Annotated in this window: 49 protein-coding genes, 2 tRNA genes and 2 pseudogenes (1 of these 53 only partly in view); 22 read left to right on the top strand and 31 right to left on the bottom strand. The window is 34.0% G+C overall.

Features of this window, described 5'->3' with window-relative positions:
• The first annotated feature begins 482 nt into the window (after positions 1 to 482).
• The 4 genes from AB3210_RS01820 (at position 483) to AB3210_RS01805 (ending at position 6,144) form a co-directional block, all read left to right on the top strand.
• Positions 483 to 1,457 (top strand): ankyrin repeat domain-containing protein, encoded by a 975-nt coding sequence (locus AB3210_RS01820; RefSeq protein WP_052264951.1) that lies wholly within the window; start codon positions 483 to 485, stop codon positions 1,455 to 1,457.
• Complete coding sequence (locus tag AB3210_RS01815; protein WP_052264952.1) at positions 1,441 to 3,207, top strand: pentapeptide repeat-containing protein; 1,767 nt, start codon at positions 1,441 to 1,443, stop codon at positions 3,205 to 3,207. Before AB3210_RS01820 ends, AB3210_RS01815 begins: the two co-directional genes overlap by 17 nt.
• Positions 3,208 to 3,242: 35 nt before the next feature.
• On the top strand, positions 3,243 to 3,851 hold the full coding sequence (gmk, locus tag AB3210_RS01810) for a guanylate kinase (RefSeq protein WP_007302097.1): 609 nt from the start codon (positions 3,243 to 3,245) through the stop codon (positions 3,849 to 3,851).
• 244 nt (positions 3,852 to 4,095) lie between these two features.
• Positions 4,096 to 6,144: an ankyrin repeat domain-containing protein gene (locus tag AB3210_RS01805; protein WP_007302098.1), complete on the top strand. Its 2,049-nt coding sequence runs from the start codon at positions 4,096 to 4,098 to the stop codon at positions 6,142 to 6,144.
• On the opposite strand, the gene sdhA is transcribed toward AB3210_RS01805, so the two are convergent.
• Both sdhA and AB3210_RS01795 read right to left on the bottom strand, forming a co-directional pair.
• Positions 6,116 to 7,915, bottom strand: coding sequence for a succinate dehydrogenase flavoprotein subunit (gene sdhA, locus AB3210_RS01800; RefSeq protein WP_012481881.1), 1,800 nt, complete (start codon positions 7,913 to 7,915; stop codon positions 6,116 to 6,118). The two genes, AB3210_RS01805 and sdhA, sit on opposite strands and share 29 nt — an antisense overlap.
• Positions 7,916 to 8,123: 208 nt before the next feature.
• Complete coding sequence (locus AB3210_RS01795) at positions 8,124 to 8,534, bottom strand: zinc-ribbon domain-containing protein (protein ID WP_007302100.1); 411 nt, start codon at positions 8,532 to 8,534, stop codon at positions 8,124 to 8,126.
• A gap of 38 nt (positions 8,535 to 8,572) precedes the next feature.
• On the opposite strand from AB3210_RS01795, the gene dapD reads away from it, so the two are divergent.
• Entirely contained in the window at positions 8,573 to 9,415 is an 843-nt protein-coding gene (gene dapD, locus AB3210_RS01790) for a 2,3,4,5-tetrahydropyridine-2,6-dicarboxylate N-succinyltransferase (RefSeq protein ID WP_052264857.1), read from the top strand.
• Here dapD and AB3210_RS01785 read toward each other — a convergent pair whose 3' ends face one another.
• Positions 9,416 to 9,697, bottom strand: a complete 282-nt coding sequence (locus AB3210_RS01785) for a DUF2610 domain-containing protein (protein ID WP_052264858.1) — start codon at positions 9,695 to 9,697, stop codon at positions 9,416 to 9,418.
• The gene (locus tag AB3210_RS01780; RefSeq protein WP_007302103.1) at positions 9,698 to 10,090 is read right to left on the bottom strand and encodes a hypothetical protein; all 393 of its coding nucleotides are present in this window, start codon (positions 10,088 to 10,090) and stop codon (positions 9,698 to 9,700) included.
• A gap of 82 nt (positions 10,091 to 10,172) precedes the next feature.
• On the opposite strand from AB3210_RS01780, the gene AB3210_RS01775 reads away from it, so the two are divergent.
• On the top strand, positions 10,173 to 11,201 hold the full coding sequence (locus AB3210_RS01775; RefSeq protein WP_026097238.1) for a class I SAM-dependent methyltransferase: 1,029 nt from the start codon (positions 10,173 to 10,175) through the stop codon (positions 11,199 to 11,201).
• A 913-nt stretch (positions 11,202 to 12,114) separates the two neighbouring features.
• Here AB3210_RS01775 and AB3210_RS01770 read toward each other — a convergent pair.
• From AB3210_RS01770 to gpmI, 6 genes are all read right to left on the bottom strand, one after another.
• The gene (locus AB3210_RS01770) at positions 12,115 to 13,455 is read right to left on the bottom strand and encodes an ankyrin repeat domain-containing protein (RefSeq protein WP_010406927.1); all 1,341 of its coding nucleotides are present in this window, start codon (positions 13,453 to 13,455) and stop codon (positions 12,115 to 12,117) included.
• Positions 13,456 to 13,697: 242 nt separating this feature from the next.
• A complete protein-coding gene (locus tag AB3210_RS01765) occupies positions 13,698 to 15,488 on the bottom strand; it encodes an AAA family ATPase (protein WP_096097183.1) in 1,791 nt (596 codons plus the stop codon).
• A 267-nt stretch (positions 15,489 to 15,755) separates the two neighbouring features.
• Complete coding sequence (locus tag AB3210_RS01760; RefSeq protein ID WP_007301972.1) at positions 15,756 to 16,112, bottom strand: transposase; 357 nt, start codon at positions 16,110 to 16,112, stop codon at positions 15,756 to 15,758.
• Positions 16,072 to 16,254, bottom strand: coding sequence for a hypothetical protein (locus AB3210_RS01755; protein WP_038227351.1), 183 nt, complete (start codon positions 16,252 to 16,254; stop codon positions 16,072 to 16,074). The genes AB3210_RS01760 and AB3210_RS01755 overlap by 41 nt, the downstream gene beginning before the upstream one ends.
• Complete coding sequence (locus tag AB3210_RS01750) at positions 16,220 to 16,696, bottom strand: transposase (protein WP_019236989.1); 477 nt, start codon at positions 16,694 to 16,696, stop codon at positions 16,220 to 16,222. Before AB3210_RS01750 ends, AB3210_RS01755 begins: the two co-directional genes overlap by 35 nt.
• A 229-nt stretch (positions 16,697 to 16,925) precedes the next feature.
• A complete protein-coding gene (gene gpmI, locus AB3210_RS01745) occupies positions 16,926 to 18,422 on the bottom strand; it encodes a 2,3-bisphosphoglycerate-independent phosphoglycerate mutase (RefSeq protein WP_052264783.1) in 1,497 nt (498 codons plus the stop codon).
• A gap of 195 nt (positions 18,423 to 18,617) precedes the next feature.
• Here gpmI and AB3210_RS01740 point away from each other — a divergent pair, with 195 nt between their 5' ends.
• A complete protein-coding gene (locus AB3210_RS01740) occupies positions 18,618 to 19,355 on the top strand; it encodes a hypothetical protein (protein WP_052264782.1) in 738 nt (245 codons plus the stop codon).
• An 87-nt stretch (positions 19,356 to 19,442) separates the two neighbouring features.
• Here AB3210_RS01740 and AB3210_RS01735 read toward each other — a convergent pair.
• Positions 19,443 to 19,514, bottom strand: a tRNA-Asn gene (locus AB3210_RS01735).
• Positions 19,515 to 19,717: 203 nt separating this feature from the next.
• On the bottom strand, positions 19,718 to 22,357 hold the full coding sequence (gene alaS, locus AB3210_RS01730) for an alanine--tRNA ligase (RefSeq protein ID WP_096097200.1): 2,640 nt from the start codon (positions 22,355 to 22,357) through the stop codon (positions 19,718 to 19,720).
• 218 nt (positions 22,358 to 22,575) lie between these two features.
• Between alaS and AB3210_RS01725 the strand changes: the two genes are divergently transcribed.
• The 6 genes from AB3210_RS01725 to fmt all read left to right on the top strand — a co-directional run bounded on the left by AB3210_RS01725 (position 22,576) and on the right by fmt (position 26,837).
• Positions 22,576 to 23,532, top strand: coding sequence for a hypothetical protein (locus tag AB3210_RS01725; protein WP_052264870.1), 957 nt, complete (start codon positions 22,576 to 22,578; stop codon positions 23,530 to 23,532).
• A gap of 289 nt (positions 23,533 to 23,821) precedes the next feature.
• Positions 23,822 to 24,571, top strand: a complete 750-nt coding sequence (locus tag AB3210_RS01720) for a hypothetical protein (protein WP_007302083.1) — start codon at positions 23,822 to 23,824, stop codon at positions 24,569 to 24,571.
• Positions 24,572 to 24,782: 211 nt separating this feature from the next.
• A complete protein-coding gene (locus tag AB3210_RS01715) occupies positions 24,783 to 25,226 on the top strand; it encodes a PAS domain-containing protein (protein ID WP_007302082.1) in 444 nt (147 codons plus the stop codon).
• A 98-nt stretch (positions 25,227 to 25,324) separates the two neighbouring features.
• Positions 25,325 to 25,531 carry a 50S ribosomal protein L35 gene (gene rpmI / locus AB3210_RS01710; RefSeq protein ID WP_006013548.1) on the top strand — a complete coding sequence of 69 codons (207 nt, stop codon included), beginning with the start codon at positions 25,325 to 25,327 and terminating at the stop codon, positions 25,529 to 25,531.
• Positions 25,532 to 25,552: 21 nt separating this feature from the next.
• A complete protein-coding gene (rplT, locus tag AB3210_RS01705) occupies positions 25,553 to 25,918 on the top strand; it encodes a 50S ribosomal protein L20 (protein ID WP_007302081.1) in 366 nt (121 codons plus the stop codon).
• A gap of 19 nt (positions 25,919 to 25,937) precedes the next feature.
• Complete coding sequence (gene fmt, locus AB3210_RS01700; RefSeq protein WP_096097199.1) at positions 25,938 to 26,837, top strand: methionyl-tRNA formyltransferase; 900 nt, start codon at positions 25,938 to 25,940, stop codon at positions 26,835 to 26,837.
• Positions 26,838 to 26,980: 143 nt separating this feature from the next.
• Here the strand turns inward: fmt and AB3210_RS01695 are convergent.
• Positions 26,981 to 27,113: pseudogene (locus tag AB3210_RS01695) on the bottom strand (WPE palindromic element domain-containing protein); the annotation flags it as partial.
• 104 nt (positions 27,114 to 27,217) lie between these two features.
• On the opposite strand from AB3210_RS01695, the gene purH reads away from it, so the two are divergent.
• From purH to AB3210_RS01680, 3 genes are all read left to right on the top strand, one after another.
• A complete protein-coding gene (purH, locus tag AB3210_RS01690; RefSeq protein ID WP_052264821.1) occupies positions 27,218 to 28,738 on the top strand; it encodes a bifunctional phosphoribosylaminoimidazolecarboxamide formyltransferase/IMP cyclohydrolase in 1,521 nt (506 codons plus the stop codon).
• A 476-nt stretch (positions 28,739 to 29,214) separates the two neighbouring features.
• Positions 29,215 to 29,472 carry a transposase gene (locus AB3210_RS01685; protein ID WP_012481854.1) on the top strand — a complete coding sequence of 86 codons (258 nt, stop codon included), beginning with the start codon at positions 29,215 to 29,217 and terminating at the stop codon, positions 29,470 to 29,472.
• A 397-nt stretch (positions 29,473 to 29,869) separates the two neighbouring features.
• Complete coding sequence (locus AB3210_RS01680; protein WP_019078687.1) at positions 29,870 to 30,100, top strand: hypothetical protein; 231 nt, start codon at positions 29,870 to 29,872, stop codon at positions 30,098 to 30,100.
• Positions 30,101 to 30,241: 141 nt separating this feature from the next.
• On the opposite strand, the gene nth is transcribed toward AB3210_RS01680, so the two are convergent.
• From nth to icd, 3 genes are all read right to left on the bottom strand, one after another.
• Positions 30,242 to 30,880, bottom strand: coding sequence for an endonuclease III (gene nth / locus AB3210_RS01675; RefSeq protein WP_007301977.1), 639 nt, complete (start codon positions 30,878 to 30,880; stop codon positions 30,242 to 30,244).
• A 21-nt stretch (positions 30,881 to 30,901) separates the two neighbouring features.
• Positions 30,902 to 32,203: a molecular chaperone DnaJ gene (locus AB3210_RS01670; protein ID WP_019236639.1), complete on the bottom strand. Its 1,302-nt coding sequence runs from the start codon at positions 32,201 to 32,203 to the stop codon at positions 30,902 to 30,904.
• A gap of 82 nt (positions 32,204 to 32,285) precedes the next feature.
• Positions 32,286 to 33,704, bottom strand: coding sequence for an isocitrate dehydrogenase (icd, locus tag AB3210_RS01665; protein WP_007301979.1), 1,419 nt, complete (start codon positions 33,702 to 33,704; stop codon positions 32,286 to 32,288).
• A gap of 134 nt (positions 33,705 to 33,838) precedes the next feature.
• Here icd and AB3210_RS01660 point away from each other — a divergent pair, with 134 nt between their 5' ends.
• A complete protein-coding gene (locus AB3210_RS01660; protein WP_026097229.1) occupies positions 33,839 to 34,330 on the top strand; it encodes an RDD family protein in 492 nt (163 codons plus the stop codon).
• A gap of 323 nt (positions 34,331 to 34,653) precedes the next feature.
• On the opposite strand, the gene purD is transcribed toward AB3210_RS01660, so the two are convergent.
• Together purD and serS are read right to left on the bottom strand one after the other, a co-directional pair.
• On the bottom strand, positions 34,654 to 35,925 hold the full coding sequence (gene purD / locus AB3210_RS01655) for a phosphoribosylamine--glycine ligase (RefSeq protein ID WP_052264927.1): 1,272 nt from the start codon (positions 35,923 to 35,925) through the stop codon (positions 34,654 to 34,656).
• A gap of 31 nt (positions 35,926 to 35,956) precedes the next feature.
• Positions 35,957 to 37,237 carry a serine--tRNA ligase gene (gene serS / locus AB3210_RS01650; RefSeq protein WP_052264928.1) on the bottom strand — a complete coding sequence of 427 codons (1,281 nt, stop codon included), beginning with the start codon at positions 37,235 to 37,237 and terminating at the stop codon, positions 35,957 to 35,959.
• A 127-nt stretch (positions 37,238 to 37,364) separates the two neighbouring features.
• Here serS and AB3210_RS01645 point away from each other — a divergent pair, with 127 nt between their 5' ends.
• Positions 37,365 to 38,699, top strand: a complete 1,335-nt coding sequence (locus AB3210_RS01645) for a hypothetical protein (RefSeq protein WP_096097164.1) — start codon at positions 37,365 to 37,367, stop codon at positions 38,697 to 38,699.
• A gap of 7 nt (positions 38,700 to 38,706) precedes the next feature.
• Complete coding sequence (gene dusB, locus AB3210_RS01640) at positions 38,707 to 39,657, top strand: tRNA dihydrouridine synthase DusB (RefSeq protein ID WP_010402373.1); 951 nt, start codon at positions 38,707 to 38,709, stop codon at positions 39,655 to 39,657.
• A gap of 34 nt (positions 39,658 to 39,691) precedes the next feature.
• Here the strand turns inward: dusB and AB3210_RS01635 are convergent, their stop codons facing one another.
• The 12 genes from AB3210_RS01635 to rpsL all read right to left on the bottom strand — a co-directional run bounded on the left by AB3210_RS01635 (position 39,692) and on the right by rpsL (position 55,599).
• The gene (locus tag AB3210_RS01635) at positions 39,692 to 48,211 is read right to left on the bottom strand and encodes a DNA-directed RNA polymerase subunit beta/beta' (RefSeq protein ID WP_082241855.1); all 8,520 of its coding nucleotides are present in this window, start codon (positions 48,209 to 48,211) and stop codon (positions 39,692 to 39,694) included.
• Between the two features lie 58 nt (positions 48,212 to 48,269).
• A complete protein-coding gene (gene rplL, locus AB3210_RS01630) occupies positions 48,270 to 48,671 on the bottom strand; it encodes a 50S ribosomal protein L7/L12 (protein WP_007301986.1) in 402 nt (133 codons plus the stop codon).
• 26 nt (positions 48,672 to 48,697) lie between these two features.
• Positions 48,698 to 49,216, bottom strand: a complete 519-nt coding sequence (gene rplJ / locus AB3210_RS01625; protein WP_007301987.1) for a 50S ribosomal protein L10 — start codon at positions 49,214 to 49,216, stop codon at positions 48,698 to 48,700.
• A 12-nt stretch (positions 49,217 to 49,228) separates the two neighbouring features.
• A complete protein-coding gene (gene rplA / locus AB3210_RS01620) occupies positions 49,229 to 49,882 on the bottom strand; it encodes a 50S ribosomal protein L1 (RefSeq protein ID WP_007301988.1) in 654 nt (217 codons plus the stop codon).
• 4 nt (positions 49,883 to 49,886) lie between these two features.
• The gene (locus tag AB3210_RS01615; RefSeq protein WP_007301989.1) at positions 49,887 to 50,327 is read right to left on the bottom strand and encodes a 50S ribosomal protein L11; all 441 of its coding nucleotides are present in this window, start codon (positions 50,325 to 50,327) and stop codon (positions 49,887 to 49,889) included.
• 2 nt (positions 50,328 to 50,329) lie between these two features.
• The gene (nusG, locus tag AB3210_RS01610; RefSeq protein WP_052264680.1) at positions 50,330 to 51,166 is read right to left on the bottom strand and encodes a transcription termination/antitermination protein NusG; all 837 of its coding nucleotides are present in this window, start codon (positions 51,164 to 51,166) and stop codon (positions 50,330 to 50,332) included.
• The gene (gene secE, locus AB3210_RS01605) at positions 51,156 to 51,356 is read right to left on the bottom strand and encodes a preprotein translocase subunit SecE (RefSeq protein ID WP_007301991.1); all 201 of its coding nucleotides are present in this window, start codon (positions 51,354 to 51,356) and stop codon (positions 51,156 to 51,158) included. Before secE ends, nusG begins: the two co-directional genes overlap by 11 nt.
• A 19-nt stretch (positions 51,357 to 51,375) precedes the next feature.
• A tRNA-Trp gene (locus AB3210_RS01600) sits at positions 51,376 to 51,448 on the bottom strand.
• 12 nt (positions 51,449 to 51,460) lie between these two features.
• Positions 51,461 to 52,633 (bottom strand): elongation factor Tu, encoded by a 1,173-nt coding sequence (gene tuf / locus AB3210_RS01595; RefSeq protein WP_007301992.1) that lies wholly within the window; start codon positions 52,631 to 52,633, stop codon positions 51,461 to 51,463.
• Between the two features lie 12 nt (positions 52,634 to 52,645).
• Complete coding sequence (gene fusA / locus AB3210_RS01590; RefSeq protein WP_010406835.1) at positions 52,646 to 54,721, bottom strand: elongation factor G; 2,076 nt, start codon at positions 54,719 to 54,721, stop codon at positions 52,646 to 52,648.
• 21 nt (positions 54,722 to 54,742) lie between these two features.
• The gene (rpsG, locus tag AB3210_RS01585; protein WP_006014699.1) at positions 54,743 to 55,219 is read right to left on the bottom strand and encodes a 30S ribosomal protein S7; all 477 of its coding nucleotides are present in this window, start codon (positions 55,217 to 55,219) and stop codon (positions 54,743 to 54,745) included.
• Between the two features lie 5 nt (positions 55,220 to 55,224).
• The gene (rpsL, locus tag AB3210_RS01580; RefSeq protein ID WP_010406837.1) at positions 55,225 to 55,599 is read right to left on the bottom strand and encodes a 30S ribosomal protein S12; all 375 of its coding nucleotides are present in this window, start codon (positions 55,597 to 55,599) and stop codon (positions 55,225 to 55,227) included.
• Positions 55,600 to 55,838: 239 nt separating this feature from the next.
• On the opposite strand from rpsL, the gene AB3210_RS01575 reads away from it, so the two are divergent.
• The 3 genes and pseudogenes from AB3210_RS01575 to AB3210_RS01565 all read left to right on the top strand — a co-directional run.
• Positions 55,839 to 55,961: a hypothetical protein gene (locus AB3210_RS01575; protein ID WP_019078684.1), complete on the top strand. Its 123-nt coding sequence runs from the start codon at positions 55,839 to 55,841 to the stop codon at positions 55,959 to 55,961.
• An 80-nt stretch (positions 55,962 to 56,041) separates the two neighbouring features.
• On the top strand, positions 56,042 to 56,893 hold the full coding sequence (prmC, locus tag AB3210_RS01570) for a peptide chain release factor N(5)-glutamine methyltransferase (protein ID WP_052264964.1): 852 nt from the start codon (positions 56,042 to 56,044) through the stop codon (positions 56,891 to 56,893).
• 81 nt (positions 56,894 to 56,974) lie between these two features.
• Positions 56,975 to 57,400, top strand: a pseudogene (locus tag AB3210_RS01565) (transposase); the annotation flags it as partial.
• Positions 57,401 to 57,611: 211 nt separating this feature from the next.
• On the opposite strand, the gene AB3210_RS01560 reads toward AB3210_RS01565, so the two are convergent.
• Positions 57,612 to 57,671, bottom strand: the 3' portion of a protein-coding gene (locus tag AB3210_RS01560) for a BON domain-containing protein (RefSeq protein WP_019236651.1). 540 nt of this gene lie beyond the right edge of the window; only the last 60 of its 600 coding nucleotides appear in the window; its start codon lies beyond the right edge, outside the window — the gene reads right to left on this strand; its stop codon occupies positions 57,612 to 57,614.

Below are 57,671 nucleotides of genomic sequence, written 5' to 3'. Positions count from 1 at the left end.
GTGAATTTCGAGCTCTAAAATACCCTCATCTTCACTAATAATAATCAAACTACAAAATGTGTCAAGTAATTTTTGCACTTAATTTAGCAAATATTTATTTGCAAAAAATACTATAAACGCAAAGTGATAGATGTCATGAAAGTAGCCTGACACTGGCATCGAGTTAAATTTGCAAGTATAAAAGTTATGCTAAAATATAACGTTTCTAATGATGATGGAAAATGGATCCCAGTGTCAGCTACTTAGATGACATTGTTTAGTACGCAAATTACCACAATGTTCATACAGCTGTATACTGATTTCTTTAATGTCCGTACAGTTGTATGTCAGCTACTCAAATGACAATTTCAAATAAAACCTAGATAAAAGAGAAAAATAAATTTTTACATAATCATACTTGTACAATAACTAAAGCACTTTTTACTGTAGATTAATCATTTGATTATAGTATCATTTTAATTAAGCCTATATTTGCAATGTTTATGAAATATAAAGCATTCTTCATACTATTAATTGTTATATCTAACCTGCTTGCTGCAGAACAGCCTGAAGAAAATAAAAATGAAAGCAGTATAAATCAAGAAGACGTATCGAAAAGCAACACTGATGCTGAAAAAACTTCTCCGCTTCTGAGCGAACTCAAAGAAATCACAGACCCAACAAATGTAATCAATGAAGAAGTACCTTCAAGTAATCAAACAAACCTACAGTCTGAAGAGGAGACTAATATAAAAGATACCAAAGCTCTAACAAGCCCTTTATCAGAAGAAAAAAAAGAAGAACCTGAAGAGAAGAAAATCAGTCACAATAATCAAACAAACCTACAGCCTGAAGAGGAGATTAGCAAAAAAGACACCGAACTTTCAACAAGCCAATTAACAGAGAAAAAGAAAGAAGAACAGCCTGACAATATAACACCTGTGAACAAAAAAAATGAAAAAAGCGAAAAATGGACAAAGCTAAACAAAGAAATAAAAAAACATAAAAGCAAGTCTATATATAAAAGACAATATGATAGCCTAAATGAGCACCTTCCTAAAACTATATTTACTGATGATTACAGTAAGCAATTTTTTTACTGCATCAAGAAGGGCAACTTAATTTGTCTAAGAGGAGTAATAAATAAGCTAGAAAAAATTGGATTAACAATTCAAGAAATACTAAGATTTAGAAATAAATTGGGTGATACTCCTCTAATTTATGCAGTGAAACAAGGTCAAATAGACACAGTTCGCTTTCTCTTATTACAAGGTGCTGATCCTAGAGTAGTTGATAATAATTTTAAGTCCCCTATTGAAATAGCAATCGAAAGGAATCAGATCAACATAATAAACGCAATTGCCGAAATGATGCCATACCTTTTAGAGGATAAAGAAATAAACAATCAAGAAAACTCAGAGATGTATAACTTTGCTATAAAAACAAAAGAAAACACGTGTGATGCAAAAGATAATTAGACTTTTGATATTAATTTTAGTTGGTCATTTATGCTATGGAGATGATGCAATCAATGATTTTTTAAGCGCTCTGCATGATGTAAAATACGTATCTTACAATACAAAAGATTTTGCTAAATTTTTAGTACAGTGTAATAAAGCCAGCATACCACAAGATTTTAAGAAAGGTTTTGGTCCTAATTTAAATGGTGCTAATTTTAGTCAATTGTATTTAAGCAAATCTATTTTTGATGGAGTAAGTTTAATTGGTGCCGATTTTTCTAACACCGATTTATCAGATGTGTCTTTTATCGATGTTGATTTACGTGGTGCCAATTTTTCCAATGCTAATTTACATGGCGTTAAAATAAAAGGCACAAATTTAAGTTTTTCAAAATTTGCTTCTACAAATTTAACAGATATCATATTTGATCAGTCTAATATCAGTTATGCTGATTTTATCAATTCTAATCTCAACAAAGTAAGTATGCGTAATATAATTGGTTTGCATACCAAGTTTTTGAATGTAAAAATGAATTTCTCCAATTTATCAAACTCAAGTGCCAGCTACATCAATTTTAGTGATAGTGAAATAAACGACACTGTTATGCAGAAAAATAATTTCGACAACGCAAGTTTCTTTGGAGTGGATGCACATAAGCTCAAGGTACAATTTTCTTCATTAAAAAATGCTAACATATATGGTGCAGAAATAAAAAAATCGGATTTTACAGGTAGCAATCTTTCAAACGCCTATTTTAATTCTTCCATTATAGTCAACAGTAATTTCGAAAAAGCCAATTTAAGCAATTCACAAATTTCCTATGTGAAAGGGGATAATTCAAACTTCATTAAATCTATACTAAATGGTTCTAAGATAAAACATGCATATGTTTTCGAAGCAGACCTTCAGGATGCTGATTTATCTAATATTGATTTTAGTTTTAGTGAATTGTATAAAGTTAATACCTATAACGCTAACATTTGTCATGGAAAGTTTCATAATACTAAAGTTGTGAATTCTGACATGAGTGGTTCGTTCTTTGATCATTCATTGTTTACCTCTGCAAAAATAGAAGATTCAGATCTTTCTAGAACTTCAATTTATAAGACAAAAATTAAAGACTCTCAAATTTATAATAGTACTCTTTCCCACCATAATATGGATTCGAGTGAGATAGAAAATTCAATATTCTTCAAATTATTAGCTGATAATTCGAGCTGGTCTAAGTCAAAAGTCACTAATTCAAACTTTATTGAAAGTGATTTCAAATCCTCCGTGTTTTATGATAATGCCTTTAGAAAGACTAGTTTTTTTCTTAGCAATTTGAATAATTCAACAGTGAGTGATGTCTCTTTCCTCTCTTCAAGCATATATAAAAGTTCAATTGCTGATATTCATTTAACAGATTGCAAATTTGATAATTCAATTATGATTGACAATCAGGGACAGAGCAAAATTACAGGTCTAGAGAGTGCTATAACTTCAATTAAAGATCTGCAAGAGAAAATATCGCAGGGTGAAAAATTTGATGTAAATTATTCTTACTTTGAGTTTAAAGATATGAATTTAGAAAATGCTATTTTTTCTAATTCAATATTAAGCAGAGCAAAGTTTGTAAACGTTAATTTGAATAAGGCAAATCTTGAAAAAGCCGATTTACGTTATACTTTCTTTGATAATTCCTCTCTTATTGATGCCAATTTATCAAATTCTAATTTAGAGGGCTCTAGTCTTTTAAACTTTGATTTAAAAAATACAAAGTCTTAAAAAAGCTCTATAATGTACTTGTTAAATAAAGAAAAATGACCGTAAAAAATGAGGGCATACTACTGATTCTATCCTCTCCTTCTGGAGCTGGAAAAACTACTATATCAGAAAAATTACTTGAGCAATCAACTGATTTAGTTATGTCTGTTTCTATGACTACACGCAAACCTCGTCCCGGTGAAGTAAACGGAAAAGACTATTTTTTCGTTACTGAAGAAAAGTTTCACGAACTATGTAAGGCTGGTCAAATGCTTGAATATGCCAAAGTTTTTGAGAATTTTTACGGTATACCAAAAGATTTTATAGAACAAAACCTGAGCAGTGGAATAAGTGTTTTACTGAATATAGATTGGCAAGGAGCATTTCATTTGTTTGAAATCTTAAGAGAAAAAGTTGTAAGTGTTTTTATACTACCTCCCTCAATGGAAGAGCTTAGACTGCGTCTACAAAGGCGTAATAGTGATGATGAAATTGAAATAGAGCGTAGATTAGCCGAAGCGCAAAAAGAGATAAGTAAAAGTAATAAATATGATTACGTAATAATTAATGATAATCTTGATAAAAGCGTAGAAGAGATAAAATCAATACTAAGTAAAGGAATGCTTAAAAAATTAGAAGAAAAATCAAGTTTGAAAGATCTATAAAAATATTTGTTTATCTCTTTTAGCAGCATTCACGTTTCACAGTTTAGCCACATTTATTATTTTTTAAGATAAAATAGTTAAAATAGTAGACAAGTGCTAAAGTGGGGATTTGACTATGACAATAGATTTTCTAATAGAAACTAGTTTTCTGCCTTTTCACCTATATTTCGATAACATCTAGCTCAATTTAAAAGTTTAATACAATTCGTTAACGCCAAATAGCTTTTAATATTGAGGTTTTAATATGAGTATAGATTCAAGTGTATTAGTTAGTAATGCAAATAAACTAGACAAATGTATAAACAAAAATGAAAAACAAGATAAAAAAGACAAGCAATTGTATAATATTATAGAGAGAAAGGTAAAAAAAGAAAAACATAAGCATGAAAAACCAAGAAGTCGAGATGGAACACTCAAGGAATGTAAAAGGTTATTTAAGGAAGGCGCTAGTCCTGAAGTATTAACTAAATTAGAAGAATCGCTTAGAGAACAGGAAAAATATCACAGATATTATGTCCAATGTTTCCTTCCAGTGCTAGGTGAAGTAATAGAACGATCGAAAAGAATATCAAATGAAACAAAAAAACAAGTAATTTCTGAAGTCACTAAAAGTTGTTTTAGTAGGTACAGCGAACAAGACAGTGGCTACGGTAGCGATTTTGAAGATGAAATAAACGGAATATCAGATTCTGATAGCGATTTTGAAGATGGAATAAACGGAATATCGGATTCTGATAATGACGTTCAATTACTAAATGCAATCCAAAATGGAAACAACAGGAAATTTAGAAAATACCTAAAAGATTGCACAAATATCAGTGGCATAACAGATGAAAAAGGAAATAATATTTTACACCTTATTGCATCGCTCAAAAAGAAACAAAAGCTTAAGTTTCTAGATACCTTGATAAAAATAGCTAACGAGAAAAATTTAGTACAACTTGTTGATAGTGAAAATCAAGAAGGAAAGACTCCTTTTCAGGTAGCACTAATTAACAAGATAATAAAAGGGAAACATGATTCTCACACAATCCAAGATAACGATAACACACTTAAGTTTCTTGCAAAATTGTTAAAGTATGGAGCCAAGCTAAGCTTACCTACAGAGGATTTAGAAAAATTATCTAAAAAGCAAAATGAATACTATCTTAAATTTTTAGAGAAATTGGCTGAGCGAAAACCAGAAATAAAAACAAAAGTTGAAGAAGTTATAGCCCATACCATAAATACTCCAGATAGTAATGATAATTATCAACTACATTTAGCAATTAAAGATAAAGATGAAAAATCTTTTAAGGAATTATTGAAAAAAGGAGCAGATATTAACCTTAAAGATGCAAATGGCAATAATGCTTTACACCATATTGCCTTGCTGAGAGGGAAGCAAAAAGTTACATGCTTGAAATTAATATCAGCCTTAGTAAAAGAAAGAAAAATATCTGAAGATAAATTAGATGAAGCTATAAAAGCAACTAACAGGCAAGGAAATACACCTCTAGAATTAGCACTAAAGAAAAAAGCAGAAAAAAAAAGTATCGAATACCTATCGCAAGAAACAATTTTTGATTTAGCAACTAATTATGATAATACAACAAAGTTTTGTGCAGCATTATTACAAAACGGTGCTAACCCTGATTCTTTATGGTTAGAAGATCCAGAACTCCATACTAAAAAGTACTATTTAACTTTACGAGATCTAAAAGATTGTTCAAGCACTCCACAGAAAGCACAGGAGAAAGCTAAAGAACTAAAAGAGAAGCTTGAGGAAAAATACCACTGTGGAACTGCTTCGAAAAAATGTCAATCAGGCATTAAAAAGCTAGGTTCTGGTGTAAAAAAAGGAGCATCTGTTGTATGGAAATGCATTGATCCGGGCAGGAGAGCTAGTGTATTGTTAGCAATCACAGTAGCAACTACTATTATTACAATGGTAACACTTTCTTGCTTTCAAGGACAAATTGCAATTGGAGCAGCGTTACCCATCATAGCTATAACAGGAGTGGTCTGTCTGATATTCACTTTGGGACTTAGCGGCATTAGGAAGTCTGTTAAGGAATTAACCAACGATAAGCAAAGCCGTAAAGATGATCACCTAGCTGCAAAACAACCTGAAAATATTACTGAACAACAAAATTTAGCTAACAACTCAGCAGAGCAAGAAGTACAAAGATCGTCAAATCAATCGGAGCATACAGAAAGCCCAGCTACTCAAATGAGCTATGTATCAATACTACGTCAATTTATAAATAAACCAGATGGGTTAACTAATAAATTCTCTTTTCCGGGGCGATGAAATCAATCTCATCGCTCAGAGTTTTTTCAGCAACTTTTTTATAGTCAATTTCTACACTAACTTGGCTTTTCTCTTCTTTAAGCCATGCTATAGTATGCTTCATCCAGTTTTTATCATCACGTTCAGGGAAATCTTCACGAGCATGAGCACCCCTGCTTTCCTCGCGATTAGCTGCGCATTCCATGGTAATAACTGCTTGTGGAATCATATTGGCAAGCTCCAGAGCTTCAACCAAATCACTATTCCATATCATACTACGATCTTCAACTGCAATGTTAGGCATCATTTTTGCTACTTCTTTTATAGCTTTTTTACCTTCCTCTAAAACTTCAGCAACACGGAATACCGATGCATATTTCTGCATAGTGTGCTGCATTTCACTTCGTATTTTTGCTACTTTGAACTCTCCGGAAGCAAATCTCATTTTATTAAATCTATCTACTATCCAGTCTGTGCAGTCTGAATGCAATTTTTTATGTGGTGTATCAGGTTTCAATTTTTCTTTTGCCCTAAGCGCGGCAGCTCTACCAAAAACCACAAGATCAAGAAGCGAGTTAGAGCCAAGTCGATTTGCACCATGTACAGAAACACATGCTGCCTCTCCTATTGCAAATAATCCTTCTACCACTTCTTCTTTACCTTTTTGCAACGTGATCACTTCCCCATGATAGTTGGTCGGAATACCGCCCATGTTGTAGTGAACAGTTGGAATAACAGGTATCGGATCTTTAGTAACATCAACTCCTGCAAAGGTTTTTGCTGTTTCACTAATACCTGGCAATCTGAGTTTGATCACTTCCGGATCAAGATGCGATATATTCAAGTACATGTGATCTTTCTTTGGCCCAACTCCCCTTCCCTCTCTAATTTCAATTGTCATTGCTCGACTTACTACATCACGAGAAGCCAAATCTTTTGCCTTTGGCGCATAACGTTCCATAAACTTCTCACCCTGAGAATTAACGAGGTACCCACCTTCACCGCGGCATCCTTCCGTCATCAAGCACCCTGAGCCATATATTCCTGTTGGATGAAATTGCACAAACTCCATATCTTCAAGTGGCAACCCAGCTCTTACCACCATGCCATTACCATCACCTGTGCAGGTGTGTGCACTTGTTGCAGAAAAATAAACACGTCCATAACCACCTGTTGCTATTACCACAAAATGTGCACGAAATCTATGCAACGTACCATCACACAGCGACCAAGCTATCACCCCACAGCATGTCCCTTTGTCCATAATCAAATCGATTACAAAATATTCGACAAAAAATTCAGCGTTAAATTTAAGACATTGCTGATATAGAGTATGAAGAATTGCATGCCCAGTTTTATCTGCTGCTGCACAAGTACGCTGAGCCGATTTTCCTTTACCAAAGTGAGTTGTCATTCCACCAAAGGCACGCTGATATATTTTTCCATCTTCCGTACGAGAAAAGGGTACACCAAAATTTTCAAGTTCAATCACAGCTTTGGCAGCATTTTTACACATATACTCTATTGCATCTTGATCGCCAAGCCAGTCTGAACCTTTTATTGTGTCATACGCATGCCAGCGCCAATCATCTTCAGCAATGTTGCTCAAGGCTGCACTAATTCCGCCTTGTGCTGCAACTGTATGACTCCGTGTAGGGAAAATCTTAGAAATACAGGCAACTGAAAAATTAGTTGCAGCCATTCCAAGTGTTGCTCTAAGCCCTGCTCCACCTGCACCCACTATCACCACATCATACTCATGCTCTATGATTTCATACGCTGACTTATCCATATCCACTTATTTTATCATCACAGGCTTATAATATCACAGAAGTAGAAAAAATCTATACAAGTTTTCTGGATGTAAGCTTCTGAAACAAATCTATAGTAAACGATGTAATAACAACCATAGGGCGTCATGAAAGTAGCTGAAATTGGAATGACACTATCATAAAGGAATAAGTGTAGTTATTTGCATAACATTGATGACTTATGCCTATTTAATTAGATCTAAAATTAGATAGAAAAAGGTAATCTTGATAAAACTCATTTACAACAAGTTCTCTCGCACTTGAATTTTCCGTTTGCACTTTTTTGTATCCTAATTTATGGCTTATTGAATCTTTATATGAACTAACTGCTTTATATATCTTACTTACCTCTCCTGGAAAGATACCACCAACAATTATAACGCATAACCCTGCAACTGTTGCAAAAGCTAGAGTTAAACTTTGCCTCCAGTTAGCTTTTTTTTCTTGTATACCAGCAGGGCACAATTCACTTGACATTTCTTTTAGATACTCATGCCACATGTGATTGCAGTTTGTACATTTCACTTTTCTTCCAGATTCACCTATTTGCCCACGAGATACTAAGTAAGTTTTAGTACAATTATGACATTGTATTTTCATAGTGCTTACGTATAAAATAATATAAATTTGATATCAATATGTATATAATAAATGAAAAATTTGCAACTAAAAAATTACAAGATGAGATAGAAAATATTTGGAAAGATAAAGAAAAACTTAACGACTATAATCTAAAACACGAAGCAAGATTAATAATCAAAGAGGTAATTGAGTTACTTGACAGTGGTAAAATTAGAGTAGCAGAAAAGCTATCAAGTGGAGAATGGATAGTACATAAGTGGATAAAGCAGTCAATATTATTACATTTCCTCACTGAGGAAAGCAAAATAATAGACAACACCAATTGCTGGTTTGACAAAATCGGTAGTAAGTTTAGTGAATGGAATGAAGAAAAATTTTACCATTCAAAAATTAGAGCAGTTCCTGGATGTTTTGTCCGCCAATCTGCTTACATAGGTAAAAATGTTGTTCTAATGCCAAGCTTTATCAACGTTGGTGCATACATTGATTCTGGCACAATAATAGACACTTGGTCAACAGTTGGTAGTTGTGCACAAATAGGAAAAAATTGCCATATTTCCGGTGGAGTGGGAATAGGCGGAGTTCTTGAGCCCATTCAAGCTTCTCCAGTCATTATAGAAGATAATTGCTTCATTGGAGCGCGCAGTGAGGTAGCCGAAGGTGTTATAATAAGAGAAGGATCAGTCCTTAGTATGGGGGTGTTTATTGGAGCATCAACAAAAATTATTGACAGAGAAACAAGCAAGATATTTTATGGTGAAGTACCACCTTACTCTGTAGTTGTACCAGGATCTACTCCACCTAAAAACAACATTTCAACCTATTGCGCAGTTATAGTAAAAAAAGTGGACGAGAAGACGAGATCAAAAACTTCTATAAATGAAATATTGAGAATCTAACTACTTACCGTCACTTTTTTTATCATTATTACTAACTATAGTAATGGCATATGCGCATAATTCTGGAAAAGAGATCCCGTTTTCTTGAGACAGCTTGTATAATTTTTGCAAACTTTCTTTAACTTTATTAGGAATGTTTCCTCCACGCTCCTTTGCAAGCCATGAATCTTGATGGTGAATTGGATGAGTATCACCCTTTGGATTTCCTATATATACTGCAAAAGGTGCATTCTGTCCTTTGAAATCACACTGTACAGTAAATTTTTTTATAGACTCAACCATTTAAAGACCTCTACTTTTCTTTTTAACCGATTTTATAGAAGATACAAGAGGTGGTTTTTTGATAAAATCTTGCCTATTAAACACACTTTCTTTGCCTTCTAAAGCTCGACGAACATCGGCTCTGCTTAGCTGTGACTCTTTTGCTACCCTCATTCCATGCTTTACCATAATATTAGTATATGCTAACACTTTTTTTACTAACTCTAGATCACCATTCAACATTTGAACCAATGCTTGAAATACCTCCGCTAAAGTTAATCCATCAGCACTTACAACCTTATTTTCTACAAAATTGATAGCTTCTTTAAATTTATATTCAATACCATCATCTTGAGGTATAAGGGTAACATAATCCGTATCTTGATTGTCCATAACCAAAGGAATACTACTCATATGTTTTTAAACTTATATTATATATATAAATACTCCACTATTTTATAGTATGGCACGCTATAGTTAAATGTTTATTAATAATATGCTCACTTATATACACGAATTAATTGATAAAAGCCAAGGATCAATATCTATCAGTGATTTTATGAACGCTGCTCTATATCATAAAGAGTACGGCTATTACATGAATAAATTACCACTTGGCAAAGATGGTGACTTCATTACTGCACCTGAAATTAGTCAGCTATTTGGTGAAACAATTGCAGTGTGGATAATGAATACATGGGAAAAATTAGGAAAGCCATCAAAATTTTCTCTAGTTGAACTTGGACCAGGTAAAGGAACACTCATTCATGATGTAATAAGAGTCACCAAAAAATATAGCTGTTTTTTTAGCTCAATGGACATTCATCTAGTTGAGATAAGCCCTATTTTACAGAAAATACAAAAGGAAAAATTAAAGGGATTAGATATTAATTGGCACACAGATGTCGACAACTTACCAAATCAGCCAACTATTTTTTTTGCAAATGAGTTATTTGACGCCCTTCCAATTGACCAATTTATTTATCGTGATGGGCAGTGGTATGAAAATAGAGTAATAAAACAAGATGATGGCAGTCTTTCATTGTCACTCCAGTGCTTAACCAGACCAAAAACTGGATTCCAGACTGGAATGACAGGGGGTTTCAATGGTGCAGTAGTGGAAGTATGCCTAGCCGGAATCGAAATATTAAAGAAACTTGAGAATAAGATAGTCAATAACGGAGGAGCTGCCCTGATTATAGATTATGGTTATGTATATCCTGAATATAAGAGCACTTTGCAATCGATAAGGCAGCATCAGTATGCTAATTTTCTTGAAAATATTGGTAACAGTGATATTACTGCACTTGTAAACTTTCAAGCGTTAAAAGATTCATTAAAATACTTAAATTGTGAGATTTTAACTCAAAGAGAATTTTTATATTTGTTTGGTATAAAGGAAAGAGCGCAAGCTTTAATGGAAAATGCAAGTAATGAACAGAAGAATAAGATCTTCAGTGAATTTTTAAGGTTAACTGAAAATATGGGTACTCTCTTTAAGGTAATGCTGATTCACCATTTGTAGTCTTGTGTAGTTCTTATGTTAAACATACAAATACTAAAAAATTTACAGAATAAAAAAGGTAAAAAAAACGTATCTGTTCAGCAGAGTAGCAAAATAAGATAGACAGATAAGACTATCATAGGAACAAATAGGTGTCATGAAAGTAGCTGACACTGGCACGACAACAAAAAAGTTACTCAAATGACACCCTTTTGATGCACAATTTTTGGTGCATCACGTACTGATTTTCATCCAAGACGATGTCATGCAAGTAGCTGACACTGGCATCCAGCCTTTTCGCGCAAAAAACGTTGTAAAGTGTTTAGTTGGATCCCAGCTGGAATGACACTTGGTTATGCAAGAAATCTATTGTCAAAAAAAATTACTTCCGCATATTTTGAATCTGATTATAATGACAATTAGAGATATTTTAAGAGCTCAAAATCTATCTTTGTCTGCAGACTTTCAGTTAACTTTTCAATAAAAAACGTAGCGTATCTTTTTCAGCGGTCTGTCATATGTGCGCTGCATTTTTTTCTAATCTTTTTATACAGGAGGATTTTATGTCCAGAATTCCAGATACTTGACCTTTACTTTAGCTAATAACAGGCGCCTGTGATTTTTATAAAGAAAGTGTAGGAAAAACTGTTTCCAGGCATAAATTTGCCATGTATACCTAAAAAGTAATTATATTAGCATAATATTCATACTTATATGCCAATATTAATATTCTTTGAATGGAATACGAAATTAATGTTGAAAAAATATGTACCAAAAAATTTATGTGGGATCTATGCCGAAGCTCAAATTGCATGACACCATTTATTTTTATGGTTTTGTCTATTTTATTTTGCCACTCTGCTAAACGGATACATTTAATTCCATTTTTATCGAGCAGATAATGTCATATATTAGCTTAGTTCTCCTGTTATACTTAAATATAAATCAGCATAGCCCTAATTTTTTTATATATTTTACTTCTTTCTCTATATTTAATAATAGGCTTGAAAATAAATGGTAAACCTATAATTGTTAAGCTTAGAGCTAGGATTGAAAGTACACAAAAGGCTTTGTGTTTACTATGTAGCTCTTTCAAGTAAAGCATCAAAAACCTACAAAATTTTTTGTAATTTTCTTCAATATTTTTTTTGCTATGAGCCTTGTCAATAAACATATCTATTGCAGTATAATCATTACTACAATTAATTGCCCCTTTTTCTATTAATAGCTGAGCTATATCAAAATAATCCTTTTGAATAGTAAGATGCAGAGGTGTAAAACCTTGTTGATCACAAATATTCATATTGGCTTTTACTGCTAACAACATTCTTACAATTTCTACATGGCCTTTTTTAGCTGCAAGTAGCAGAGGAGTTCTGTTGCATCTAGTGACGGCATTAACGTTTACCTTAAGCTCCAATAAGAACTTAACTGCTTTAGTATCACCATTATAGCTAGCTTTATGTAACCTGGTGTTACCGCTACAATCTTGGTCATCTGCTTCTATTCCCTTTGAAACAAGAAATGTTACCATTTGCCTATTATTATGCTTAATAGCGCAATCCAGTGCATCAAAACCATGTTTATTTTTTGTGCAAATAAACTCTTTTAACTTAGCTTTTGCTTGCTTTACAATAAGCTTTACCAGTTGCATTTTGTTGTTATATGCTGCTAGAAAAAGCGTAGTATTATTTTCTGCATCTTTTGCTTCTATGTTTGCACCTTTCTTTATCAGATATTCTATAATCTCTGCTCTACTTTCATAATGTGTAGTACATTGATAAATGGTCAAAAATAAAGGAGTACGAAAGTTGTTATCTTCACATTCAAGATTTGCTCCGCTATCAATTAAAATCTGGACGCTCTTTTTAGAACCGTATAATGAAGCTATGTGAAGAGGAGTATAGCCTTCCTCAGCATCTTTTTCATTAATTTTTGCGCCTTTTGTTATTAAAAAATCCATTAATTCTGTGTCATCTTGTAGTGTAGCAAGGTGAAGTGGAGTAAATCCATTTTTATCTCTAGAATTAATTGTCAATTGATTAACAAGAAGTTTAGCAATTTTTTTGTGTCCATGCATAATAGCATAATGCAGTGGATTTCTATTTTCATTGTCCACAACATTAAAGTCAGCTTCGTGCTCTAATAATGATTTTACTCCAACTAAATCGCCTTCTTTTGTAAACTTATGCAAGAGAGTGACTCCGCTTACATCTTTTGAGTTAATATCAAATCCACTTTCTACCAATTGATGTATGTCTTCCTCACACGCCATACCATTTTAATTAAACCCTTTTCGCATTAACAATACTCCCACTTAATTAAGTTTGAATGAATCTGTAAGAGAGATATAAACGTTAGGGAGATTTGCGATAAACGGTAAGAAAAAGGGCAGAAAGTCAAAATCTATCTAACACAACTAAATTTTACCTGCTTTTTTTGTACTCTATCTCTACTTTTGCATTTACATTTGCTGAATCACTTTCCTGCTTTACAATAAGGAGATCCATATGTTTTCTATGTAGCTAAGTAAGAAGAATCTTTGCTCGAACTTGTACATTTTGAAATATTTTTACAAAACTCTATAAAATCATTCACTGCCTCGTTCTCATTCTTAACCTCAACCTTTTTAGATTTAAGATCTTTAAGTACATTATTGAAATCATCCATGTTCACTGTCACTTTTAGGTCTTCATCTTCTGACTCTTCTTCGCAAATCTGATCTACAGCATGAAGTTTTGCTTCATTTACCAAATTTTCTAGATCAGCTCCTGAAAAACCATTAGTTTCTTCTGCAAGTTTTGCTAGATTTACATCTGGTGCCATTGGCACTTTTTCCGTATAAAGACCCAATATTTTTTCACGTAGGCTTTTATCTGGTAAAAGAATTTCAATATGTTTAGAGAGGCGACCTGATCTAATTACTGCTTCATCTAAACTTTCTAGACGATTAGTTGCAGCAATGATTGTCACGCCTTCTATAGGATTAAAACCATCAAGCTCGCATAAAAACTGATTTACAATTCGGTTGTGTTCTTCATCACTTCGTCCACTATTACTACGTTTTGTACAAACAGCATCTATTTCATCTATAAAGACTATGCAAGGAGCATTTTCTCTCGCTTTTGCAAAAAGATCTTTTATGTAATGCGCGCTGTGTCCAGCATATTTTTGCATACATTCAGATCCAGAAACGCTAATAAATTTAGCACTAGCTTCACATGCAATTGCACGAGCAATAAGAGTTTTACCATTTCCAGGTGGACCGTATAAAATATAGCCTGTTGGCATTTTGCAACTTAGCATTTCAAGAGCTTTCTTCTTCTTCTCTGATATATGACCACAAATCATTTTTAACTCTTTTCTTACTTCCTCTGAAACAATAACATCATCAAGTGTTACTTTTTTCTGCTTGTCTGGATCAACTATCTCTATTCTAGAAGAGCCTTTTATTGCACAAACAAGATCATTTAATTTTTTTGAGCGCGTTGCTTTATTAACCGATTTTTTTTCATCACTCACTTCTTCAATATTTATTATGTTTGAATCTTGCTCGTTTTTAATCTCATTTTTAGCATCCAATTCAGCCGCTTTGTACGTAATATATTTAGCTATAGATGCAAATGCATACAAAATACTTACACACAATAACACCTTTAATACAGGCACATCAGGTACAATTAAATTAACCGCAACAATTGATGTTGCCATAGCAGCACCTAACAACAACATTGAGCCAAAAACGATATAACCTTGAATTTTCGCTTTTTTCAGCTGCATTAAGTATCCAGAGCCATTAGGATGCTTGAATGCATAAATATTCACTGGAGTTTTACCATGAAAATTCTTTAACCAAGGATCTGCATTTTTTCTTATTAGAATTGATATTGTTTTTCTACTTCCATTATCTGCAGCATAATGCAAAGGGGTATTGCCCTCTTTATCCATTACATTAACACTTATTCCTTTATTTAAGAAAAATTCTACTACTTCAACATGACCATTTTCAGCAGCTAAATGTAAAGGAATCTTCTCGCGCTTACTATCTTTCTTATTAACATCAGCTCCTCCTGCTACCAGGACTTTTGCTACGTTTTCAAAGCCACCTCTAGCAGCTACGTGCAACAATGTAAGTTCTTGACTAAATAAATGATTTACATCAAATTTAACTTTCTTCCACTCTTCATGTAGATCTTGATTCTGTTTCTCTAGTTCTTCTTGTATTTCCTGAATTATATTATCTTCATTTAAATCTGTCTTATCGTTAATTATACTCAGTACTTCTGCTAGTAATTGATCACTTGTCATAATCTCATCTTTAATCTTAAATGATATATTTAATTATTATATAATTAAAATAAAAATTCAATATTTGTTTTAAACAAGTTAATAATTGGATTGTGAATAGCAAATTAGATCCAAGTAGCCCCATCTCACACTACTGTCATCCCAGTGCCCAGACACCAGCCTTTCTTACCAACAAAAACTTAGCATAACTTTTGTTCTCAAAAAATTTCTGGATTCCAGTGGGCTTTGTTGCACAGCTCTTCGGATAGTGGGTAATGTATAATAAATTCATGAAGCTATATCAAACTTAGCCATGCCTATTTCAGTAAATTTGTTAAGCAAATAACACTTGAGTAGCAGTTCCTTCTCACGATTAATCTCAGATTTATTCCTAAAACTAAATCCAAATATTTGCTTCAGTCGCGAGAAAAAACTTTCTATATAAGATCTCTTCCAATAATTTATCTCTTTTTTCCACCTCTTCATACCATCTTCATCATATGACTTTATGAGCTTGATTGTAGAATTTCTCTCATTCATATAATCCAACTTTGGATGCTCTACTGCATTATTTTGCGGAGGAATCCTTGTCTTTATGTCAAGCTCATCGCACAGTTTGTATAACTTCTTTCGATCTATCTGCATATATCGTGCTTATGTTATACTTGGTATCCACTCTTTCAATAAGATCACAGGCTCCATAGTGGTCGGAATAAACTCCACTACTGTATTTTGCAGCTATAACTTTTTTACTACCTATCTCTAGCATTACATCTTGTTTGCTCATAGCGGCGATACTTTCTATCTGTACCATTTGCCTTACTATGGCCTGGAATATTATTGTAGATGCTGATACCTGTACTATCTATAGCAATTTCAATATCTTCCATATCGTTCTTATCAACTCTGCAGTCGTTGATTTTGATATTAAGCTTTTTAAACCTTCTTGAAGCCTGCGAATAGCTGATAATTTGCAAAATTTTCCCTATTTGCTCAAGATATTTCTCTATAAATCCCACTGTTTGCCTAAGACCAATCCTGAATAGATAGGTTATTATGTGAATTAGAATCACTACTTTGTCGCTGTAGACATTGTTGCCACCTGCTACTTTTGGACTATTTTCGTACCAATTTTCAATGGCATCGTTGATATAATGAAAAACATTTCCCCTTTCTTGAAGAAATTTGTTATATTCATTGCAGTTACTGACTTTCATTCTTATTGGCATATTTTTCCTTTGTCGGCTAAATATCTATTTTATAACAAATTCCATCAGTAACTGCCTGTTCTTTCCTTGAGTGGTGCAACAAAGCCCGCTGGAATCCAGGAATCAAGAAGCCAGTGTCAAGCACTGAGATGACACCGAATGGGCTACCTAAACGACAAGGGGCTGTTTGAATAGCACCCTTCCGGTGTCTCAAACTACAACAGTTGTGAATAGAGAGTAATACGAAAAATTATACAATCAACGAACTACCTGTCATTTCATTTGGCTTTTTGAGTCCAAGTAGCTGTAAAATAGTAGGAGCAATATCAGATAATTTTCCATCTCTCAGTTTTAAATTTTCACAAGATATAATAAATGGAACTTTATTTAGAGTGTGCGCTGTGTGAGGTGTGTTATTTTCTTCATCGAACATACATTCCACATTACCATGGTCTGCTGTAACAATGAGTGCAGTATTACCCACTTCTTTGACAACGCTGAGTACTTTTGCAAGGCAATCATCTACAGCGAGCACAGCTTGCTCGGCTGCTTTTATATTACCTGTGTGTCCCACCATATCAGGGTTAGCGTAGTTTACAACTATCAGCGCAAATTCTTGAGAATAAATTTTTTTTACAAGCTCTTCTGTGAGCTCAAAGGCTGACATTTCAGGCTGCAGGTCATAAGTTTTAACTTTTGGTGAAGGAATGAGTATTCTTTCTTCACCAGAAAAAGGTTCTTCTCTTCCACAATTAAAAAAGAAAGTCACATGCGCGTATTTCTCAGTTTCAGCAATGCGCAGTTGCCGTAATTTATTGTCTTCTATTATCTGTCCCAAAGTGTTGGCAAAAGATTCAGGAGGAAAGAGATAAGGGATTTTTAAGTCCGCTTTATATTGCATCATACTTAAAATTGAAGAAAATTTTGCTACCTTAGCGTAATCTGTTTTGCCTAGCAAAATACTTGCCAATTGTATCATTCGATCAGCACGAAAGTTAGCCAATAGCAATCCATCTTCTGGTTTTATACCTTGATAATCTCCTATTATTGCGGGCCTGATAAATTCATCGGTTATATTATTTTGGTAATTTTCATCAATAAGCGATACTGCATCATCATAACGAGGCGCCTTTGCAAATGCGATGGCTTCATAAGCTTCAATTGTTCTTTCCCACCTATTATCACGGTCCATAGCATAATAACGCCCAGAGATAGTGGAGATTCTTATATCATTTTCCTTTATGCTTTCTGTAAATTCTTGAATGCATCTTTTCCCTGAATTTGGCAGTGTGTCTCTGCCATCTAAAAATGCGTGTATTACAACTTTAATTCCGCGCTGTGATATTTTGTTTGCTAAAGATGAAATGTGCTTTTGATGCGAATGAACACCGCCATCTGATATCAATCCCATTATATGGCATATGCCATTCTTACTTTTTAGATCATTAATAAAATTCTGTAGATTTGCATTATTTTCTATCGTTTCGATTGCTTGATTAATACGCTGAAGGCTTTGCATTACCACTCTACCGCTACCAATATTCATGTGACCAACTTCTGAATTGCCTATTTGGCCTTCTGGTAATCCAACATCAGTTCCACAGGCAGATAAACTGCACTTTGGATAATTAGAGCTAATATGTTGCCAACAAGGTGGATTTGAATTGCTAATAGCATTGTATTTACTATTTTCTATTCCATTACCCCAGCCATCTAGTATACATAAAACGACTGATTTAAAGTTCATATAAAAGTTAACATCGAAACCCTCAATGGTACCAAAAACAAATTCTTCTCACAACTTTTGTGTTAAAATAAGAGATAGAAAAAGCTGCTTGGAGGCAATGGTATATGAAGTTTTTCATAAAATATTTTATTAAAGTGATTGACAGTTGCTAAAGTGTTTACTAAAACACTTGCATAGCTTTAATAGTGAGGTCAAATGAGTTATAGTCAATATGTAAAGGATAATACTTTAGCAACATCAGGTGCTATAATTAATGTTGATAGATTAGTAAACTTTTTAAAAAACAATACAAACATTACAAGACTTATTTTACGATGTTCAAAAATTAATTATGAGGTTATAAAAAAATTAGCTCAGCTTTCTCATCTTACTTCACTTGATCTAAGTTGCAGTTATGTTGGTACAGAAGGTGCAAAGATTTTAGCAAGCGGGAATCTTATAAATCTTACTTCGCTTGATTTAGGAGGAAACGAAATTGGTGATGAAGGTGTAGAGGCTTTAGCCAGTGGAAATCTTACAAGTCTTACTGAGCTTAAATTATATGATAATAAAATTGGCGATAGGGGGGCAAAAGCTTTAGCAAGTGGAAACCTTCAAAAGCTTATTTTACTGAGTTTAGGATGGAATGAAATCAGTAATGAAGGTGCAGAGGCTTTAGCAGCAAGTGGAAACCTTAAAAATCTTATTACACTTAAAGTATATGATAACAGCATTAATTACAGAGATGTACAGACTTTGGCGAGTGGAAATTTGGTGCGTCTTACTTCGCTCATTTACAATTATTGCAGTATTGATGAAACATTGCCAAAAAATGTCCTTCCTCAATTAAAAAGGAAATGTAATAAAAGAAAAATAGGAGAGGAGCCAGATAGCAAGCTAAGTGAAGCGCAGACATCTTTGCATTTTGACAGTAAAGGCTTTAAAACTATATAACTTCACACGTTTTGTCTGTTTAAGAGACAAAAAAAAGGTAGTGAATTTTGGGCTAAAAGTGAAATGTACAGATTGTATAAAATAGTGCTCCCCGGGCCGGATTCGAACCAGCGACCAATTGGTTAACAGCCAACTGCTCTACCACTGAGCTACCGAGGAATAAACTGCTTTCAACTTATCACATTGAACGCCGATTGTAAACGATTTTTATGTAGACTTTAGACCTAGATATCATTCCAGTGCATGGAGCTGTAATCTAGTTCTTATTACCTGATATGCTCATTTGACAGTTAAGTCTTCTCTACCCCTATTTGCATAATACCTTCGTTTACGGTTAAAAGATATCGAGGTAGTAGGGTGTATTAGTTTTTGCAAGCTGTTATTTTGCTATGGATTGCTGTAATGGCATCATCTATTTTATTGTTATCACAGCCTGTTTGGGCAAGTTCGGCATTTCCACCGCAATCCCTTCTGGTTACAGTAGATACTAGCTCTTTTGCATTGATCTTATTAGTTAAATCTTTACTTACTTTGACAATCAAAACTGTTTTATCCTTTTCTGTTACCATGAAGGCTATTACAGTTTTCGGTTTTTGTTGCTGTAGAGCAAATTCCCTTATGATACTTCCTGGAACGTCAGTAAAAGTGTGGATTACGAAATTTATTCCATTTATTTCAGTACTTTTTATATTTTCTACACTGATAATCTTTTTATAAAGATTTTTTATTTTGGTTTCAAATTCTTTGCGCTCTTGGCTTAAAATACTGAGTCGACTTATTATTTCATTTACTGGTGCTTTTACGCATTCTGCAACTTTTTTTAAGCTAATTTCGTTATTGCGTACATAATTAATTGCTTCTTGACCGGTTAAAGCTTCAATTCTTCTTACTCGAGATGCAACGGAACATTCTGCTGCTATCTTAAACAAACCAATTTCTCCGGTACGCTCCACGTGTGTACCACCACATAATTCTTTTGAATCTCCAATTTTTACAACCCTAACATTATCACCATATTTTTCACCAAATAAGGCCATCGCTCCTTCGTCTATTGCCTCATCCATACCTTGAACTTTTGTGGACGTAGAAAGATTTTCTCTGATTAGAGAGTTTACTATATCTTCTACTGAAGACAGCTGATCCTGAGTGACTGGCTTATTGTGACTAAAGTCAAATCTTAGTCTATTTGGTGCGACTAGAGAACCTTTTTGAGTAACGTGATCACCTAAGATTTTTCTGAGTGCAAAGTGTAGAAGATGTGTAGCTGAATGATTTCTTCTTAAGTCTTGTCTTCTTTTTTTGTTAATACTAGCTGTAACTGTATCACCTTTACGAACTGAACCAGACTCCACTATACATCTGTGTAAATATAGGTCATTAATCTTGTTGGTATTTTCCACTATGATTACGCCTAAATCTGGTGTCATTCCAGCGCGTGACGCTGGAATCTGGATCCCAGTATCAAGTACTGGGATGACAAGAAGGAACTTTCCAATATCTCCCACTTGTCCACCTGACTCTCCATAAAAAGGTGTTTTATCAAGTATAATAGTTATCTTTTCTCCTTCTTTTGCAGAATCAATTACTTCATTTTTAGAGGAAATTATTGCGAGTACTGTTGCATCCTTTACTTCATCACGTTCATAACCAACAAATTCCGTTTTGCCAAACTGATCGATTAAATTAAACCATACTTGTTCAACAGATTTTTCACCAGATCCAGTCCAATTAGCACGTGCTCTTTCTTTTTGCTCTTTCATTGCATTATCAAAACCTTTTTGGTCAAAATTTATTTTCCTTTCTTTCAAAATATCAAGTGTGATATCCAAAGGAAATCCATAAGTGTCATATAGTTTGAATGCTGATTCTCCAGATAGAGTGTCACCTGATTTTAAATCTGCAGTGAATTTGTCCAAGAGATTAATGCCTTTCATTAAAGTGTCTTTAAAGTTTTCTTCCTCTGATTTTAACGTTGTTTCTATTAAGCTTTTAACTCTGATTAGCTCTGGATAAGCATCTCCCATATAAGCCAAACTTGTGCCATCTATGAGTGCAGGAAAAACAAGGTTCAATAGAGAATCATTATATCCAAGTAGGTGGATATAACGTGCTGCTCTCCTGATCAATCTGCGTAGTACATAATTTCTTCCTTCATTTCCAGGAAGCACTCCTTCTGCGATGAGAAATGCAGCTGCACGAAGGTGATCTGCGATAATCTTATGAGCTACTTTATTTTCCGTATTTCCACAGTACTCTTGCGATTTACTTACCAGAGCAGAAAATAGGTCAATATCATAGTTATCATGAACGTTCTGCATAACAGCTGCTATTCTTTCAAGGCCCATTCCGGTATCGATGCATTTTTTTGGTAATTTTTGTAAATTACCTTCTTCATCTTTATTAAATTCCATGAACACCAGGTTCCAAATTTCAACAATTCTGTCGTCTTCATGTAAAGCGGAATTTCCATGATCGTAAAAGATTTCAGAACATGGGCCACATGGACCAGTATTGCCCATGCTCCAAAAGTTATCATCTGTTGTAATTCTTATGATTTTATCATCTGAAAAGCCACTTATCTTACGCCAAATTTCATATGCTTCATCATCAGTGTGGTAAACAGTTATGGATAGTCTGTTTTTATCAAGAGACAATTCTTCAGTAATAAATTTCCACGCAAATTCTATCGCAGTTTCTTTAAAGTAATCACCAAAGCTAAAATTTCCGAGCATTTCAAAAAATGTGTGATGCCGAGATGTATAGCCAACATTTTCAAGATCATTGTGTTTACCACCTGCTCGGAGACACTTTTGACTTGAGACGGCACGTTTCATTTCAGTTTTTTGCGTGCCGGTAAAGATGTTTTTGAACTGTACCATACCAGCATTTGTGAACATGAGTGTTGGATCATGCTCTGGAATCAAAGGAGAAGAAGGAACTTGCTCATGATTATTATTTACAAAAAATTTTATAAATCTTTCTCTAATTTCGTTTAGCTTCATCGTTTTTACTGAGGTTATCTATGCATAATAAGTTGTAACAGAAGTAAAATCAATTTATCAATCTAAATATTAATATATATATTACTTAGTATAATAAAAGTAACTTTTACATAAAAATTTTAATAAAAAGATATAGGTTTAAATATTTTATCCATTAACATAGAGAAGTATTTGTTAATTCAAATAATACTTTTGTTAATTAATTTAAGGAGTGTGAAATGCCAAAAAAATTCCAAAACACTAAGAATAGGATGCGAAAGAGAGAAACAACAAATAAGCAGGAGATGAATGGTCCAACAATTAGAATTGTATCTGACTTGGAAAGTATAGAGCAAAACAGAAGGGTAGAATTTTTAATTAAAGGAGAGAATTTAACAGTAAAAGACCTCTCTATATCTTCTAGAGCAGCTGAGATAGGCTTGGTTACAGGAATAGTAAATTCAATAGACATTCCTCAAGCAATTCGTGAATCGACAATAGATGGAATTATTTTAGGTCTTAAGAATGGAGAAATAGAAAAAAGTAAAGAATATAATTATAGAGAATTTAAGAAAATATATCTAAAAAACCTTGTAGATGAATTGGGTAAGGATAGTTCAAAAAAGCTAAAAGAAAGAACTGATGAAAATAGCCAATTGAGAGAATCTACTACTGAAGAAATTGATTATCAGATGCAGGAAGATGTAACTATCGAATCAGCTTCTTTAACAAAACAAGAATTCGATTTTGCATCAAGCAAAGTAACTACTAAAGAGATTAATGACGTAATAAATGAAATAGAAGAATCAAATGCTAGTTATGGAATTACTCTTGAAGATATAAGTAGTGTTTCCCGTTTTGATAGTAATTCACAAGAAGTGTTAGATCATTCTATATTTAATAGCACAGATGTGGAAGGGCCTAAATTACCCGAAATAAATGGAGGACAGTATATAGGAATAGCAGGGATTGCTGGTGGTATATTTGGTGGAGTGCTAGCAGTAGCTTTTGCAGGATTAGGATACTTTGTATGGCATAGAAAAAATAGGGAAGGTAGCTACGATGTTGAAAAAGCGATGAAAAACCTTCCTGAACAAGCTCAACTTGAGCATTCCGGATCTACATCAGAAATAGAATCTTTGCTCAGCAATGCTACATCGGTAGCACATCTATCTTCTCAGATTAGTGTCGAGTAAGATTCCAGAGTTTGATGGCACAACAGTGCCATCAACTTAGCTCTTACAGCACTTATATGCTCTGGAACCAAAGGAGAAGAAATTTTCCTGTCTTACAAAAAATTTTATAACTCTTTCTCTAATTTTATATCGTTTTTACTAAGGTATAATAAATTGCAATGAGAAATTCAGATATTAATATATGTATTATTTAGTATAATAAAAATATAAAAATCTTAGTGAAAAGATGTGGACTTAAATAATTTATCTTTTATACATAAGGAAATATTGGTCAGCTTGGGGGTCATATATGTCAAGAAGATTTAAAAATACTGTAGGAAAAAAAAGATCAATCAATAAGGAAAAAAGGAATAGATGGATTAGTATTGAATCAGAATTGCGAGATGTAGAACAAAACAGAACAATATATTTTCTATTGGGAGGAGGTGATTTAAAACTTAAGTATGTATGTATGCTTGACGATACATCTTATCGTATTCTTGTTGCTGAAGGAGAAATAGTGCATGCAGAAAATCCAAAAGTGATGATTGATGATATTGTTTCTGATCTCAAGAGTGGAAAAATACGAAGTTATAAAAGATATAATGCCAAAGAGTTTTATGAAAAGTATCTCAAAGAGTTTTTGAGTAATGAGAACTTGCAAAAGCTGGAAGCTGGTGATATTGAAAATACAACAGCAGAACTACCAAACTTAAAACAAGTAATGGAAGAAATGAAAAAATCAAACGCTAGCAATGGAATTACAATGCGAAATATAGAAAGTGTTCAAAATACGACGAATATTTTGGGTAATCCTATGATTCATGATACAAACTTGAGAGAGTTTAAATTATTGGAAACACCTTCAAACGAGAAAAATAATATAGTGTTCACAGTAGGTATGTTAGCAGTAACAGTAGCTTTGGTAGCAGCTGTACCATTTAAATGTTGGTTTTATAATAGAAAAAATAAAAGCCATAGTAGTGCTAAGGAAGAAACTCCATCTAGTTATTTATTAAGTGCAATAACTTTAGAAAGTGGAACTAATTCTATTCGTTAGCCAAAATATTGCAAAAATAGAATTTTTTTATTATTTTTTTACAGTTTCCTCATTTAATAATTTTTATGCTCTAATTATTATACTTAATTTATCATTACCTGTTGTGTAAACAGGATGAGAATTTTCAATAATCTACATCCTTTAGTAAGAAAAAATCAATACATTCACGATAAATTTACCTCATATCTGTGTTTTATATGTGGAATTTCGAATGGAAAATTATGCAGGCAAAGAAAGAAGAATAGTGAATATAGTTACTCAACATTGGAGTGATATAAAAGGATCAGATAGAGAATGGCCAGAAAGACATGAAATAGACACTGCAGAAATCATGGAGTCATGGCAGCATTGTTTTATCATTGAAGTTAAAGATCGAGGTTATATTTGTGAAAATGCAGGAGAAAAAGCTATTGAATTCTATGGTTTTGAAAAAAAGATGTACATCGATGATAAGTATGCAATTGATGCACCATTTTTGCGGTTATATAAAATAGATGCAGTTATTGATAAACTTGAGACTGTAATAGAGAGTAAATGCTCAATTAACGAAGAGGAAGAAAGTGAAAGTGTTAAAATGAGGCAAGTATTGTTGCCAATTGGAGATAAAGAAGGTATAACACATATACTGGGTGTGATTACATTCAAGCTGCTTTAAAATACAATTTTAATTTGATTTTTTAATAAAGTTATCTATACTCATACTTAATTACTAATAAAGAACTAAATAGTGATGTTTGTAAATTTGTTTAGAATATGACGAAAATAAAATTAAAAACCAAATCTTCTGTCAAAAAGCGCTTTCACCTTACAGCTAAGGGTAAAGTCATCTCTACTCAGTCAGGTAAGAGACATGGCATGGTAAAAAGAAGTAAATCTAATATTCGTAATCAACGCGGTACAACGATTCTCAATAAATCTGACTCGCGTATAGTTAAACTTTATATGCCTTATGGTATTTAATAAAATGGAGGTAAGATAAAAATGGCTCGGATAAAGCGTGGAACCGCTACTCATGCTCGTCATAAAAAGGTATTAAAATTAGCAAAGGGTTATAGAGGACGGGCAAAGAATTGTTATAGAATTGCATTACAAAGGGTTGAAAAAGCACTACAGTATGCTTATAGAGACAGAAGAAATCGCAAGCGTGATTTTCGTGGTTTGTGGATAATACGTATTAATGCAGCGGCAAGAGAACATGGACTTACTTATGGTAGGTTTATGCATGGTCTTAAACTTGTTGGAGTTGATTTGAATAGAAAAATTCTTGCTGAGATGGCTGTTAATCATAAGGATGATTTTGCTAAATTAATAGAAACTGTAAGTAGTAAGTTAGCAGAAAATTCCTAAAGCAAACACACCTGAAAACATGAGAATTATTTTCATGGGGTCACCGGGGTTTGCTGTTGGTGCGTTAAACTTACTATTGAAATTACAGAGTGAAGTAGTAGCAGTATATACCAAAGCTCCAAAGCCTTCTGGACGTAGGCAGAGGTTAACAAAATCGCCAGTACACATCGTTGCTGAAAAAAGTGACATAGAGGTATGTACTCCTGCCTCTTTAAAATCTTCGATAGAGCAAGAAAAGTTTGGAAATTTTAAGCCAGACGTTGCAGTTGTTGCTGCGTATGGATTGATACTTCCAAAAGAAATTTTAAATATTCCCAAATATGGTTGTATTAATATTCATCCATCATTGCTGCCTAGGTGGCGCGGTGCAGCTCCGATACAGCACACAATTTTAGCCGGAGATCAAGAAACCGGAGTTAGCATTATGCAGCTAGATGAAGGATTAGATTCTGGCCCTATTTTAAAACAGAAAAAATTTCTTATTGAAAAAAGCGATAATTATAAGACGTTGTATGATAAATTGTCTGAATTAGGTAGTGATTTACTGCTGAAAGTACTAAACGAAATTGAAAAGCAAGTTCCCTTAAAACAGAGCGATAACGATGCGTGCTATGCTGACAAAGTAAAAGACTATAAAATTTACGCAAGTGACACCTGTGAAATTGCTTATAGAAAGGTTAAAGCATTTTATCCAAAAGCATTCATTAAGGTAGAGAATAAACGTATCAAGATACTTGATGCTGAATTTGAAGCCTTCACTTCAGGACAAGGTGAGATCATTAATGATAATATGCATATAAGTTTAAAAGGTGGTACTTTAATTCCTAAAGTTGTACAAATGGAAGGAAGAAATCCTTGCGATATTAAAGATTTTGTTCGTGGCTTAAAATCAAGTTTAACAAAAAAATTTATAGAATAGACTACTTTGAAAGGAGAGTGAGGAGAGCTAAAGCAACTTCTACAATTTGGTATTCCGCTGCTTGTTAGCGGAATCTACAACAAGATACCGCGTTTTGGTGTACGAACATTGCAATTTGCAGGTAATTTGAGTAGTAGATGGTCAGTGCTTGACACTGGAATCCAGTTTCTATTACCTGGTGTGCTCATTTAAAGTGAAGTTTTCTGGATCCCAGTGTCTGGGGACTAGGATGACATCTTTCTTGATCTCTTGTATCACAATGTTCGTACAGCTATGTGCTTGTTAGCGGAATCTACAACGAGATACCGCAGTGGTATGACGTAGTAGCTATATATAGACAAATTTTCTTTTCTTAGATATAATCTTAAGAAACCTTCCATATGAAAATTAAAAGAGCTTTAATATCAGTATACGATAAGACAAATATAATTGAACTTGCATCGTTTTTGATGCAGCAACAAATAGAAATTCTCTCAACAGGGAATACTTATAAAGTGCTATCAGGTGCGGGAATAAAAACGCAAGAAGTTTCAGATTACACACAATTTCCAGAAATACTAGATGGCAGAGTGAAAACTTTACATCCTAAAATTCATGGAGGAATACTCTGTGATCGAAAAAGGCACGAAAAGGAAATGCAGAATCTAGAAATTAAGCCGATAGATCTGCTTATAACTAACTTATATCCATTTTGGAAAACGGTTAATAGCAACTCAAGTGAGAAGCAAATCATAGAACAAATAGATATAGGTGGAGTAGCATTAATTAGAGCTACAGCAAAAAACTTTCATTTCACTTCAGTGATTTCTAGCATTCAAGATTACGAAACACTGAAAGCTGAGATGATCAAAAATAACAATCAGACAACATTAGAATATAGAAAACATCTAGCAACTAAAGCATTTGCTCTGACTGCACAGTATGATTCTAATATTTACAATTGGTTTTTATCACAGGGTAAAAGCAATGAGTTACCAGAGTTTTTTACTTTATATGGATGTAAAGCACAAGGACTCAGATATGGTGAAAATCCTCATCAAAAAGCTGCATTTTATAGCAATCAATTTAGCAAGTATCCACTGGAGAAAATACATGGAAAAGAGTTGAGCTATAATAATATAGTCGACATAGAGTCTGCACTTAACATAATTTCTGAGTTTCAAGAACCTGCAGCAGTGATAATAAAGCACAATAATCCATGTGGCGCTGCTGTTAGTGATAGTGCTTTAAAAGCATATGAAAAAGCTCTATCATGTGATGAAATAAGCAGTTTTGGTGGAATAGTTGCTTTCAATCGGGAGATAGATTTCAAGCTATCAGAGAAATTAAACGAGATATTTTTGGAAGTGGTGATAGCACCATCGGTAAACAAAGAGGCACTAAAAATTTTACAAAAAAAGAAAAATTTAAGAGTGATTATTCATCAATCTCTTCAGCAAAATGCAAAATATCAAATCAAAAATGTTGTTGGCGGGTTCTTAGTGCAAGAAAATAATAACCATACAGTAAAAGTAGAAGAAATAAACCGAGTGACAGAATGCACTACAACAAAAAAAGAGAAGGAAGATCTTATTTTTGCTTGGAAAATATGTAAACATGTAAAATCCAATGCAATAGTAATAGCAAAAGACGGTTGTGCTATTGGCATCGGTGCAGGACAAACAAGCAGAATAGATAGTGTGAATATTGCAGTAAAAAAAGCAGGTGAAAAATGTAAAGGCGCAGCGCTTGCTTCAGATGCATTTTTTCCATTTCCAGATAGTATAGTAGAAAGTGCAAAGCATGGAATTACAGCTATAATTCAGCCAGGTGGCTCATTGAAAGATCAAGACGTGATAGCAGCTGCAAATGAGAATAAAATTGCCATGTTTTTCACTGATGTTCGTAACTTTCTCCATTAAGCTTTGTATCCTGTCAAAATTATACCCACACAGGGCTTTGTTGCATAGCAGCTTATAGGTATGAAAATTGTAGTAAATTTATGTAGTTACTTTAAACTCAACTATACCTATCTGTAATTGTAAGCTGTACTCTTGAGCTCCTGATGCGATTTATAGCAAATCCTAAAATGCCTTGCTGTTTTTCCTTATAGACATTCAGCTTACCTTGTACATTAGCCTATCTGGATGACATTTTACTTTTTCTAGAATATAATAATTCCCTAGAAATTACCCTACTCAATTCTATTGTACCTTGTTTAACATTGAAACATGAGTCTGGAATCTAGAAATTTTTTAAGAACAAAAGTTATTCTAAGTTTTTGTTGGTAAGAAAGACTGGATTCCAGTGGGCTTTGTTGCATAGCTCAGATAAAAAGAACTGGAAGTTACTGACGAAATTCACTATAAAACAGGCATTTAACCTACGAAAGAAAAATATGTCACAAAAAATGAGAGTCAGTAACTGCCATGGATATAACAGATTTCTGCAAGAAAGAGGAAATATTTTTCATTTTATTAATGAGGCAATAGAAAATTGGTACGAAAATAGCCCCAAAATGCGAGGTGGAAATTATATTTATAGTAATAAAGTTGTGATTTTAGTGCATATAGTCGCTAGTCTCTTTAGAATTGGCTTAAGACAAACGGTAGGGTTTATAAAAGGATATTTGCAGCAAGTAGTTAGCAGTCATTAGCTATTCGCAGGCTTCAAGAAGGTTTCAATATTAAGATCAATGATTGCAGAGTTGATAAAAACAATATGGAAGATATTGAAATTGCCATAGACAGTACAAGTATCAGATAATACACCTGGTCACAGTAAGGAAAATAGCGAAGTATCGCAGTTATAAACAGGTAAGAAAGCTACACGTAATATTGAGTATAAATAGTAAAAAAGCTATAGCTGCACAATATAGCAATGGTGCCTACTCCGACCATTATGGTGCTTGCGACTTGCTCAGCTTTCAGCATGCTATAAAAGCATTATATGCAGACAGAGCCTATCAAGCTTTATAAATTGTGCAAAAAATATGATATAAAGACAAAATTTTACCGAAAAATCGTGCAGCGGAGCATACAAAATTGGATTATATGGCTGAAAGGAATGCTGCCATTAGATTATGTGGTAAAGACGGTGTGAAAGAGTGGAAGAAGGAAGCAGTTTATGGAAAAAGGTCATATATTGAAGGATTTTTTTCAAGATTAAAGCAAATATTTGGGTTTAGTTTTAGAAATAGATCTGAAGTAAATCGAGAAAAAGAGTTGCTAATAAAATGTTACTTACTCAATAAATTTACTGATATTGGCATGGCTAAGTTTTAGGTAGTTTCATGAATTTTTTATGCTTTACCCACTATCCGATAAGCGATGCAACAAAGCCATCCCAGTGTAAGCTACTCGGTTGACACCATCATAGAGATCAGCTACTTGGATGATAAAAGTAAGAAATATCGAAGTGTTGTGCTAGACTTTATACCTCTTGCATTCAAACTCACATAAATCATGAATTGTGCACGCTTCACACAAAGGTTTTTGTGCCTTGCAAATGTATCTACCGTGTAAAACTAGCCAATGATGAGCATAAAGTAGGTATTTTTTTGGCACTACATTCAAAAGAGACTGCTCTGTTTTAAGTACATCTTTTTCTTTCACAAGCCCAACTCTATTGCTCACTCTAAAAACGTGAGTATCAACTGCCAATGTTGGAATACCAAGCCCTGAATTTAAGAACACATTAGCGCTCTTTCTCCCAACCCCTGGTAAAGATACCAAATCATCGAAATTAGTAGGCACTTTGCTATTGTACCTCTCAATCAATATTTTGCTGAGCCCGATTATATTTTTTGCTTTGGAATTATATAAACCAATACTGCTTATGCATTTTCTCAGCTCACTTTGCCCAAGATTCAACATCTTTTCTGGCGTATCAGCGATACTAAATAGCTCCTTTGTAATTTTATTAACACTTATATCGGTCGTCCGCGCTGACAGAACTATTGCAACTAATAACGTAAAATGATTGGTATAATTTAGCTCTATTTTTGGCGCAGGATTTGACTGTTGAAATTTTTCAAATATTAATTCTACTTTTTTTGAGTCCATGCATAGAGCTAAAAGCTTATACTATACTGTTTGCTGTGCAAATTCAATTGCTTGAGGATTAGATAGTCCTTCAGTATTAACATCAGACATATCAGTTTTTACCTCATCAAAATTCCTCTCAGCAAATTTGCTTGCCACTTCTGCAAAACACTTTCTAACAAGAGGCATAATTATCGGCATTAATAGCCTTCGTGGATCATACCGTCCTAACAGATCAGTCTCCTTTTGCACTCTATCTCTTGGATCCTCTTCTAGTAAATCTTTTGTGTGCTTGTCAGCATATATTTCACAGCCTTTTGAGAAAACAGGAGCTAACATTTCAATTAATACTGCCAATAACAATAGTGGACCAAGTACAGCTCCACCAACAGTTAATCCATTAGCAATGAAATTTATTGTAACTAAATAAACAGAAAAAGCAGCTAAAGGATAGTTGATAAGAAGTTTACTGCTTAGCTCGATATAGCTCATCTTACTTATGAATTCATCAGTAGAAATTTCTGAATTGGCATACTTTTTCATATAATGACCTACTAATAAACGAGAGGCGTTATTAATAATGATATTAAGTGCTATGATCCACCATGAAAAATAGCAACCTATAGTAATTGTAGTTAATATAGCTAAAGGCAGAAAACTTATTTTTGGTACTAACATTAGAGCATTTTTGCGCTCTATAAATTTCAATGCTAATGTCTTTTTATCTTCTTCAATTAGGCTTCTCTTTTCTTTTAGAGGAGTAATATAATTGAATAATTGTATGCTTGGCTTTGCTATATATTGATATAACTCTTGCATTAACTTTGCACTTTGTACACTCCTCTGAAAATTATCTAAATTTGGATTTAGCAAAATCCTCTCTATTTGAGCCTGAAGTTCATTATAGCTTTTTAGGTCTTCTCCAAACGAACAATCATTTCTTTTTAGTATAGCAATCAACCCATCAAAATCTTTACCTACAGCTTCTTCCTCACTGATTTTTAGCTCGTTAAACAACTTTCTCCTATAGTGAAACTCTCTTGCCGTTAAACGTCCATTACTTTCAGCATCAACGCTGACTTTAACACAAGGATTTCCTGACTCCAAAGGTTTAATGTACTTTTTTAGCTCTTGATAAGCTTTATAAATCTGATCAAATCTATTTTTGTTTCCACCTTTGTCAGGATGGTTTACAAGTATCAATTTATTATATTGTTTTTTCAGAAACTTGCTAAGAGCTTGATAATCTTTACCTACAATTTGTTCAGCTTTTATCTCTAGTACGTTAAACAGACCATTACTATCATAAAACTCCTGACCAGTTAACTTAAAATGTTGACTCATTACTACACCTCACATAAATACACGATGCTATTAGTATAATATATTTAATGTTTCACACAAGCATAAAAATATCAAGCAACCACTAAGAGAAGAAACCCTCTTTCCCATCATACAAATACAACTTATCCATTCTCACCACATCAAAATTGTGTTCCTCAAATTTGATTAGCAAGTTATTCACATCACTATTTGTAATTTCATTATTTGCAATAAACCTGCAGATTATTTGGTCACTTGAAGACTTTGAGCCTCCTGGCCAAATTGCAAGTCCTTTTGAGTATATTGCTATCATTTTCAGATTACTCGATTCAAATAACCTAACTATTTGATCAAAATTGTTGGATTTGTCCCAAGCAAGCGTTATATCACTACCCACTAGCTTTTTAACTTTGTAATCTTGTTCGTAATTGTCTTGTACTTTATTTATTTTACTATCCGAATCACTGCTAATTATAAGCTCAGATAACGTTGTGGGTTTTTTCCCTAGATTATCTATAACAGCTTTTGCAAATTCTTTTGTTCCAACCTTTTGTTTACTCTTTTTCTCCTTATATAAATCAGCGGTATGTACTCCATCTTCCAAAGTCTTGAGCCATGCATCGTAGATTAGTTTTGCAGTACTCACTTGACCAATATAGACCAACATATGTACTGCGGCATTTAAAAGACCAGAAGGATTAGCTATATTTTTTCCTGCAATATCAGGAGCAGAGCCGTGAACCGCTTCAAACATTGCATATTCATTACCTATATTGCTACTTCCTGCAAGCCCTACAGAACCTGAGGTTTGTGCTACTATGTCTGATAATATGTCGCCATATAGATTTTCAGTTACTATAACATCGAAATTCTCGGGTTCTGTGGCAACACGTGCCATTCCAATATCAACTATATAATGTTCCGCCTTTATATCCGGATATTCTTTTGCAATACGATCAAACGCTGCATGAAAAGCGCCGTCAGTCATTTTCATTATGTTGTCTTTAGTCAGGCAAGTTACTTTCTTTCTGTTATGTTTTTTCGCATATTCAAAAGCATACCTGCATATTTTTTCTGAGCCAGATCTAGTAATAATTTTAGTGCATTGGTACGAGTCACCAGTGAGCCTATGCTCTATTCCGGTGTAAACGTCCTCTTCATTTTCGCGTATTACAACAACATCAAATTTATCGAATTTATTTTCTATAACAGGGTGATACGAAATGCATGGTCTAATGTTTGCATACAGCCCTAAGTTCTTTCTGAGTGCAACGTTTAAGCTTTTGTGCCCTTTACCTTGAGGGGTTGTTGTTGGAGATTTGAGTAATATCTTTGTCCTTTCGATAGATTCCCAACCACTCGGAGAAATTCCATGAGACCATTCCTTACTATAAACACGCTCCCCTATTTCAATAATATCTATTGAGATCTCTGCTTTCGCTTCACGCAATATCGACAGCACCGCTTCCATAATTTCTGGTCCGATACCATCACCATACGCAACTGTGACTGATGTTGACATAACTTCCTTAACTGTAAATGATTTAATGTTAATTCAAATAATAAAGTGGGTCAATGTTGCTAAAATAGCATATTTACGGTTATTTAATAATGAACTTTTATACTGGTTATAGCATTGCAAAATATGGAAAGTGTATGGATACTAAAATAAGTTATGCAAGAGTTACGAGACGCATTTTTGCATTTGCGTTTGATCATATTTTATTAACGGCGATAAAGTATTTTATTGGATTTAACGTTGGATGTACCTTAGGTTCTTTAACACCCAATGCGGTTAAAATAATTTCAGACAACGCAACAATTCTTAATGTAACAGCGCTAATATTGGCATTAGCATTTTATGCATTTACGATAATAGAATTCGGCGGAACTCCGGGACAATTATTGCTTCGTATGCATATAAAAGACAAAAATACACTTGAAAAAATCACTATAACACAAACAATAATCAGAACAGGAACTTTTGGAGTGTTATATTTTATAATTTTTTATACAATATTGAGTATTTCTAGTCTATTTATAATTTTACCAATTATTATCATATTGTTTGCAACATTTGATAAGCATAAACAGTTCCTTAATGACAAAATTGCAAAAACAGTAGTGATAGACTATAAACCTAGTTGATGTTTTTCTTTAGTTGTTATCACCAAGGGTGTTATTCCAGCGCGTGACCCACATCTGTACGAACATTGCAATTAGCAGGTAATTTGCATAATAGACGGTGTCATTCCAGTGCTTGACACTGGAATCCAGTTTTCCATATAATCTCATCGAAAACGTTGTAACCACTTTCTATGCTAGTGTGCTTTCATCAACCTGGATCCCAGTGTCAGCTACTTTCATGACAAGAAAAGAAGCACTGGTTTCACATGAATCTGAACAGATATCATGTTTTTCTTTAGTTTACTGCTTGCAAAGTGACTTTTTTCGTTTCTGCATGAGCTAAATTAACTACCAATATCATACCTGAAGAACCCACCTGACCATTCTAGAAAATTTAATGCTGAGTACACTTTACTTTTAGCTTCTTCCACAGTGTTTCCTTCTCCTACTATATTTAGTACCCTTCCGCCATCGGAAATCCAATTACCATTTTCATCTAGCTTAGTACCAGCATGAAATACTAGCACTCCAGGAATGTTTTCAATTTTATCCAATCCTTTAATTACCTCTCCTTTTTGATAATCACCAGGATAGCCTTTACTTGCAACAACTACACAAACTGTAGTTTTGTGATTAAACTCCACCATTTTTGTATTTAACTTGCCTTCTGCAACTGACAACATCAACTTTAACAAATCACAATTTGGATCAAGTCTAGGTAACATAGATTGTATTTCCGGATCCCCAAACCTAACATTATACTCAAGAAGCTTTGGACTATCTTTGCAAATCATTAAACCAGCAAAGAGTACGCCTTTATAGGATGTTCCCATGTTAGTCAGTGCTTGAATTGTAGGATATATTATTTTTTGGATAATTTTTTGCTCCATCTCCTTACTTATAATCGAAGGTGATGAGTATGACCCCATGCCTCCAGTATTTTGTCCCTCGTTATTTTCACCAACTCTCTTGTAATCTTTTGCACACCCAAGGGTTACTACCTTCAACCCATCAATAAGAGCAAAAAAACTTACTTCCTCTCCAATTAAAAACTCTTCTATGATTATTTCTTCACCTGACTCACCAAGATTTTTCTCCACTAGCATTGAATCTATTGCTGAAAAAGCTTCATTTTCTGTGTGGCATATTATGACGCCTTTCCCTGCTGCAATTCCATTTGCTTTAATTACAAGCGGAAATTTTATTTTATTACTACGGACAAAATTTTTAGCTAACCTTTCATCAATAAAACGCTCATACTTTGCAGTTGGTATACCATACTGTTTACATAGTTCCTTCGTAAAAGACTTTGATGCCTCAAGTTTTGCAGCTGCTTGACTTGGAGCAAAAACATTTATTCCCTCTGCAGCTAAATCATCAGCAAGTCCATTAATTATCGGTTGCTCTGGACCAATAATTACTAGCTCTATATTTTCTTTCTTGCAAAATTGTATAACATCCACTGAATCTTGAATATTTATATTCACAAGAACTCCAAAATTTTCCATGGCCGGGCGACCAGGAGTAACATATAACTTAGTCAAGGTAGGAGACTTCTTTAAAGCCCAAAGTAAAGCATGCTCACGCCCACCAGAACCTATAACCAGAACCTTCATCTTTATTTCCTCGCTTTTCTATATGTCAAAATTATTGTTTGCTTATAACAGTATCATTACTCATGTATCTTTGCAACACGTTTGGTATTGTAACTGACCCATCGGAATTTTGATAGTTCTCCATTATGGCAACAACTGTTCTTCCTATGGCTAAAGCTGAGCCGTTTAAAGTGTGAACGTATTTTTTTGTTTTTCTGTCAGTTTCTAAGAAGTATTTAGTGTTCATTCTTCTTGCCTGGAACGTACCGCAATTTGAGCAGCTTGATATTTCTCTGTACTTATTTTGCTCAGGTAACCATACCTCTATATCATAAGTCTTTTGTGCAGCAAAACCCATATCGCCACTGCAAAGTAGCATTACTCTGTACGGTAATTCTAGTTTTTTTAATATCTCTTCAGCAACACTAGTCATACGTTCAAGCTCGTCTTTTGACTGGTCTTCAGTTGTGATGCTTACCAACTCCACTTTACCAAATTGGTGTTGCCTTATCATACCTCTTGTATCTCGTCCTGCGCTACCAGCTTCTTTACGAAAACATTCTGAATATGCAGTAAAACGAATAGGCAGTTCTTTTTCTTCTATTATTTTGTCAGCAACTAAATTTGTTAAAACTACTTCACTTGTGGGAATTAATCTTAATTTATCGGTAGTTAAATATGAATCATCAAAAAATTTTGGTAGTTGACCAACATTATACATCGCCCTATCCTTTACTAAAACTGGATGATGCACTTCAGTATAACCAAATTCATTAACATGTGTTTCCAGCATAAAATTTATTAATGCTCGTCCAAGCTTAGCTAACTGTCCTTTTAGTATTGTAAACCTTGATCCAGAAATTTTTGCTGCTTGTTCAAAATCCATCAAGCCTAACCTTTCTCCGAGTTCATAATGAAATTTTGGTGTAAAATCAAATTTTCTTCTCTTTCCATATTTTCTGATTTCTACGTTGGAGCTCTCATCTTCACCTGTTGGTACATTTTGTGCAGAAATATTTGGTAAGTTAGATAAAATATCCACTAACTTATTTTTTTCTGTTTGCTCCTTGAGGCTGATTGTCTCTATCTCACTTGTGATGCTTTTTGATAACTTTACTTGTTCTTCACATGGGCTTTTGTTCATTTTAAGCCTCTTTATTTCTTCCGTGACCTCGTTTCGTTGCTTATTTAAAGCTTGCAATTTAGTAGTCAGTGATCTTTTTTTATGGTCAATCTCTAATATTTCTTCTGTAGTAAATTCTTTCACCCCTCTGCTTTTTATTGCTTTTTCAAATCCTTTAGGGTTTTTGCGTATATGTTCTATATCATGCATATGTTGTGCTATTACTAACATCATTACTCTACTTCAAAAGCTTTGAATGCTCAATATTTTTACATATAAATGCTAATATTGATTTTACCTTCATAATTTGCTAGAATTGATAAACGTAAAATATAATATGTTAGCCATCATAGAAAGATACAATAAATCTAAAGAGAGTACTCACTTCACTAAACTTAAGGCTAGTGGAAGATTTGCTGTCTACGCTTTTTGTATATATTTGGCGACTACATTTACCATTGGCTGTTTGGGATTAATAATGGGATCTTTCCTCTTAACCTTACCACTTGCTATGCTCATCTCCAACCCTATAGCTTGGATCTTAATGGGAATAGTGCTTGCAGCGACATACAAGATGGTTATTGAACCTTTATTTTACTTGGTAAAAGGTTATGTTGATGAAAAAGGAACTGTAAAGGAAGAAAAGAGTCCAAAAGAGCAAAAATTCACAAGAAGTAAATCACTGGATAGTGGACTAGATACTATATCAAGACAAACAAATGATTCGGATAAGAGGGTACGTAGAAATTCCTATTCTCCATCTACAGATAGTGGTGTGAGTATGGGCTCAATAGAAAGTGAGCAACCTAAACAAACAAAAATTGTTCGATATAATACTACAGGTGATGGAAACTGCTTTTTTCATGCAGTGTTTGGTGATAGCAGCTCCGGTCAATATAAGGCTGAAAGAGCACAAGATATGAGAATGGAATGGAACAAATTTTTAAGTCAATTTAAATCTTTAGGTGATTCAAGTATGCCAACTCCTTTAAAGGAGCAGCTAGAAAAGGTTTTTAATATGTTTTTAAATAAGCCAGGCGATTTAACTGGTAAGTCTGATAAAATAAGGAAGTTGGTTGAACAAATGAATAAGGAAATTAAAAATGCTGAAGATAATGTAGAAAAGTTAGTGAGTAAAGCTGTTAGTAAACTTAATATATCACGCGATCAAGCTATACATAATTTAAAAGAATATGCAGAAGCTCTTTATGGCCTTGGTGAAAATGAATACAATACCCAGTATAATAGCGAATTTATTACACAATCATTCCTTAACAAACCTGAACTCTATCAAGCTTATCTTGAAGCAATAAAAAGTCAAAGTTATTTTATTTTTATTGAAGAAATTAGTATATTAGCTTCTTTAGCTAATATTGAAATTAATGTTTACTATAAAGATAACAACAGCGAGGAGCAAAAAAAGTTTGAGCCAAATCTACAAATGATAAATGATGATCAACTAAATCAGATATTTAATCGTGAGAGTTATAAATTAAATGACGAGTTGTGGGGTGATAAAAAACAAGAAACGATATACTTAACGCCTGGTCATTATGAGAGGTGCGAGGTGGTAGAGGTAGAGCCTTCTCTTATAGAGAAAGCAAATTCATTTGTGCAAGATGTTATAATAGCAGCTTGTAATAGTGTTAAAAATGCATTTTCTAGCGACTAGAAAGCCTATGTCCCTACAAATAGGAAGTTTGACGATTGATTCTCCAGTTATTTTAGCACCAATGTCTGGAGTGACTGACTATCCATTTAGGAGTATTGTAAAGAAACTTGGTGCAAGTTTGCTAGTCTCAGAAATGATTGCAAGCAGAGCTATGATCATGCAAACTCGCCAGAGCATGCAAAAAGCAAAAGTCGATGAACTAACCGCTGTACAACTTGCTGGTTGTGAGCCTGATGTTATGGCGGAAGCTGCAAAGTTAAATGAGGGCATGGGTGCAAAAATCATAGATATAAATTTTGGTTGTCCAGTTAAAAAAGTTGTAAACGGTTACGCAGGGTCAGCACTTATGCGTGATGAAAAAAAGGCTGCTGAGATAATAGAAGCTGTAGTCAAGGCAGTGAGTGTGCCAGTTACAGTAAAAATGCGTACTGGATGGAATGACGAAAATCGTAATGCTCCGCGCTTGGCAAAAATTGCAGAAGATTTGGGAGCAAAGATGATTACTGTACATGGAAGGACAAGGGCACAGCTTTATAATGGTCAAGCAGATTGGAAATTCGTTAGAAATGTTAAAGAGCAGGTAAAAATTCCAGTTATAGTAAATGGAGATATTAAGAGTTTGAATGATGTTCAAAGTGCACTTAAAGAATCTGGGGCAGATGGAGTAATGATAGGTCGTGGTGCTTACGGCAAACCTTGGCTGATTAATCAAGCAATAAACTTTTTGAGTGGAAATAAAGTTTCTGAGCCAACAGCCTCAGAGAGATTAAGCATAATACTCAAGCATTATGACAGTATTCTTGAGTACTATGGAAGCGATACAGGAATAAAGATGGCCCGCAAACATATAGGATGGTACAGTAGCGGGCTTCAAAACTCATCTGAATTTCGTGTAAGAGTAAATAACATAATAGACAGCACAGAGGTGAAAGAAAATATAATCGATTTTTTTAGTTAAAAACAGATTAAACATACTACCTCATTAGATATATTCAATTTGACTGATCATAGTGCGATGCCACCACACTCTCTTCTTCATCAGAATGTAATTGATAACTATTATCACTCAGCAATTTTTCGTCATAAGTCTCAATATCAAAATATTTTTCATATTTATCTATATTTTCACAAAGCGAAAGTGCTTTCACCTTATTCATAATCAGACCCGTACCAGCAGGAATTAACCTTCCTACTATAACATTTTCTTTTAACCCACTCAAAGGATCACTCTTTCCGCAAAATGCTGCTTCCGTAAGTACTTTTGTTGTTTCTTGGAAAGAGGCAGCAGAAATAAAGGAATTAGTTTCAAGGCTTGCTCTAGTAATTCCCTGCAGAATAGGAAGATAATGAGCAGGTCGTTTTCCAGAGTTATTCATAGCATCATTTTCTCTATCAATTTCCAGCCTGTCAATATTTTCTCCAATTAAGTACATAGTATCACCAGGATCGGTAATTTCTACTTTTTGTAGCATTTGCTTTAAGATCACTTCTAAATGCTTGTTATCTATGCGCACACCTTGCAATCTATAAACTTGCTGTATTTCAGAAATCATATAGTGTGCTAACGCTTCTAACCCAAGCACACGTAGAATATCATGAAGATCAGGATCGCCATCCATCAATAAATCACCTTTACGCACAAAATCACCTTCATTAACTATTACATGCTTACTTCTTGATACTAAATACTCAACTGGAGAAGCTTGCTTATCTACAGGTTTAATTACTATACTGCGTTTTCCTCTACGGTCTTTTTCAGAGAACATTACATAGCCATCTATTTCACTAACGATAGCATGCTCTTTAGGACGACGTGCTTCAAATAATTCTATAACCTTAGGCAAGCCACCAGTAATATCACGAGTTCTAACCGACTCTCTCGGCGTTCTTGTGATAACATCACCTGCATGAACCTTTTGGCCATCCTGTACATTAAGCACTGCACCAACTGGTATAAAGTAACATGCTTCCACACCACTTGAAAGTGTTATTACTTTTTCATTATCATCAAGCAGTGCAATACGAGGACGTAAATTAGCTACACCAGAGTACAATTTCCAATCTTTTACTACTCTATTTGATATCCCTGTAGATTCATCCATCACTTCAGTGATTGAAATTCCATCTTTTAAATCCTGGTAAGATATTGTACCACTCTTTTCCGTAATAATAGGTAGTGTATACGGATCCCATTCCGCAACTTTATCACCAATTTTTACTAACTCACCCTCATTTACATAAAGTTTAGCACCATAAGGCACACTGTGCTTCAATTTTTCACTACCAAGGCTATCAATTAAAACGACTTCACAGGAACGGCTTATCACAATTTTATTTCCGTTTTTATCTATAATTATATTACTATTGTTTAATTTTATTCTAGCATTAATAGAAGCTATAATATTTGAGGATTCAACACCTCTAGTCATTACCCCACCTATATGGAAAGTACGCATCGTTAACTGAGTACCTGGCTCTCCAACAGATTGAGCAGCGATAACACCAACTGCTTCACCTATTGAAACAATTTTACCAGTTGCAAGGTCTCTTCCATAACACAAAGAACACACACCAGGACTTATTTCACAAGTTAAAGGCGATCTAATTTTTATAACATCAAGACCTGCAATGTTGATTTGCTTTACTTTACCTTCATCAATTAGTTCCCCTGCTTTTAATAATAACTCTTTGGTTACTGGGTTATATATATCATTTGCAGCTGTTCTACCCAGTACAACACTCTCTAGAGATGCAACTATAGTACTACCTTCAACTATAGCTCTTACAATAAGGCCATTTTTCGTTTTACAGTCATGTTTTGTAACTATGCAATTTTGAGATACATCAACCAAGCGACGAGTTAAGTATCCAGAGTTTGCAGTTTTAAGTGCAGTATCAGCTAAACCTTTACGCGCACCGTGAGTAGAATTAAAGTATTCAAATACATTTAATCCTTCGCGAAAATTAGAAATTATAGGTGTTTCTATAATTTCACCAGAAGGTTTGGTCATTAACCCTCGCATTCCTGCTAACTGCTTCATCTGGGAAGTAGAACCTCTTGCACCGGAGCTAACCATCATATATATTGAATTGTACTTACTATTTTCATCATACAGAGATATCGCTTTTAACATATCATTCGCTATTATATCTGTGCACTTAGACCACTCATCTATAACTTTATTATACCTCTCACTTTTAGTGATTAGTCCGTCTTGATACTGTGCAGAAAATTTCTTAATTTCACCCCTTGTATAATCAACGTGTGTAGCTTTAGTTTCAGGTATGACCATATCGCAACGACTAAAAGAAGTACCAGAAAATGTAGCATACTCAAAGCCAAGTGTCATCAATTTATCAGAAAATACCACTGTAGCACTTTGACCGCAGCTACGATATACTAAATCAACAATACTAGTTATTTCCTTAACTGTTAATACCTGATTTATTAAATCGAAGCTTAGATTCTCATGTTTAGGAAAAATCTGCCATAATATTAAACGTCCAGGAGTTGTACAAATAGTTTTATACTGAATGTTTCCATCGCTATTGATGTGTTCCATTTTGTACTTTATATGAGAATGAATATGCAGAGTACCGTTGTTTAAGGAATGCTCAACTTCACAAAAAGCACAAAAAAGTGGTAAATCATCCTTCTTAAGTTGCTGTAAAGTTAGGTAGTATATACCAAGCACTATATCTTTACTAGGAACTATAATCGGTCTTCCATTAGAAGGACTTAAAACGTTATTAATTGACATCATCAACACTCTAGCTTCAAGTTGAGCTTCCAATGAAATTGGCACATGTACTGCCATTTGATCACCATCAAAGTCAGCGTTAAATGCTGTACAAACAAGTGGATGAAGCTGTATTGCTTTACCTTCAATAAGGACTGGCTCAAAAGCCTGAATACCAAGCCTATGTAGCGTAGGCGCTCTATTTAGCAAAACAGGATGCTCTTTTATTACTTCTTCAAGCATATCCCAAACTTCTGGCTTTTCTGCTCTTATTAACTTACTAGCAAATTTAATAGTTGGAGCCATTCCATATATTTTAAGCCTTGAGTAAACAAAAGGCTTGAATAGCTCAAGAGCCATTCTTTTCGGTAATCCACACTGATTTAGTTTCAAAGTTGGACCAACAACTATTACAGAACGTCCAGAATAATCTACCCTTTTTCCTAAAAGATTCTGACGGAAACGACCTTGCTTTCCTTTCAGCATATCGCTAATAGACTTTTTATATCCAGTAGCGCCAGCTTTATTTACCAGAGCATTACGACGACTATTATCAAAAAGAGAATCAACTGCCTCTTGTAACATTCTTTTCTCATTACGAATCATAATCTCAGGAGGATTTAAACTTAACAATTTTCTCAATCTATTATTTCGATTAATAATAGTTCTATAATGATGATTTAAATCAGAAACTGCAGGTCGACCACTTTCAAGCGATACCAAGGGACGCAAGTCAGGTGGTAAAATAGGTATAGCTGTAAGTATCATCCACTCAGGTCTGTTTCCAGACTTGATAAAATTTTCAACAATACGTAATCTCTTTATAATTTTCTTTCTTCTCATTTCAGAAGCAACAGACTCTAACTCCTGTCTTAAATTCTTCCTAATTTCATGTAAATCAAGGCGTATTAGCAATTCTCTTATAGCTTCAACACCTTGCATAGCTATAAAGCTATCGACCCCATAGCTATCTTTAGCTTCATTATAAGCTTTCTCACTAATAATTTCACCTTTTTCAAAAGAGGAAACAAGAGGATCTATTACAACATAATTATCACTATACAAAATACTTTCGATATCTCTAAGAGACATATCTAATAATGCTCCAATTCTTGAAGGAAGTGACTTCAAAAACCATATATGAGCAACAGGAGATGCAAGCTCTATATGACCCATTCTTTCTCTTCTTACTTTAGAAGATGTAACTTCTACTCCACATTTTTCGCATATACGGCCCCTATGTCTTCTTTTTTTGTACTTTCCACATAAACATTCATCATCATTGACAGGACCAAAAATTTTAGGACAAAATAATCCACCTTTCTCAACTTTGAATGTACGGTAGTTTGCAGTTGAAACATCTGTTATCTCTCCATAAGACATACGTTTAATACTTTCAGGGCTAGCAATGGAAATGCTAACCTCATTAAAAGATTGCGCGATGTTAGTATGAGATATATCTTCAATTACTATGTCATTTTGCTTCAAATCCACATTAAAACACAAGGAACGCAACTCTTTTATCATGACATTAAAGGATTCAGGAATTCCACATTCAAAGTTACTGTCACCTTTTATTACCGATTCATAAATCTTAACCCTGCCATTAATATCATCAGACTTCACAGTTAACATTTCCTGCAAAGTGTAAGCAGCACCATAGGCTTGCAATGCCCAACATTCCATTTCACCAAAACGCTGACCACCAAAATGAGACTTTCCTCCAAGAGGTTGTTGAGTAACTAAGCTATAAGGTCCTACTGAACGCGCATGAATTTTACCATCTACTAAGTGATGCAACTTAAGCATGTACATGTAACCAACTGTAACTTTGCGATCAAACTTCTCACCCGAGCAACCATCATATAATACAACTTGCCCAGAGTTATCCAATCCAGCAAGTTCAAATAGCTTTACTATTTGTTCATCTTTTGGACCTTCAAATACAGGTGCAGTAACAGGAATGCCATCACGCAACTTATACGCAAATTCAATGAGGTGATTATCATTAATATCGCGAATGTTATTACAAATAGATAAATTACTGCCACAACTATAAACCTCAATCAGGAAGTGACGTAAACTACTGTGTGCATCTTTACAAGAGTTGAAATAATTCTCTACTAATGTAGTCAATTCATTATTTAATTCATCCTTATTAGGCGTATCTAAAATAGAAGCCGTTATTTCATCATCATTAATATCCTCAAATTTTTTATTATCAAGATATAATGCTGCAAATTTTTCAAAATCATCATCACTGAGAGATCTAATTGCCTCACAAAAAGCACGTTTGATTTTATTGATCTCATCAAGAATATTGCCTACTTTTTCTCCTAATTTTTTACAAGCCCAACCTACATGCGTTTCCAATATTTGACCTACATTCATTCGCGAAGGAACGCCAAGAGGGTTAAGAATAATATCAATAGGAGTACCATCTTCTAAATAAGGCATATCTTCTACTGGAACAACTCGAGAAATCACACCTTTATTTCCATGTCTACCAGCCATTTTATCCCCTGGCTGCAAACTATGTTTTACAGCAATAAAAACTTTTACTGACATCGACACACCTTGAGGCAGATCATAGCCTTCATGCAATTTTTCTACTTTTCGCTTAAAGTTTGCTATCGCATGTGATACTTTTTCATCAAAATCTTTTTTTAAGCTCTCAACTTGCTTAGAAATAGATTGGTTTTTCAATCCTATATCCCACCATCCCTCACGTTCAATAAAATTAATACTTTCTCGATCTTGAGAGCCAGAATTAATAAGAATTTTTCTTAATTCATCATAGAAATATTGATTAATAACATTGATTATATGGTCTCGTTCTTTCTCAAAGTCGTTTGCCTCTTTTTGTTTAATAAGAAACGCCCTTTCGTTTTCTTCTTCCCCTCTGCGTGTAAAGACCTGCACATCAATCACTATCCCTTCAATATCTGGAGATGTATATAAAGAGGAATCCACACAATCAAATGACTTTTCACCAAAAATTGTCATTAACAATTTTGTCTCAGGAGGCAATGAAAGAGAATGCTTAGGTGTAACTTTCCCCACCAAAATATAACCTGGACCAACTCTTGTACCAACCTTTACTATACCACTATCATCCAAGTGATAAAGATTTTCTTCATTAACACCGGGTATGGCACGAGTTATTTTTTCCGACCCTAAAGGAGTGTCATGTACAACACATTCAAATTCTTCTATATGAATAGAAGTAAATAGATCTTTTTTAACAACTTCACTAGAAATAATGATTGAGTCTTCAAAATTATAACCTTGCCAAGACATAAAAGCGACTAGCAAGTTTTGGCCAAGTGCCAATTCACCGTTATTAATAGCAGGACCATCAGCTATCACATCACCTTCCTTAACACAATCACCTACATGCACCAGTGGTTTCTGGTTAATACAAGTATTATGGTTAGAACGCTGAAATTTTCTTAGATGATAAATATCTACATCCAAGTAGTTAATTCCTCCTTTGTCAAAAGCACGTATAACTATAGAGTTACTATCTGAGCTGTCAACTATGCCACCACGTTTTGCTAAAACTACAGCACCAGAGCCAGAAGCTACGAAAGATTCCATGCCAGTAGCAACCAAAGGAGCAGTAGGCTTCAATAAAGGTACAGCTTGACGCTGCATATTTGAACCCATTAACGCTCTATTAGCATCATCATTTTCTAAAAATGGAATTAAAGAAGCAGCAACCGATATTACCTGCTTAGGAGATAAATCAATGTAACTTACTTGATTACTATTTACCATTACAAAGGTACCAGCATACCTACAGTATAACATATCATCAACAAAGCAGTTGTTCTCATCAAGCTTTGCGCTGGTATCGGCTATATAATATAAACCTTCATCTATAGCAGACAGATACTCAATTTGATCAGTAACAACCTTATTAACTACTTTCCTATAAGGACTTTCAATGAACCCATATTTATTAATACGAGCGTATATAGCTAAGCTATTAATTAAGCCTATATTCTGCCCCTCAGGAGTTTCAATAGGGCAAATTCTTCCGTAATGAGTTGGATGAACATCACGCACTTCAAATCCCGCCCTCTCTCTTGTTAAACCACCAGGACCTAACGCTGACAACCTTCTTTTATGTGTTATTTCAGATAATGGATTAGTCTGATCCATAAATTGAGATAATTGGGAAGAGTTGAAAAAATCTCTTAAGACATTGGTTAACACTTTTGGATTTATAAAATCAGATGGAGAGACTTTATCTAAACTAGAAGTAGACATAGAATCAACTACTGCCCGTCCCAATTTTAATAATCCAGTTCTAAATTGATTTTCTATAAACTCTCCAACTGAACGGACTCTTCTATTTGCTAAATGATCAATATCATCTACAGATCCTTGACCATCACGTAACAATACTATTTTTCTTATAATTTCAATAATGTCTTCATGTGTTAAAGTAGTTAAATTTTCCTCATAATTTAACCCAAGGCAAGAGTTAAGTTTTAATCTACCAATGTTAGACAAATCATAATATTCCGAACTGAAGAAAAGATTACGAAAAAACTCCTCTACTATCTTTAAAACAGGAACTTCACCAGGACGCAAAACCTTATATATTTCATATAGAGCGTTCTCATAAGACATGTTTTCATCTAAGAAAAGTGTGTTTAATATGTAAGGTCCAACAGAAACATTATCTATGTTCAACACTGATATTTTATCTATAGATAATAATTCAAGCTTTTTTATATCCTCTAATTTTATAGATTCACCAGCAGATAAGACTTTTGTAGAACTAGCACTATCTATTAAATCTTCTGCAAGAAATAAACCACATATAGAATCATAAGGAATTAGATACTCTTTCAATCCGTTATCATATAGATTTTTAGCTAATTTTGAAGTAATACGAACATTGGCTTTAAGTAACACATTGCCTTCAACATTCTTTAAATCAAAAGGAAGCCTCACTCCCTTGAATTTATCAGGGGAAAAAGGTACTCTCCAGCCACTTTTATGTTTTATATACTCTATTTTTTCATAAAATTTATTAAGTATGTCATTATTTGATAAGCCCAAAGCCTTTAATAAAACTGATATTGGCAACTTTCTCTTTCTATCAATACGAAAATACAAATGATCTTTAACATCAAACTCAATATCAAGCCAAGAACCTCTATAAGGAATAACTCTAGCAGAATAGATCAATTTGCCAGAATTGTAAGTTTTTCCCCTATCACTATCAAAAAACACTCCAGGAGATCTATGCATTTGTGAAACGATAACTTTCTCTACGCCATTGATGATGAAAGTACCTTTATCAGTCATCATAGGCAGTTCACAAAAGCGAACCTCCTGCTCTTCAGCAGATTTTATAACAGTTGCAAGCTTAGAATGATCATCATCTTCTTTAATCTCTTGATATTTTTCAAGAGAAACACCATCCTGCATAATAACAAGACGTATAGAAGCAATAACCTGAGCAGAAAAAGTTATACCACGTTTTATACATTCAGATTCACTATACTTAAGATCATCTACCCTACAATTCAAAAATTCGATAGTAGCCCTATGCAAAGGATCAGATATTGGAAAAATTGTATGAAAGATAGCTTCAAGTCTTTCATTACTCTCATTATTAGGAGTAAAGGAATTATATGACCCCTTTTGGACTTTAACCAAATCCAACAAAGAATCTTTTAAATCAATCGACCTGGAATAAGAAACTCTAGGAACAAAAGCACTAGAAGCACACATATAAGAAGAATCAACCATTAAAATACCTTCACTAATTAAAAGAGCTATATCAACATAAAATTAATATACTAACATTTTATTCAAGCTCAACTTTAGTTGCTCCTGCTTCAATAAGTTTTTGCTTTATTTTTTCTGCTTCGTCTTTAGAAACATTAGCAGTCAAATCTTTGGGTAAAGACTCAACTAATTCTTTCGCTTCTTTTAAATTCAATGTAGAATTAACTTCTCTAATAGCTTTAATCACTCCTATTTTTTTGCTTGCATCAATCTCTTTGATTACAACTTTATATTCAGCTTTTTCTTGAGCAACAGGAGCATTAGCATTATCACTAATAGGCACCCCAGCACCAACAGCTCCACCAAGAAAAGAACCACTAGGCAACCCTATTTTTTCTTCTAGAACTTTTACAAGTTCAGAAGCTTCTAATAGATTTAAAGATAATATTTTATCAACCAAATCACTTGTTACATTATTCATACTGACCACCTTATTTAACAACAAATTTATTTTTTAGAACTATAGTAATCCAAAACTCTCATAAGCCTCATAGAAGATGAATTAATAGACAATGCTAACCGAGCAGGAATATCATAAGATATTAAACGCATAATTTTAACACGCAATTCATCCAGAGAGGGAAGCTTAGCCAATTTGTTAACATCTTCCACTGTTAACAATTCATTTATATGAGCCGCACAAATCACAGACATTTTTTCTTTGTTAGCATTAATAAAATCAACTATTAACTTTGCAGCTTCTACTATAGCACTAGAATATATAATAGCAACAGAACCAGAAAATTTACCTGATAAATAAGAAAATTTACCAGTCCTTTCCAAAGCCAAGCAAGCTAGAGTATTTTTAACTACTAACATCCCACCCATTACAGATTTTAGACTATTCCTAAGAATTAATGAATTGCTAACATTCATAGACTTGAAATTTACCAATATTAAGAAATCATTATTTACAAACACATTCATTATGTTTTGTATAAATTCATCCTTATCTTTACGCTTCACAATTTCGCTCCCTTAAATTATATCTTCTACTTTGTTTATTTTATGAGCTTTACCCATAGTTGAATTTAAAAAAACGCTTTTAAAGTAAACTCCTTTCACAGAAGCAGGTTTATTGTCTCTAATTACTTTAAGAAAGGCTTTTAAATTTTCCAGCAAATCATCAATATCAAATTTAATACTTCCTAATTTACCATGAATAACCCCATTTTTATCCGTCCTGAATTTTATTTGACCAGACTTAATGGTTTTAGTAGCTTCCGCAATGTTAGAAGTCACAGTACCAAATTTAGGGTTAGGCATCAGCCCTTTAGCACCCAATACTTTTGCAATAGGAGTGATTTTTGCCATGAAATCAGGAGTAGTGATGCACCAATCAACATTCAACTTTCTACCTTTTTTTATCTCTTCAATTAAATCTTCTCCTCCTGTAATATCAGCACCAGCTTTTTCAGCTTCTAATAAATGTTTATCTTGAGCAAAAACAGCTACTTTAATATTCTTCCCGATACCTTTAGGCAAAACTACTGTACCACGCACCTGCTCTTCAGATTTACGTGAATCTACACCTAAATTGACTGCGATATCAACTGATTCATTAAATTTTGCTGAAGCAGACTCAACAACCTTCTCCAAACATTGCTTAGAATTATCATTATATGTACTCATTTACCTAACCTTCCACAACTTCTATACCCATAGATTTTGCAGTGCCTATAACCATCTTCACTGCTGAATCTTCATTATCCACTTTCATATCAACCATCTTACACTTTGCCACTTTAATGATAGCAGACATAGATAATTTAGCCACTAATTCTTTACCAGAATTACCAGAAGCTTTACTTAATTTAGCTTCCTGCTTAAGCAAATAAGCCACAGGCGGACCGCTGACAGTAAAATCATGAGAGCGATCATCCTTTATGGAAATTCTCACTGTTACTAAATCACCTACTTTATAACTAGCGTTAGCAGCGCTAGTAGCTTTATTAAAAGCTTCACAAAATTTAGGAACAGGTATACCACGCGGGCCAAGTACTGAAGCAATTTTCGGTCCTGGAACTGCTTTTCCAGCTTCCATAAGCAAGTTAATCTTAGCAACTACATTACTCATAATTAATCCTCTATTTTCTCTACTTGAGCCAAATCAAGCTCTATTATTGTTGGCTTACCTAAGATTGATACTTCAACATTAATAATTTTTTTCTCGTCATTTACCATATCTACCTTACCAGTAAAATTTTGAAAAAGACCATCATTAATTTTTACTTTTTCACCTTTCTCATAACCATAACTCAACTTTTTCGTTTCTTGAGCATTGTAAAGCGCACTACACATTGAACGAATCTCATTATCCTCAATCACCTTTGGAACATTACCATTTTTCAAAAATCCATAAACCTTAAGAGATTTTGGTATATTATTAATAAAATTTAATACCTCATCGCATAAATTCATGTATAAAAAGACATAACCAGGAAAGGACTTCCTTCGTTTAGCATTTTTTTTAGATTTTAAATCCATCTCACTTAATTCTTCACAAGGAATAAAAACCCTATTAAAATAATTATTAATATTCAATCTCATAGAATTTTCTAATATATATTGGCGCACTTTCTCTTCATAATTAGAGGCAACTCTTAAAATGTACCACTTATATCTATTAAATTCCTTACGTTTTAAAATTACCTCATCATCTGAAATCATCTCAAAATGACCAGACTCATCACCACAAAACCCAGTCATTTGATTCAAAATATTTTTGCTTTCATCACACAGATGCATACATATATATACTTCACATAACTCTTTTATATCAGATTTTACATCACATACTGTCTGATAAGGAATAAACACCTCCTTAAAGTAAACAGTATTGGTTGCCAACTCGCATATATCCTTCTCATACCCGTAATCGACTTTAATGATATACCATTTATACTTATATTCCATAAATAATTCCAAATAAAGTCTTAATTACGTAAAGAGACATAAAATCTACGAAGCAAAAGAAAATCGAAAAGCATAATATAACAGTTATTACAATAAACAAAGATGACAATACCTGCTGTTTTTTTATCCAAGCAATTCTCCTTATTTCTTGCTTTATATCGCAAAAAAAAACATACAGGTTTTTTAACATTTCTACCATAATATTAATGCAGGAGCGATAGGAATTGAACCTACAACCTCTGGTTTTGGAGACCAGCGCTCTACCAATTGAGCTACACTCCTATAATTCAAAGTTTACTCTAAAATTTCCGAAACAACGCCAGAACCAACAGTTCTACCACCTTCTCTTATCGCAAAACGTAATCCTTTATCCATTGCTATTGGTACTTGCAACTCCACTTCTATACTTACATTGTCCCCTGGCATTACCATCTCCTTTCCATCTAGCAATTTTATGCTCCCAGTTACATCCGTTGTCCTTAAATAAAACTGTGGCTGATAATTTCCAAAAAATGGTGTATGCCTTCCTCCTTCTTCTTTCTTCAATATATACACCTCCGCATTAAATTTCTTATGCGGGGTTATTGTCCCTGGTTTTGCCAATACTTGCCCTCTCTCCACTTCTTCTCTCTTTGTTCCTCTTAGTAGTATTCCTACATTGAGTCCTGCACTTCCCTTATCTAGCAACTTCTTAAACATCTCAACACCAGTACATATCGTCTTTTGCGTCGCTTTCAGACCTATTATCTCTATCTCATCCCCTGTCTTTATCTCCCCCTTCTCTATTCTTCCTGTTACTACCGTCCCTCGGCCCGATATTGAAAATACATCTTCTATTGGCAACAAAAACGGCAAATCTATAGGCCTTGGAGGTACTGCCACATACTCATCTAACTTCTCCATCAATTTATCTATTGATTTCTTTCCATACTCACTACTATCATCCTCTAATGCTTTTAACGCAGACCCAACTATCATAGGCACTTCATCACCTGGAAATCCATACTTACTCAGCAACTCTCTCACTTCCATCTCTACCAAATCTATCATATCAGCATCAGCAACATCAGCTTTATTTATATATACCACGATATATCCAACACCCACCTGTTTTGCCAGCAATATATGCTCTCTCGTTTGTGGCATCGGCCCATCAACCCCTGACACTACCAATATCGCTGCATCCATCTGTGCTGCACCTACTATCATATTCTTTACATAATCAGCATGTCCAGGGCAATCAACGTGTGCATAGTGTCTCTTTTCTGTTTGATATTCAACATGCGCTGTTGCTATTGTTATCCCTCTCTTTCTTTCTTCTGGCGCTTTATCTATTTGATCATATGCTACAAAATTACCATAATGCTTTGTTATCGCCGCTGTTAACGTTGTCTTCCCATGATCCACATGTCCTATCGTTCCCACGTTTACATGCGGCTTTCCAAATGCTTCTACTATCGCTGTCATAATTACTAACCTTTAATTATACTTTAACTTTAACTCATCAACCACATATTGTGGCACTTGTTCATAACAAGAAAAATGCATACTATACTGAGCTCTTCCCTGAGATATAGAACGCAAAACATTTATATAACCAAACATATTTGCAAGAGGAACCGAAGCAGTAATTATTTTGCTATTATTACCTAAATCCAGCATATCAACAACACTGCCTCTTCTACTATTTATATCACCCATAACATCACCCATATATTCTTCAGGAGTAATGATTTCCACTTTCATTATAGGTTCTAGCATTTTTGGACCAGCTTTATTTGCCATTTCCTTAAAAGCACCTTTAGCAGCAAGTTCAAAAGCCAAAGGACTAGAATCAACATCATGAAAAGCACCATCAAGAAGAGTAGCCTTAAAATCAATCAATGGAAAGCCGGAAATTATACCACCTTCTTTTATCAACTCTAAGCCATTTTGCACTCCAGGTATATACTCTTTTGGAATAGCACCGCCTACAATTTTACTTTCAAACTGAAAGCCAAAACCAGGCTCAAGAGGTTCGAATTTTATTTTAACTTTAGCAAACTGACCAGCACCACCTGATTGTTTTTTATGAGTGTAATCAATTTCAACAGATTTAGTGATAGTTTCACGATATGCAACTTGAGGTGCACCAACGTTAGCTTCAACATTAAACTCGCGCTTCATTCTATCAATAATAATCTCAAGATGCAGCTCACCCATACCTTTCAATATAGTCTGCCCACTCTCCGCATTTACTGACATCCTTAAAGAAGGATCTTCTGCAACCAATCTATTCAAAGCAACACCTAATTTTTCCTGATCTGAGGTGGTTTTCGGTTCTATAGCAATTTCAATAACAGGATCAGGAAATTCCATACGCTCTAATAGTATAGGAAAATCAGATGAACATAAAGTATCACCAGTAATTGTTTTCTTTAATCCAACTAAGGCAACTATATCACCAACTTTAGCTTCGTTTATATCTTCTCTGTTATTTGCATGCATAAGCAACATTCTACCAATTCCTTCAGTCTCATTCTTTCCAGCATTTAATACAGCAGATTTAGATTTTAACTTACCGGAATAAATACGAATAAACGTCAAGCTACCTACAAATTTATCCGTCATCACTTTAAACGCAAGAGCAACGAATTTCTCTTTTTCTGAAGGTTTGATCTCAATTTTCTTTTCTGAATCTTTAGGATCAGTTCCAATAATTACATCAACATCAATAGGAGAGGGTAAAAAATCAACCACACCATCTAAAAGTGATTGCACGCCTTTGTTTTTAAAAGCTGACCCACATAATACAGGGACAAATTTTCCTTTAATGGTCCCGCTTCTCACACACTTTTTCAACAAATCAATTGGCAGATCGTTAGATTCAAAGTAAGTATTTATCGCCTCATCATCCATTTCAGCTGCAGCATCTAATAAAAGATTTCGATACTCTTGAGCTTTATCAAGCAAATCAGAAGGAATATCTTCATAAGAAAATTTAGCGCCTAATGTTTCTTCTTGCCATATAATAGCTTTCATAGAAATAAGATCGATTATGCCTTTAAAATCTTTCTCACTTCCTATTGGCAACTGAATAACTAAAGGTGATGCGCCAAGCTTCGTTTTTATCATATCGACACATCGATAAAAATTTGCCCCGATTCTATCCATTTTATTAACAAAGCAGATACGAGGAACGTTATATTTATCAGCTTGACGCCAAACTGTCTCAGACTGAGGCTCAACTCCAGCAACTCCATCAAATACAGCAACCGCACCATCCAAAACCCTCAAAGATCTCTCAACTTCAATAGTGAAGTCAACATGACCAGGAGTATCTATTATATTAATCCTATGATCATTCCAAAAACATGTTGTTGCAGCAGAGGTAATTGTAATGCCACGCTCCTTCTCTTGCTCCATCCAATCCATAGAAGCTGCACCATCGTGCACTTCACCAATCCTATTTTGTTTACCAGTATAAAATAAAATACGCTCTGTTGTGGTGGTCTTGCCAGCATCTATATGAGCCATTATTCCTATATTTCTATACCTAGATATTAAAACTTCCATACCACAATCAATCAGCTAATATTAAAAACGAAGATGAGAAAATGCCTTATTAGCTTCAGCCATTTTATACTTTTCTTCACACATCTTAAATGCACCACCACATTTATTATAAGCATCTAATATTTCAGACTGCAAACAATAAACAGTAGTTCTACCACTCTTTTTGCGAGCAGCAGAAGTTGCTCTAGCAATCCACCTTAATGCCAAAGAAATTGCTCTATCTTGACGAATTTCAACAGGGACTTGATAAGTTGCACCACCAATACGCCGAGAGCGTACTTCTATAGAAGGGGTAACATTTTCTACTGCTGTTTCAAAAATTGATAAGGCATCTTTGCCTATTTTCTTTTCAGCTAAGGACAAAGCACTATAAGCAATCTTTTCTGCAATAGACTTTTTACCACATTTCATAATTATATTAATAAAACGCATAAGCAAGACACTACCATAACGAGAGTCAGGGCTTGTTCTTTTTTTTGCTTTATTACGACGTGCCATAAATTTTAACCAGATTTCTTTACACCATATTTCGAACGGGCTTTCTTTCGATTTTGCACACCACGTAGATCAAGAGCACCTCTTATTATGTGATAACGTACACCCGGCAAATCCTTAACTCGCCCACCACGTATTAAAACAACGGAATGCTCTTGTAAATTATGACCTTCGCCAGGTATATAAGCCGTCACTTCACCGTATCCACTAATCTTTACTCTAGCTACCTTACGTAGTGCTGAGTTAGGCTTTCTAGGAGTTGTAGTATATACCTTAGTGCAAACACCCCTTCTTTGAGGATTGCATTTTCCCAAAGCTGGCACCTTCTTCTTGCGAGTTAACCCTGATCTACCCTTACATATTAATTGATTTATCGTAGGCATATACTGTAAATTTAAAACTCTGAAAATAACTAAGTCTTAGTTATAAAATAATAAACCTCAATAGTCAATATAAAAATAAACATTACTACTCTAATAATCTCAGCCCAATTGCTTTGAAAGCTACTGATAATTATATGCTAAAGCGCATATTGGTTTTAATATTAAGAAATTATCACTTGCTGTGGTCGAATTAATATAGATATGGAACAAGTAATATACTGTGATGGCTATCAAAGAATATGCAGAAAATAATGCTTATAATAGAGCCAAGAGCTTCTAACATTAATGCAAAAATACCAACCGAACTAACCGAATTACCAGTAAAGCCGGATGATTTTTACAATCCTACTCTTGACACTTAGATTTAATGCAGCTACCCTAAGTTCAAAATTCTATACTCAATTTTGCTGTTCTTGCATACAAGGAACACGTTTTTAGAATAATGAAAACAATCAGCGCTTTAATTAAAGAAGGGTCAAAGCTACTATCATCACATAGAATTGAATCACCACATTTGGATTGTGAAATCATCATGCAGTACGTACTTGGAGTAGAAAGATCATTCACAATCATGAATCACACCAATCAGGTACCAAGAAACAAAGAACTTCTATTCTGGAAATTAACAAAAAAAAGAGCAGAAAGATATCCAATATCGCAAATAATAGGTAATCGTGAATTCTGGAGTAAAAATTTTATAGTTAACCAACATGTTCTAGATCCAAGACCAGATAGTGAGACAGTAATTTCAACAGTGTTAAAATATTACCAAAATAAGAAGCAAAAAATAAAAATTGCAGATTTTGGCACAGGCACAGGCTGTTTGTTGATCTCCGTACTTAGTGAGTATGAATATGCTATTGGAGTTGGTTTTGAAAAAAGCCTGGAAGCATACAAAATTACCTGCCAGAACACAAAGAAACATAATCTTCTCAACAGAGCTAAAATATTTCCAAATTCGTGGACAGAATGTAGAGATTTATTTGATCTTATAATAAGCAATCCTCCATATATTAAAAGAAGTAAGTTAAAAAATCTGCAAGCTGAAGTGCAAAAAGAGCCAAGAATTGCTCTTGATGGTGGTATCGATGGATTGAGCTGTTACCTGAGTATTTTTCCAATATTGAAAAAGTGCCTTAAAAAAGATGGGTTTGCGATACTGGAAATAGGCGAAGATCAGAGCAATATTGACAAAATAATACCCTTATATGGACTGGCTTTTCAGGAATACGTATACGACTTGGCTGGAATGAAAAGATGCATTGTTGTAAAGCAAGATAAAGAACATGACTAGTAGAACGCTAGCTTTCTAAGAACCTGTTCATAATCTCAAGAAAGGCATAAAGTAAGAAATAGAGTGTATAAATTAGGATATATGAGGAGTGTATACCCAAGTGACATAAGTCGAGAGAAGTTTGAGATTATTTCACCAGATCTGGAGTCTTGTGGAAAAAACAAAACCAAGAAAACTTGATTTGTATGAATATATTTTGCGGAGTGTTGTACGCCCTAAAAAGTGGTTATCAGTGGAGGATGCTACCAAAAGAGTTTCCCAAAACGGCGCAATTGTTATGATTATTTCAAAAATGGAGTGAAAAAGTAAAAGGAAATAAAAAAAAGTATTTTGGAGTGCATGTTAAAAAAAATAGTTAGTGTGGTCCGACAAAACAATGTTTGGAAAGAAAAAATCAGCTTTTGCATAATTGACACTCAGAGTGTAAAGAACGCAGACACTGATGAAGAAAAAGGCTATGACGCTGGTAAAAAAATCTCAGGAATAAAACGCCATATCGCACGAGATATAGATGTTTGCTATTTATTCTTAAGCTTGGGAGTGTTAAATAGCATTTTACTTTTTTTAGTATGTAGAGATTTTCTAGGAATTATTCTATTGAATTCTATGATATTATTTTCTGTAGCATTGTTATACATACCATAAGAGTGAACTGACGAAATTTGTAAAGGAGTTTTATGGCTTAGCTACATGGTACTAACACTCAAGTAAATTTTCATCAATGACGCAATTTGCTATGTCTATATCTCACATAGCTTACAACTTGCTTTACTCCTTT

Origin of the sequence: Wolbachia endosymbiont (group B) of Scrobipalpa ocellatella, from assembly GCF_964188425.1 — a bacterium.
Classification (GTDB): domain Bacteria; phylum Pseudomonadota; class Alphaproteobacteria; order Rickettsiales; family Anaplasmataceae; genus Wolbachia.
This window is presented reverse-complemented; position numbering and strand designations above follow the sequence as displayed.

Bases quoted from the DNA above. Each gene is read 5' to 3' on its own strand.
- AB3210_RS01635 (WP_082241855.1), bottom strand. From the start codon at position 48,211: ATGGTTGATTCTTCTTATATGTGTGCTTCTAGTGCTTTTGTTCCTAGA.
- AB3210_RS01775 (WP_026097238.1), top strand. From the start codon at position 10,173: ATGCTCACTTATATACACGAATTAATTGATAAAAGCCAAGGATCAATA.
- nth (WP_007301977.1), bottom strand. From the start codon at position 30,880: ATGGACTCAAAAAAAGTAGAATTAATATTTGAAAAATTTCAACAGTCA.
- fusA (WP_010406835.1), bottom strand. From the start codon at position 54,721: ATGGAAGTTTTAATATCTAGGTATAGAAATATAGGAATAATGGCTCAT.
- prmC (WP_052264964.1), top strand. From the start codon at position 56,042: ATGAAAACAATCAGCGCTTTAATTAAAGAAGGGTCAAAGCTACTATCA.
- AB3210_RS01715 (WP_007302082.1), top strand. From the start codon at position 24,783: ATGGAAAATTATGCAGGCAAAGAAAGAAGAATAGTGAATATAGTTACT.
- purD (WP_052264927.1), bottom strand. From the start codon at position 35,925: ATGAAGGTTCTGGTTATAGGTTCTGGTGGGCGTGAGCATGCTTTACTT.
- AB3210_RS01785 (WP_052264858.1), bottom strand. From the start codon at position 9,697: ATGGTTGAGTCTATAAAAAAATTTACTGTACAGTGTGATTTCAAAGGA.
- serS (WP_052264928.1), bottom strand. From the start codon at position 37,237: ATGCATGATATAGAACATATACGCAAAAACCCTAAAGGATTTGAAAAA.
- AB3210_RS01575 (WP_019078684.1), top strand. From the start codon at position 55,839: ATGCAGAAAATAATGCTTATAATAGAGCCAAGAGCTTCTAACATTAAT.
- rpmI (WP_006013548.1), top strand. From the start codon at position 25,325: ATGACGAAAATAAAATTAAAAACCAAATCTTCTGTCAAAAAGCGCTTT.
- secE (WP_007301991.1), bottom strand. From the start codon at position 51,356: ATGTTAAAAAACCTGTATGTTTTTTTTTGCGATATAAAGCAAGAAATA.
- dapD (WP_052264857.1), top strand. From the start codon at position 8,573: ATGTATATAATAAATGAAAAATTTGCAACTAAAAAATTACAAGATGAG.
- AB3210_RS01815 (WP_052264952.1), top strand. From the start codon at position 1,441: ATGCAAAAGATAATTAGACTTTTGATATTAATTTTAGTTGGTCATTTA.
- alaS (WP_096097200.1), bottom strand. From the start codon at position 22,357: ATGAAGCTAAACGAAATTAGAGAAAGATTTATAAAATTTTTTGTAAAT.
- AB3210_RS01720 (WP_007302083.1), top strand. From the start codon at position 23,822: ATGTCAAGAAGATTTAAAAATACTGTAGGAAAAAAAAGATCAATCAAT.
- AB3210_RS01680 (WP_019078687.1), top strand. From the start codon at position 29,870: ATGGCTGAAAGGAATGCTGCCATTAGATTATGTGGTAAAGACGGTGTG.
- gpmI (WP_052264783.1), bottom strand. From the start codon at position 18,422: ATGAACTTTAAATCAGTCGTTTTATGTATACTAGATGGCTGGGGTAAT.
- dusB (WP_010402373.1), top strand. From the start codon at position 38,707: ATGTCCCTACAAATAGGAAGTTTGACGATTGATTCTCCAGTTATTTTA.
- rplT (WP_007302081.1), top strand. From the start codon at position 25,553: ATGGCTCGGATAAAGCGTGGAACCGCTACTCATGCTCGTCATAAAAAG.
- AB3210_RS01645 (WP_096097164.1), top strand. From the start codon at position 37,365: ATGTTAGCCATCATAGAAAGATACAATAAATCTAAAGAGAGTACTCAC.
- gmk (WP_007302097.1), top strand. From the start codon at position 3,243: ATGACCGTAAAAAATGAGGGCATACTACTGATTCTATCCTCTCCTTCT.
- AB3210_RS01760 (WP_007301972.1), bottom strand. From the start codon at position 16,112: ATGCAGATAGATCGAAAGAAGTTATACAAACTGTGCGATGAGCTTGAC.
- AB3210_RS01615 (WP_007301989.1), bottom strand. From the start codon at position 50,327: ATGAGTAATGTAGTTGCTAAGATTAACTTGCTTATGGAAGCTGGAAAA.
- AB3210_RS01765 (WP_096097183.1), bottom strand. From the start codon at position 15,488: ATGACAAGTGATCAATTACTAGCAGAAGTACTGAGTATAATTAACGAT.
- AB3210_RS01755 (WP_038227351.1), bottom strand. From the start codon at position 16,254: ATGAGCAAACAAGATGTAATGCTAGAGATAGGTAGTAAAAAAGTTATA.
- rplA (WP_007301988.1), bottom strand. From the start codon at position 49,882: ATGAGTACATATAATGATAATTCTAAGCAATGTTTGGAGAAGGTTGTT.
- tuf (WP_007301992.1), bottom strand. From the start codon at position 52,633: ATGACAGCGATAGTAGAAGCATTTGGAAAGCCGCATGTAAACGTGGGA.
- nusG (WP_052264680.1), bottom strand. From the start codon at position 51,166: ATGGAATATAAGTATAAATGGTATATCATTAAAGTCGATTACGGGTAT.
- AB3210_RS01670 (WP_019236639.1), bottom strand. From the start codon at position 32,203: ATGAGTCAACATTTTAAGTTAACTGGTCAGGAGTTTTATGATAGTAAT.
- rpsG (WP_006014699.1), bottom strand. From the start codon at position 55,219: ATGGCACGTCGTAATAAAGCAAAAAAAAGAACAAGCCCTGACTCTCGT.
- rplL (WP_007301986.1), bottom strand. From the start codon at position 48,671: ATGAATAATGTAACAAGTGATTTGGTTGATAAAATATTATCTTTAAAT.
- purH (WP_052264821.1), top strand. From the start codon at position 27,218: ATGAAAATTAAAAGAGCTTTAATATCAGTATACGATAAGACAAATATA.
- AB3210_RS01750 (WP_019236989.1), bottom strand. From the start codon at position 16,696: ATGCCAATAAGAATGAAAGTCAGTAACTGCAATGAATATAACAAATTT.
- icd (WP_007301979.1), bottom strand. From the start codon at position 33,704: ATGTCAACATCAGTCACAGTTGCGTATGGTGATGGTATCGGACCAGAA.
- rpsL (WP_010406837.1), bottom strand. From the start codon at position 55,599: ATGCCTACGATAAATCAATTAATATGTAAGGGTAGATCAGGGTTAACT.
- AB3210_RS01820 (WP_052264951.1), top strand. From the start codon at position 483: ATGAAATATAAAGCATTCTTCATACTATTAATTGTTATATCTAACCTG.
- AB3210_RS01725 (WP_052264870.1), top strand. From the start codon at position 22,576: ATGCCAAAAAAATTCCAAAACACTAAGAATAGGATGCGAAAGAGAGAA.
- AB3210_RS01740 (WP_052264782.1), top strand. From the start codon at position 18,618: ATGAGTTATAGTCAATATGTAAAGGATAATACTTTAGCAACATCAGGT.
- AB3210_RS01780 (WP_007302103.1), bottom strand. From the start codon at position 10,090: ATGAGTAGTATTCCTTTGGTTATGGACAATCAAGATACGGATTATGTT.
- AB3210_RS01685 (WP_012481854.1), top strand. From the start codon at position 29,215: ATGTCACAAAAAATGAGAGTCAGTAACTGCCATGGATATAACAGATTT.
- AB3210_RS01660 (WP_026097229.1), top strand. From the start codon at position 33,839: ATGGATACTAAAATAAGTTATGCAAGAGTTACGAGACGCATTTTTGCA.
- fmt (WP_096097199.1), top strand. From the start codon at position 25,938: ATGAGAATTATTTTCATGGGGTCACCGGGGTTTGCTGTTGGTGCGTTA.
- AB3210_RS01770 (WP_010406927.1), bottom strand. From the start codon at position 13,455: ATGGCGTGTGAGGAAGACATACATCAATTGGTAGAAAGTGGATTTGAT.
- AB3210_RS01805 (WP_007302098.1), top strand. From the start codon at position 4,096: ATGAGTATAGATTCAAGTGTATTAGTTAGTAATGCAAATAAACTAGAC.
- sdhA (WP_012481881.1), bottom strand. From the start codon at position 7,915: ATGGATAAGTCAGCGTATGAAATCATAGAGCATGAGTATGATGTGGTG.
- AB3210_RS01795 (WP_007302100.1), bottom strand. From the start codon at position 8,534: ATGAAAATACAATGTCATAATTGTACTAAAACTTACTTAGTATCTCGT.